The 57,335-nt window shown below is 60.6% G+C and carries 51 protein-coding genes and 1 pseudogene (2 of these 52 running past the window's edge); 18 read left to right on the plus strand and 34 right to left on the minus strand.

The genetic code is table 11. The features are described 5' to 3' along the window. Positions 1–174, plus strand: partial view of a GlxA family transcriptional regulator gene (locus OK411_RS11120; RefSeq protein ID WP_264364897.1) — the end only. The gene continues 777 nt to the left of window position 1, outside the view; the window shows 174 of its 951 coding nt (coding positions 778–951); the start codon falls outside the window, past its left edge; its stop codon occupies positions 172–174. Positions 175–264: 90 nt separating this feature from the next. After that, entirely contained in the window at positions 265–1,737 is a 1,473-nt protein-coding gene (locus OK411_RS11125) for an ATP-binding protein (RefSeq protein WP_264364870.1), read from the plus strand. On the opposite strand, the gene OK411_RS11130 is transcribed toward OK411_RS11125, so the two are convergent. Both OK411_RS11130 and OK411_RS11135 read right to left on the minus strand, forming a co-directional pair. Continuing rightward, positions 1,702–4,626: an ATP-binding protein gene (locus OK411_RS11130; protein ID WP_264364871.1), complete on the minus strand. Its 2,925-nt coding sequence runs from the start codon at positions 4,624–4,626 to the stop codon at positions 1,702–1,704. The genes OK411_RS11125 and OK411_RS11130 overlap by 36 nt on opposite strands. Before the next feature lie 134 nt (positions 4,627–4,760). Continuing rightward, on the minus strand, positions 4,761–5,192 hold the full coding sequence (locus OK411_RS11135) for a helix-turn-helix domain-containing protein (protein WP_071171751.1): 432 nt from the start codon (positions 5,190–5,192) through the stop codon (positions 4,761–4,763). A 236-nt stretch (positions 5,193–5,428) separates the two neighbouring features. Between OK411_RS11135 and OK411_RS11140 the strand changes: the two genes are divergently transcribed. From OK411_RS11140 to ycaC, 6 genes are all read left to right on the plus strand, one after another. Next, entirely contained in the window at positions 5,429–6,412 is a 984-nt protein-coding gene (locus OK411_RS11140; RefSeq protein WP_071171752.1) for an MBL fold metallo-hydrolase, read from the plus strand. A 54-nt stretch (positions 6,413–6,466) separates the two neighbouring features. Beyond that, positions 6,467–7,390, plus strand: a complete 924-nt coding sequence (locus OK411_RS11145) for a LysR family transcriptional regulator (protein ID WP_264364872.1) — start codon at positions 6,467–6,469, stop codon at positions 7,388–7,390. A gap of 242 nt (positions 7,391–7,632) precedes the next feature. Beyond that, positions 7,633–8,046: a DoxX family protein gene (locus OK411_RS11150; protein ID WP_264364873.1), complete on the plus strand. Its 414-nt coding sequence runs from the start codon at positions 7,633–7,635 to the stop codon at positions 8,044–8,046. Beyond that, positions 8,039–8,665 (plus strand): antibiotic biosynthesis monooxygenase, encoded by a 627-nt coding sequence (locus OK411_RS11155; protein WP_264364874.1) that lies wholly within the window; start codon positions 8,039–8,041, stop codon positions 8,663–8,665. Before OK411_RS11150 ends, OK411_RS11155 begins: the two co-directional genes overlap by 8 nt. 40 nt (positions 8,666–8,705) lie before the next feature. Continuing rightward, on the plus strand, positions 8,706–10,544 hold the full coding sequence (locus tag OK411_RS11160; RefSeq protein WP_264364875.1) for an amidohydrolase: 1,839 nt from the start codon (positions 8,706–8,708) through the stop codon (positions 10,542–10,544). Positions 10,545–10,612: 68 nt separating this feature from the next. After that, positions 10,613–11,236, plus strand: a complete 624-nt coding sequence (gene ycaC / locus OK411_RS11165) for an isochorismate family cysteine hydrolase YcaC (protein ID WP_016774080.1) — start codon at positions 10,613–10,615, stop codon at positions 11,234–11,236. 224 nt (positions 11,237–11,460) lie between these two features. Here ycaC and OK411_RS11170 read toward each other — a convergent pair whose 3' ends face one another. Beyond that, positions 11,461–12,888, minus strand: coding sequence for a mechanosensitive ion channel family protein (locus tag OK411_RS11170; protein WP_264364876.1), 1,428 nt, complete (start codon positions 12,886–12,888; stop codon positions 11,461–11,463). 108 nt (positions 12,889–12,996) lie between these two features. Next, on the minus strand, positions 12,997–14,019 hold the full coding sequence (locus OK411_RS11175) for an alpha/beta hydrolase (RefSeq protein WP_264364877.1): 1,023 nt from the start codon (positions 14,017–14,019) through the stop codon (positions 12,997–12,999). Between the two features lie 215 nt (positions 14,020–14,234). Here OK411_RS11175 and OK411_RS11180 point away from each other — a divergent pair, with 215 nt between their 5' ends. Next, complete coding sequence (locus OK411_RS11180) at positions 14,235–15,134, plus strand: LysR family transcriptional regulator (RefSeq protein ID WP_217879718.1); 900 nt, start codon at positions 14,235–14,237, stop codon at positions 15,132–15,134. Between the two features lie 72 nt (positions 15,135–15,206). Here OK411_RS11180 and OK411_RS11185 read toward each other — a convergent pair. Both OK411_RS11185 and OK411_RS11190 read right to left on the minus strand, forming a co-directional pair. After that, positions 15,207–15,438 (minus strand): annotated as a pseudogene (locus OK411_RS11185) (type II toxin-antitoxin system RelE/ParE family toxin). Continuing rightward, positions 15,428–15,619 (minus strand): hypothetical protein, encoded by a 192-nt coding sequence (locus tag OK411_RS11190; RefSeq protein WP_038862015.1) that lies wholly within the window; start codon positions 15,617–15,619, stop codon positions 15,428–15,430. Before OK411_RS11190 ends, OK411_RS11185 begins: the two are co-directional and overlap by 11 nt. 308 nt (positions 15,620–15,927) lie before the next feature. Between OK411_RS11190 and OK411_RS11195 the strand changes: the two genes are divergently transcribed. Continuing rightward, positions 15,928–16,725: a class I SAM-dependent methyltransferase gene (locus OK411_RS11195; protein WP_264364878.1), complete on the plus strand. Its 798-nt coding sequence runs from the start codon at positions 15,928–15,930 to the stop codon at positions 16,723–16,725. 126 nt (positions 16,726–16,851) lie between these two features. On the opposite strand, the gene OK411_RS11200 is transcribed toward OK411_RS11195, so the two are convergent. The 17 genes from OK411_RS11200 to OK411_RS11280 all read right to left on the minus strand — a co-directional run bounded on the left by OK411_RS11200 (position 16,852) and on the right by OK411_RS11280 (position 35,328). Next, on the minus strand, positions 16,852–17,160 hold the full coding sequence (locus tag OK411_RS11200; protein ID WP_071171759.1) for an addiction module antidote protein: 309 nt from the start codon (positions 17,158–17,160) through the stop codon (positions 16,852–16,854). 305 nt (positions 17,161–17,465) lie between these two features. Beyond that, positions 17,466–18,158 (minus strand): N-acetyltransferase, encoded by a 693-nt coding sequence (locus OK411_RS11205; protein WP_136493992.1) that lies wholly within the window; start codon positions 18,156–18,158, stop codon positions 17,466–17,468. Next, a complete protein-coding gene (locus OK411_RS11210) occupies positions 18,155–19,345 on the minus strand; it encodes a GNAT family N-acetyltransferase (RefSeq protein WP_136493993.1) in 1,191 nt (396 codons plus the stop codon). The genes OK411_RS11205 and OK411_RS11210 overlap by 4 nt, the downstream gene beginning before the upstream one ends. A gap of 4 nt (positions 19,346–19,349) precedes the next feature. Further along, complete coding sequence (locus OK411_RS11215) at positions 19,350–20,039, minus strand: GNAT family N-acetyltransferase (protein WP_024012442.1); 690 nt, start codon at positions 20,037–20,039, stop codon at positions 19,350–19,352. 61 nt (positions 20,040–20,100) lie between these two features. Further along, complete coding sequence (locus OK411_RS11220) at positions 20,101–22,020, minus strand: hypothetical protein (protein WP_264364879.1); 1,920 nt, start codon at positions 22,018–22,020, stop codon at positions 20,101–20,103. After that, positions 22,017–23,324 (minus strand): oligosaccharide flippase family protein, encoded by a 1,308-nt coding sequence (locus OK411_RS11225; protein ID WP_264364880.1) that lies wholly within the window; start codon positions 23,322–23,324, stop codon positions 22,017–22,019. The genes OK411_RS11220 and OK411_RS11225 overlap by 4 nt, the downstream gene beginning before the upstream one ends. Continuing rightward, positions 23,321–24,322: a polysaccharide deacetylase family protein gene (locus OK411_RS11230; RefSeq protein ID WP_024012445.1), complete on the minus strand. Its 1,002-nt coding sequence runs from the start codon at positions 24,320–24,322 to the stop codon at positions 23,321–23,323. Before OK411_RS11230 ends, OK411_RS11225 begins: the two co-directional genes overlap by 4 nt. 13 nt (positions 24,323–24,335) lie before the next feature. Further along, positions 24,336–25,472, minus strand: coding sequence for a glycosyltransferase (locus tag OK411_RS11235; RefSeq protein WP_264364881.1), 1,137 nt, complete (start codon positions 25,470–25,472; stop codon positions 24,336–24,338). Then, positions 25,465–26,433 (minus strand): glycosyltransferase, encoded by a 969-nt coding sequence (locus OK411_RS11240; RefSeq protein ID WP_264364882.1) that lies wholly within the window; start codon positions 26,431–26,433, stop codon positions 25,465–25,467. Before OK411_RS11240 ends, OK411_RS11235 begins: the two co-directional genes overlap by 8 nt. After that, complete coding sequence (locus OK411_RS11245) at positions 26,430–27,797, minus strand: O-antigen ligase family protein (protein WP_264364883.1); 1,368 nt, start codon at positions 27,795–27,797, stop codon at positions 26,430–26,432. Before OK411_RS11245 ends, OK411_RS11240 begins: the two co-directional genes overlap by 4 nt. Next, complete coding sequence (locus OK411_RS11250; RefSeq protein WP_264364884.1) at positions 27,794–28,885, minus strand: glycosyltransferase family 4 protein; 1,092 nt, start codon at positions 28,883–28,885, stop codon at positions 27,794–27,796. The genes OK411_RS11245 and OK411_RS11250 overlap by 4 nt, the downstream gene beginning before the upstream one ends. Beyond that, on the minus strand, positions 28,882–30,474 hold the full coding sequence (locus tag OK411_RS11255) for a GumC family protein (RefSeq protein WP_056784537.1): 1,593 nt from the start codon (positions 30,472–30,474) through the stop codon (positions 28,882–28,884). The genes OK411_RS11250 and OK411_RS11255 overlap by 4 nt, the downstream gene beginning before the upstream one ends. A 16-nt stretch (positions 30,475–30,490) precedes the next feature. Further along, complete coding sequence (locus OK411_RS11260) at positions 30,491–31,513, minus strand: polysaccharide biosynthesis/export family protein (protein ID WP_016774099.1); 1,023 nt, start codon at positions 31,511–31,513, stop codon at positions 30,491–30,493. A gap of 23 nt (positions 31,514–31,536) precedes the next feature. Continuing rightward, positions 31,537–32,184: a CpsD/CapB family tyrosine-protein kinase gene (locus tag OK411_RS11265; protein ID WP_024012451.1), complete on the minus strand. Its 648-nt coding sequence runs from the start codon at positions 32,182–32,184 to the stop codon at positions 31,537–31,539. Next, a complete protein-coding gene (locus tag OK411_RS11270) occupies positions 32,184–32,930 on the minus strand; it encodes a sugar transferase (protein WP_016774101.1) in 747 nt (248 codons plus the stop codon). Before OK411_RS11270 ends, OK411_RS11265 begins: the two co-directional genes overlap by 1 nt. A 14-nt stretch (positions 32,931–32,944) precedes the next feature. After that, positions 32,945–33,979, minus strand: coding sequence for an NAD-dependent epimerase (locus OK411_RS11275; RefSeq protein WP_110598953.1), 1,035 nt, complete (start codon positions 33,977–33,979; stop codon positions 32,945–32,947). Next, positions 33,976–35,328 carry a UDP-glucose dehydrogenase family protein gene (locus OK411_RS11280; RefSeq protein ID WP_264364885.1) on the minus strand — a complete coding sequence of 451 codons (1,353 nt, stop codon included), beginning with the start codon at positions 35,326–35,328 and terminating at the stop codon, positions 33,976–33,978. Before OK411_RS11280 ends, OK411_RS11275 begins: the two co-directional genes overlap by 4 nt. 388 nt (positions 35,329–35,716) lie before the next feature. On the opposite strand from OK411_RS11280, the gene OK411_RS11285 reads away from it, so the two are divergent. Beyond that, positions 35,717–37,414 (plus strand): sulfatase-like hydrolase/transferase, encoded by a 1,698-nt coding sequence (locus OK411_RS11285; protein WP_264364886.1) that lies wholly within the window; start codon positions 35,717–35,719, stop codon positions 37,412–37,414. Between the two features lie 140 nt (positions 37,415–37,554). Here OK411_RS11285 and OK411_RS11290 read toward each other — a convergent pair whose 3' ends face one another. After that, the gene (locus OK411_RS11290; RefSeq protein ID WP_264364887.1) at positions 37,555–38,574 is read right to left on the minus strand and encodes an AraC family transcriptional regulator; all 1,020 of its coding nucleotides are present in this window, start codon (positions 38,572–38,574) and stop codon (positions 37,555–37,557) included. Then, positions 38,571–39,515: a LysR family transcriptional regulator gene (locus OK411_RS11295; RefSeq protein WP_264364888.1), complete on the minus strand. Its 945-nt coding sequence runs from the start codon at positions 39,513–39,515 to the stop codon at positions 38,571–38,573. Before OK411_RS11295 ends, OK411_RS11290 begins: the two co-directional genes overlap by 4 nt. A 97-nt stretch (positions 39,516–39,612) precedes the next feature. Between OK411_RS11295 and OK411_RS11300 the strand changes: the two genes are divergently transcribed. Further along, entirely contained in the window at positions 39,613–40,464 is an 852-nt protein-coding gene (locus tag OK411_RS11300; protein WP_217879726.1) for an AraC family transcriptional regulator, read from the plus strand. A gap of 337 nt (positions 40,465–40,801) precedes the next feature. Here OK411_RS11300 and OK411_RS11305 read toward each other — a convergent pair whose 3' ends face one another. Further along, entirely contained in the window at positions 40,802–42,775 is a 1,974-nt protein-coding gene (locus OK411_RS11305) for an alkyl/aryl-sulfatase (protein ID WP_264364889.1), read from the minus strand. Between the two features lie 138 nt (positions 42,776–42,913). Here OK411_RS11305 and OK411_RS11310 point away from each other — a divergent pair, with 138 nt between their 5' ends. From OK411_RS11310 to OK411_RS11335, 6 genes are all read left to right on the plus strand, one after another. Beyond that, positions 42,914–43,567, plus strand: coding sequence for an ABC transporter ATP-binding protein (locus OK411_RS11310; protein ID WP_016774109.1), 654 nt, complete (start codon positions 42,914–42,916; stop codon positions 43,565–43,567). After that, the gene (locus tag OK411_RS11315) at positions 43,567–46,035 is read left to right on the plus strand and encodes an ABC transporter permease (protein WP_404822210.1); all 2,469 of its coding nucleotides are present in this window, start codon (positions 43,567–43,569) and stop codon (positions 46,033–46,035) included. Before OK411_RS11310 ends, OK411_RS11315 begins: the two co-directional genes overlap by 1 nt. Beyond that, positions 46,025–47,092, plus strand: coding sequence for a lipocalin-like domain-containing protein (locus tag OK411_RS11320; protein WP_217879728.1), 1,068 nt, complete (start codon positions 46,025–46,027; stop codon positions 47,090–47,092). Before OK411_RS11315 ends, OK411_RS11320 begins: the two co-directional genes overlap by 11 nt. Before the next feature lie 656 nt (positions 47,093–47,748). Continuing rightward, positions 47,749–47,991 (plus strand): hypothetical protein, encoded by a 243-nt coding sequence (locus tag OK411_RS11325; protein ID WP_016774112.1) that lies wholly within the window; start codon positions 47,749–47,751, stop codon positions 47,989–47,991. A gap of 11 nt (positions 47,992–48,002) precedes the next feature. Next, the gene (locus OK411_RS11330) at positions 48,003–48,203 is read left to right on the plus strand and encodes a hypothetical protein (RefSeq protein ID WP_122610224.1); all 201 of its coding nucleotides are present in this window, start codon (positions 48,003–48,005) and stop codon (positions 48,201–48,203) included. An 86-nt stretch (positions 48,204–48,289) separates the two neighbouring features. Beyond that, on the plus strand, positions 48,290–48,874 hold the full coding sequence (locus tag OK411_RS11335; RefSeq protein WP_071172870.1) for a hypothetical protein: 585 nt from the start codon (positions 48,290–48,292) through the stop codon (positions 48,872–48,874). A 325-nt stretch (positions 48,875–49,199) separates the two neighbouring features. Here OK411_RS11335 and OK411_RS11340 read toward each other — a convergent pair whose 3' ends face one another. The 8 genes from OK411_RS11340 to glcD all read right to left on the minus strand — a co-directional run. Then, a complete protein-coding gene (locus OK411_RS11340; protein ID WP_264364898.1) occupies positions 49,200–50,027 on the minus strand; it encodes a glycosyltransferase family 2 protein in 828 nt (275 codons plus the stop codon). 156 nt (positions 50,028–50,183) lie between these two features. Beyond that, positions 50,184–50,681: a hypothetical protein gene (locus OK411_RS11345; RefSeq protein ID WP_123441720.1), complete on the minus strand. Its 498-nt coding sequence runs from the start codon at positions 50,679–50,681 to the stop codon at positions 50,184–50,186. A 118-nt stretch (positions 50,682–50,799) separates the two neighbouring features. Then, positions 50,800–51,810 carry a DUF6708 domain-containing protein gene (locus OK411_RS11350; protein WP_264364890.1) on the minus strand — a complete coding sequence of 337 codons (1,011 nt, stop codon included), beginning with the start codon at positions 51,808–51,810 and terminating at the stop codon, positions 50,800–50,802. A gap of 175 nt (positions 51,811–51,985) precedes the next feature. Beyond that, positions 51,986–52,528 carry a hypothetical protein gene (locus OK411_RS11355; RefSeq protein WP_148046964.1) on the minus strand — a complete coding sequence of 181 codons (543 nt, stop codon included), beginning with the start codon at positions 52,526–52,528 and terminating at the stop codon, positions 51,986–51,988. A 175-nt stretch (positions 52,529–52,703) separates the two neighbouring features. Continuing rightward, the gene (locus OK411_RS11360; protein WP_264364891.1) at positions 52,704–54,083 is read right to left on the minus strand and encodes a VOC family protein; all 1,380 of its coding nucleotides are present in this window, start codon (positions 54,081–54,083) and stop codon (positions 52,704–52,706) included. 88 nt (positions 54,084–54,171) lie between these two features. Further along, on the minus strand, positions 54,172–55,392 hold the full coding sequence (gene glcF / locus OK411_RS11365) for a glycolate oxidase subunit GlcF (protein ID WP_217879730.1): 1,221 nt from the start codon (positions 55,390–55,392) through the stop codon (positions 54,172–54,174). Positions 55,393–55,394: 2 nt separating this feature from the next. Beyond that, positions 55,395–56,444 carry a glycolate oxidase subunit GlcE gene (gene glcE / locus OK411_RS11370; RefSeq protein ID WP_264364892.1) on the minus strand — a complete coding sequence of 350 codons (1,050 nt, stop codon included), beginning with the start codon at positions 56,442–56,444 and terminating at the stop codon, positions 55,395–55,397. Further along, a protein-coding gene (gene glcD / locus OK411_RS11375; protein ID WP_264364893.1) for a glycolate oxidase subunit GlcD crosses the window boundary here: on the minus strand, positions 56,444–57,335 show its 3' portion. The gene runs 608 nt beyond the window's last position; 892 of the gene's 1,500 nt are visible here — the last part of the coding sequence; the start codon falls outside the window, past its right edge; its stop codon occupies positions 56,444–56,446. The genes glcE and glcD overlap by 1 nt, the downstream gene beginning before the upstream one ends.

Here is a 57,335-nt window from a genome sequence, read left to right on the forward strand (position 1 = left end):
GAGTTTCTGCAGAATGCCCGCATTGACTGCGCGCGAAACCTGTTGGAAACCAGCGATCTGCCGCTGAAAACCATCGCCTACAAAAGTGGTTTCGGCAGTGTCCGGCACATGCGCTCGCTATTCGCCGAAAAGCTCGGTCTTACGCCGTTACAATACCGCGAACAGTTCAGCTAGAGCGGTTCTGTCCGTCAGACGCAGCCGGATGTCCGTGCTGCGTCGGCTCCGGCGGTTGTATCGTCACGCAACAGTGCCAAGATGTTTGGCATGAATAATCACAACGACACAAGCCAAGGTTCGGTGCTGCGTTTTGGCCCCTACGCCTTTCATGTGCGCCAGCGTCTGGTTCTTGAAGGCGAGCAGCCGCTGCGCATGGGTGGGCGCGCCATGGACATTCTTCAGGTGCTGCTCGAACACGCGGGCGAGGTAGTCAGCAAAGAGCAGTTGATTGCTCGTGTGTGGCCGACATCGATCGTTGAAGAGATCAACCTGCGGGTGCACATCGCGGCGTTGCGCCGCGCACTGGGCGACGGCACCAACGGCCAGCGTTACATCATTCACGTGGCGCAGTGCGGCTACAGTTTTGTCGCCCCGGTGGAGCAGGGCACAAGTGATGCGCTGCACATGCCCGCTGCCGCCCTCACGCCACTGCACAATCTTCCGGCACGACTGACGCCAGTCAGTGGGCGCGACGCCCTGATCGGTAGTCTGGTTCGACAAATGCCGGTATGCCGCTTGATGACGATTAACGGTGCGCCGGGTGTTGGCAAAACCACTGTGGCACTGCGCGTGGCGGAGTTGCTGCTGCAATATTTTCGTGATGGCGCCTGGTGGGTCGACCTTGCCATGCTCGAAGATGACAAACCCTTACTCGACCACCTGTTGCACGCCCTGAATACAGACTTTTTCACACTGACGGGCCGGCACGCCTTGTTGGTGCTGGATAACTGCGATCACCAGCGCGACAACTGCGCGGCTCTGGTAGACACCCTGTTGCATGCCGCGCCTCGCCTGTCGATTCTGGTCACCGGCCGCGAAGCCTTGCACATTCCACAGGAAGCCGTTCATCACGTGCCGCTGCTGGCGATTCCCAAGCGCTATACATTGAACTCCGTCGAGGAAGCCATGGGCTATCCGGCGGTGCAGCTATTCGTCAATCGCGCGCGAGCGCGGCAACAGGGCTTCAGTTTGCGCCAACAGGATTTGCCGGGTGTGCGCGAAATCTGCCGCCAACTGGACGGTCTGCCGCTGGCGATCGAGCTCGCCGCTGCGCAGATCGACGCGCTGGGCTTGATCGGTTTACAGGCACAGGTTGAAAACGGTCTGCAGTTGCTTGGCCAAGGACGGCGCACCGCGGAGCCGCGCCATCAGTCAATGGCCGCTGCGATCGATTGGAGCTTCCAGTACCTGACGGAAATGGAACAGCGTGTGCTGCTGCGGCTGTCGGTGTTCAGCACGGGCTTTACCCTGGAGGCGGCACTGAGCGTGATCAGCAGCGTGGATCTGGCGGGATCCAGGCTGACCGCAATTATCGAAGGGTTGGCGCGCAAGTCGTTGCTCATTCAAGAACCCAACCGAGCAACGGCGCGCTATTGGATGCTCAACACCGTGCGCCGCTATGCCCGTGATCGCTTTGAGCGCAGCGACGACAGGCTCGAACTGCAACAGCGTCATGCGCGCTATCTCAGCCGCACGCGCAATGCGTCAGGCCAGGCACTCCTCGCGCAGGCTGTCGAGTAGCAGGCGGACCTTGCGCAAGTCCGGTGTGGCGTAGCCTTCGGTGAAGCGCTGGTAGAGGGGGCTGAGCAAATCCAAAGCTTCGCGATGGCGGGACTGGCGTTGCCATAACTGAGCAAGGTCCGTGGCGCTGCGCAGTTCCCAGGCCAATGCGCCTTGGCATCTGGCGATGGTCAGCGCTTGTTGCAGGATTTGTTCGGCTTCTCGAGTTTCAGCGGTGTCTGAGCAGGCCGATTCGCGAGCAGGCTCGCTCCCACAGGAAACAGCGCACAACTCGAAATTTGCGCCCGACACCGACCCCTTGTGGGAGCGAGCCTGCTCGCGAAGGGGCCACTCTGAACCCTTCACTAATGCCGCCGCCCGTGCCCGCAATATCTCCGCTGCACTCCAGCCCGCATCCCCGGTGCGCGCGCGCTCCACCAGTGCCTCATCGACAAAACGCTCATCCAGCGTAACCATCACTTCCCGGATCAGACCGCTGCTCTGCGTCGATATCGGCGCGGCATTATCCGGATCGATCACCTGCGCGTAGTGCCGCGCCCAATTATTGAACAGCAGTACCGAATGCTTCTGCGACTGCTCCAGCAACAATTGCAGGAGCGCGCGGGCGTTGGCGGCGTCGCCGTTGTAATGGGCGATCAGACAACTGGCCAGCGCCAGGGTGTAACAGATCGATGTGCCATGGTCGATCTGCACGGCAATATCCAGCGCCTGCCGTGCCGCGCGCCATGCCTGTTCTGGCAGACCCTGCAGCCATAGCACGCGGGCTAGTACCGTCAGCGAAGCGACGCTCTGGTCGTACTGCACGCCAAAGCCATGGGTGAAACGATTGAGATGGCCGCTGTGGGCCATGCGTTGCAGCACCTGCTCGGCATGTACGCGGGCCTGCGGTTGGTCGCCGGCATAATGCAGGGCCAACACCCGCAAGCGATGCGTGCTCAGCGACAGCAATGGCTCGTCGTGCACGCCGATGCGATCAAATTGCTCACTCTGGGCCAGCGCCATGCGGTAATGCCCGCAACTCAGATTGACCGCCATATGCCCCGATATTGCACGCAGTTGCCCGGCCAGATCGCCGTGTTCTTCGGCCAAGCGGCAGGCGTCGACGAAGGCCTGGATGGTTTGTGGCGTGCCGCCCCAGGTGTGATAGCTGGCGCTGCCGAGCGCCAGTTTCAAGGCGATTTGCAGGCGAGGGCAGGGCGGCAGGAGCGAGCCTGCTGGCGAAGCCTCCAGCAGACTCAGTGCCCGGCGCACATAGCGGCTGTAATCGCGCAGCAACGACAGCTCCTGCCACAACGGTGCCGACGCGGCTGCCAGTTGCACGCCCAGCTCCTCCGGTCCCGGCCCGTCGAGGCTCCAGTCCAGCGCCGCGCGCAGATCCTCCAGCCCCCTGGCATAGCGCTCCATCCACAATACAGTCGGAGTATTGTCCCAATCCGCTTGCGCCTGCTGCATCAATGTCAGGCAGCGCTCGGCGTGGCGTTGGCGGGTTGCGCTGAGCTCGTCGGCCTGCTCGAGTTTCTCCAGTGCGTAGTGGCGCGTGGTGTCGAGCAACCGGTAGAAAACATCTTCGTCACCCACTTCGACGCTCAGCAGGGATTTGGCCACCAGTTGCGTGACAGCGGTGAACACCGCGCCGGGGTCGATCTGTTGGCCGATGACCACCGCTGCCGCCGAGGCGAGCGTGAAGCTGCCGCGGAAAATTCCCAGTCGCCGCAGACAGGTTTGCTCGCAGGCGTTGAGCAGGTTGAAGCTCCAGTCCATCGTTGCGCGCAGGGTCAGGTGGCGCTCGGCGCTGCTGTGGTGTCCGGCCGACAATGGCGGCAAACCCTCGCGCAATTGCTTGAGCAATCCGTCCATGCCCAATTCGCTGACCTGCGCGGCGGCCAGTTCCAGAGCCAGCGGAATGCCGTCCAGGCGCTGGCAGATTTCAATCGCTTGCGGCAGCTGTGCAGGGCTCAGTTCAAAGCTTTCCCGCGCCGCGGTCGCGCGCTCGACAAACAGTTGCAGCGCGGCAAAGCCCAGCGCCTGAGCCGGCTCCATCGGCGACGACATGGACGGGCATTCGAGCGATTCCAGACGCTGCACGAATTCGCCCTCAGCACGCAGGCTCTCGCGGCTGGTGGCGAGAATATGCACTTTGGGCGCGCCGCGCAGAATCTGCTCGCTGAGCGACGCGACCGCATCGATCAAGTGCTCGCAGTTGTCGATCACCAACAACATTTGCCGTTCTCGCAGGCCGTCGACCAGACTAGCCTGCGCATCGCCTTCTGGCGCGGACAGATCAAGCAGCGTCGCCAGATGCGAGCCGATCAGCGCGGGATCGGCGATGGGCGCCAAGTCCACCAGGCGGATGCCGTCGCGATACTGGTCGAGCAATTGTTCGGCGACGCGCAGGGCGACGGTGGTTTTGCCGATGCCGCCGGGACCGACCAGAGTGATGCAGCGTCGGCGCGGCAGCTGCGCGATCAGGTGATCGATCACGGGCTGGCGCCCAATCATCCGCGTACGACGCAGCGGCAGGTTGTGTCTGGCGACGGGCATCGCCGGTTTTTGTTCGATGCTGTCGAGCACGATCGGTGCGACAAAACTGTAGCCGCGCTGCGCCACGGTGACGATGTAGCGCTGGCCGTTCTGCCCGTCGCCAAGCGCTTTGCGCAGGGCCGCCATGTGCACGCGCAGATTGATGTCTTCGACGACGCTGTCTGGCCAGACGCAGGCCATCAATTGCTGTTTGCTCACCACTTCACCGGCGTGGGCCAGCAAAATCAGGAGGATATCCATCGCCCGCCGTCCCAGGCGCAGAGGCTGTTGGCCTTCAAGTAGCAATCGTTGCCCGGGATGAATCCGATAGGGGCCAAACGCGATGGCCTGATTCGGGGAAAAGCTCAACAGCGCGCTCCTGCGGTGATGCGGCGGACAGGGCGAATCAGTCCCTGGCGCATGCGCAGGCCTTCTGATCCGGGGTGTCCGGGCATAATCCTCAGGTTTGAGCATCAGTGCAACGGGTGGCGTAACGGCAGCAGTCAAAACACCGCAGGCTGCGCTGCGTTGTTTTTCGGTCTGCCCATGACTCGACAGCGCCAGGCGAAGGGGTTGATGCCCTCGCTGCGGGTGAACATGTGGCAGAAGTGCGCCTGATCGCAGAAGCCGCATTCGAGGCTGATTTGCGTCAGGCTCAAGTCGGTGTGCTGGATCAGCAACTTGGCCCGGGCCAGGCGCTGGGCGCGGATCCAGTCCTGTGGCGACAGGCCGGTGCTGCACTTGAATGCGCGGGAGAAATGACTGCGTGACAGTGAGCAGGCGCGGGCCAGTTCAGCCACTTCGAGACTTTCGCCCAAGCGATCGAGGATCAACTGTTTGATCTGGCGTTCGCGCTGCGGACTGAGTCCGCCAGTCGTGTTCTTCCGCGGTTCGCAGGCAGGGGCGAGGGCGACGGTTTGCTGTAGATAAGCCATGGCCAAGGTCCGTGTCGGTGGGGAATACACGGTCGGCGCATTCCCTCAGGTCAAAAAAGCAACGCTGCGCAGAGGGCTTCATTGTTGGGCGAGGACTTGAGGCTGACGAGTTAATCGTTGTTAATTTCCTCGCTCAGGCTGGAACTCAGCACATCCTTGCAAGTCAGCGCCCGGTGCTTTGCGCGACGATGTCGACAAAGCACGGCCGCCGTTGGCCAGGTTCAAAGGGGAATGCAATGAAAGGCTTGGTGAAAGCAGCAACGGCCTTGGCGGTCATGCTGGCAATGTCCGGCGCTATGGCGCAGGCACCGCAGGTGGGCACTCAGGCGCCGGGTTATTTCCGCTTGGCGGTGGGCGATTACGAAGTCACCGCGTTGTTCGACGGTTACAACGATTTGTCGCCGAAGTTGTTGCAGGGCATGAGCCAGAGTCAGATTCGCGCGCTGCTCGCACGGCGTTCGATTGAAACCCCGGGCGTGCAGACAGCGTTCAATGCCTTTCTGGTCAACACCGGCACACAACTGATTCTGGTCGACACCGGCGCAGGGCAGTGCATCGGCGCCACCGCCGGGCAGCTTTCGGCCAACATGCAGGTCGCCGGTTACAAGCCCGAGCAGGTCGACACAATTTTGCTGACGCACCTGCACCTCGATCACGTCTGCGGTCTGGTCGATGCCGAAAAGAAACCGGTGTTCGCCAACGCCACCGTGTTTGCAGCCAAAGCCGAGGCCGACTACTGGCTCGATCCGGCAGCACTGGCCAATGCCCCGGCGGGCGCAAAAGAGTTTTTCAAAATTGCCCAGGATTCGACGGCGCCCTACGTTGCCGCCGGTCGCTTCAAGACGTTTGCCGCCGGGCAGTCGCCATTGCCGGGACTGGTCGAAGCAACCCTCGAAGCCGGGCACACCCCGGGCAGCACCACGTACCGCTTCACCTCGCAGCAGCAGAGCATCGTGTTCATGGGCGATCTGGTGCACAACCTCGCGGTGCAGTTCTTGCACCCGGAAGTCTCGATCGGTTTCGACGTCAACAGTCAGCAAGCGATCGCCAGTCGGCAGGCAGTGTTCAGTGCTGCGGCAGCGAGCAAGACCTGGGTGACGGCAGCGCATCTGCCGTTCCCGGGCATCGGCCACATCGCCGCCGAGGGCAAGCATTTCCAGTGGGTGCCGGTGGAGTACGGCCCTTACAAACGCGCGGCGAAAGTGCCGTTGATCGAGTAAAGTGCCCAGCGCCAGTGGCAAAAAGCGTCTGACACCGATAAGGAAACCACGCCCATGAACCGTAACGATCTGCGCCGCGTCGACATGAACCTGCTGGTGATTTTCGAAGCGTTGATGTTCGAAAAGAACCTGACCCGCGTTGCCGAAAAACTGTTCATGGGCCAACCGGCGGTCAGTGCTGCGCTGGGGCGCTTGCGTGATCTGTTCGACGATCCGTTGCTGCTGCGCAACGGTCGCGGTATGGAACCGACGGCGCGGGCGCTGGCGATCCTCAAGGAATTGCAACCGGCAATGGACGTGATTTCCGGCGCAGTCAGCCGCGCCAAGGAGTTCGAACCGGCGAGCAGTTGCGATGTGTTTCGCATCGGACTGTCGGACGACGCCGAGTTCGGTCTGTTTCCGCCGCTGTTGCGCCAGCTTCAACAGGAGGCGCCGGGGATTGTCGTGGTGGTACGCCGCGCCAACTACCTGTTGATGCCGGCGCTGTTGGCCTCTGGAGAAATCTCCGTGGGTGTCAGCTACACCACGGATCTGCCGGCCAATGCCAAGCGCAAGAAGCTGCGTGATATTCCCTGCAAAGTGCTGCGCGGCGACGACCGTCCGGGGCCGCTGACGCTGGACGAATATTGCGCGCGTCCGCATGCGATGGTGTCGTTCTCCGGTGACCTGAGCGGCAATATCGATCTGGATCTGGCCAAGATCGGTCGCTGCCGCCGCGTGGTCCTCGGTGTGCCGCAGTTCAGCGGCTTGCGCGCCTTGCTCGCCGGAACCGACATGATCGCCACCGTGCCGGATTACGCTGCCTGTGCCTTGGTCGAAGGCTGCGCCCTGCGTGCCGAAGACCCGCCATTCCCGATCGATGCCGCGCAGTTGTCGATGGCGTGGAGCGGGGTGCACGACAACGACCCGGCAGAGAAATGGCTGCGCTCGCGGATCAGCCAGTTCATGGCGGCGCCGCTGGATATTCCGGTGATCTAGATCCCAGCGCCGATCTCCGATGCTGATCATTCCCACGCGCAGCAAAGGAATGCCTCAACGGACGCTCCGCGTTCGGCGTTGGATGGGACGCGGAGCGTCCCGAGCTGCATTCCCACGCAGAGCGTGGGAACGATCAAGCACAGGGAATTCTGTGGTCTGAAAAGCAACTAAGCACACCCATCCAATTTCTTCCGCCCCGGCCTTGGCATGATTCCCGTCAATGACATTCAAAGGGTCGGGTCATGATTGCTACGAGGGATGAACAGGCGCGCGACATCGGGTTGCTGTTCCTGCGGGTCAGCGGCGGGTTGTTTCTGCTGTGGGTGCACGGCTTGCCGAAGTTGCTGGACTTCACCGCGCAGCTGCAACTGATCGAAGACCCGTTCCATCTCGGCGCCCATCTGACGCTGGTCCTGGCGATTTTCGCCGAAGTCCTCTGCCCGTTGCTGATCGTCGCCGGTGTGCTGGCGCGTTTGGCCTGCTTGCCTATTCTCTTTGTACTGCTCGTGGCGCTGCTGGTCGTGCATCCGCAATGGAGTGTGGCTGAAGGGCAGTTTGGCTGGTTGCTGTTGATTCTTTTCACCACTGTCTTGATTGCCGGGCCCGGACGGCTGGCGATTCCTGTTCGTTTGCCCGGAGTGCTGCGTTATGCCTGAAGTCCTCAATTCACAAGTACCGGGGGCCGATGAGACCGTCACGTTGATAATCAAACACTCGGTCAAAACCGGTTTCGAATCGGCTTATGAAGCATGGCTGCGCAACATCGTGCGCGTCGCCGGCCAGCGCGAAGGGCATTTGGGTGTGGACGTGGTGCGCGGCAAGCGCGGGCGTCTGGATTTCTACACGTGCGTATTGCGCTTCAGCTCCACCGAAGCGATGCAGGGCTGGCTGGAATCCTCCGAGCGTCAGGCGCTGGTGGCTGAAGCCGCACCGATGCTGGCCGATGGCGATCAGACCGAAGTCGCGCCGGTCAATGAATTCTGGTTCACACCGCTGGCCGAAGCCGGCTCGCCACCGCCGCGCTGGAAGCAGGCTGTCGTCACGCTGTTGGTGATTCTGCCGCACACCCTGCTGGTGCCGCTGATCTGGGGCCCGCTGCTGGCGCTGCATCCGCTTCTGTCCAACTACGTGGTCGCCACGTTCCTGATCACCCTGACCATCGTCCTCTCGGTGGTCTACGTGGTGATGCCGCCGGTTACCCGTTTGTTCACCCCGTGGCTGGAAGCCAGCCAGGCCCATGAACACCTCGATTCCCAAGAAACCTCGCCGCGTTGAGCGGGGTTTGCTTCTTTTCACTTTCGCTTGAGGAACTGCGATGAGCGCCGATCTGATTTTATTCAATGGCCAGTTTCATACCGTAGACCGGGAAAAACCACTGGCCAGTGCGGTGGCGATCAAGGACGGCCGCTTCGTTGCCGTCGGTAACGATGCCGAGGCCATGGCCCTCAAGGGCAGCGCCACACAAGTGGTCGACATGAAGGGCCGCTGCGTCATCCCTGGCCTCAACGACTCGCACCTGCACCTGATTCGTGGCGGTTTGAACTACAACCTCGAACTGCGCTGGGAAGGTGTGCCATCGCTCGCCGACGCGCTGCGTATGCTCAAAGACCAGGCCGACCGCACGCCAACCCCGCAATGGGTGCGCGTGGTCGGTGGCTGGAACGAATTCCAGTTCGCCGAAAAACGCATGCCGACCCTGGAAGAAATCAACCAGGCCGCACCGGATACTCCGGTGTTCATCCTGCACCTCTACGACCGTGCGCTGCTCAACCGCGCCGCCCTGCGCGTGGCCGGCTACACCCGCGACACGCCAAACCCGCCGGGCGGCGAGATCGTGCGCGACAGCAACGGCAACCCGACCGGCATGCTGGTCGCGCGGCCGAACGCGATGATTCTCTACTCGACCCTGGCCAAAGGGCCGAAGCTGCCGCTGGAATATCAGGTCAACTCGACCCGCCAGTTCATGCGCGAACTCAATCGTCTCGGCCTGACCAGTGCGATCGACGCCGGCGGTGGTTTCCAGAACTATCCGGACGATTACCAAGTGATCGAACAACTGGCCAAAGACGACCAGTTGACCGTACGCATCGCCTACAACCTGTTCACCCAGAAGCCGAAAGAAGAGCTGACCGATTTCCAGAACTGGACCGGCAGCGTCAAGTTGCATCAGGGCGACGATTACCTGCGCCACAACGGCGCCGGCGAAATGCTGGTGTTCTCCGCCGCCGACTTCGAAGACTTCCTCGAACCGCGCCCGGACCTGCCGCAAACCATGGAACAGGAACTCGAGCCGGTGGTGCGCCACTTGGTCGAACAGCGCTGGCCGTTCCGTCTGCACGCCACGTACAACGAATCGATCAGCCGTATGCTCGATGTGTTCGAGAAGGTCAACCGCGACATTCCGTTCAACGGTCTACCGTGGTTCTTCGACCACGCTGAAACCATCACTCCGCAAAACATCGAGCGCGTGAAAGCGCTGGGCGGCGGCATCGCGATTCAGGATCGCATGGCGTTCCAGGGTGAATACTTCGTCGATCGCTACGGCAAACAAGCCGCCGAAGCCACGCCACCGATCAAGCGCATGCTCGCCGAAGGTGTACCGGTCGGCGCTGGTACCGACGCCACCCGCGTGTCCAGCTACAACCCGTGGACCTCGCTGTACTGGATGGTCAGCGGCCGCACCGTTGGCGGTCTGGCCCTCTACGAAGAAGGCTTGCCACGCAGCACCGCGCTGGAACTGTTCACCCACGGCAGCGCCTGGTTCTCCTCGGAGCAGGGCAAAAAAGGCCAGATCCGTGTCGGCCAACTGGCAGACCTCGCTGTTCTGAGCGCGGACTTCTTCAGCGTTGAAGAAGAAGCGATCAAGTGGATCGAGTCGGTGATGACGGTGGTCGGCGGCAAGATTGTCTACGCCGCCGGCGACTTCGAAGACCTCGGCCCGCGCTCGATTCCGGTGCTGCCGGACTGGTCGCCGGTAGTCAAAGTCCCGGGCCACTGGCGCCCGAACTCGCCGTTGCAAGCGCAGGTTCACCAGTGCAGCGGGCCGTGCGCCGTGCACACCCACAGCCATGAAAAAGCGCGGATGTCGAATGCGCCGGTCAGCGATTTCGCCGGTTTCTGGGGCGCGTTCGGCTGTTCCTGCTTCGCGTTCTGAGTTTGAAAAAAGCGCCGGGCATCAGGGCCGGCGCTTCCCGCAACAACCATCCATCCAGGAGTTTTGCCATGAGCGTTCCTTACAAGCGTCTGAACAAAGATGATGCCGTCGTCCTGCTGGTCGATCACCAGACCGGTCTGATCTCGCTGGTGCAGGATTTCTCGCCGAACGAGTTCAAGAACAACGTGCTGGCACTGGGCGACATCGCCAAGTTCTTCAAGCTGCCGACCATTCTGACCACCAGCTTCGACGCAGGTCCAAACGGCCCGATCGTGCCTGAGCTGCTCGAGCAATTCCCCGACGCGCCGTTCATTCAGCGTCCAGGCCAGATCAACGCCTGGGACAACGAAGACTTCGTCAAAGCGATCAAGGCCACCGGCCGCAAGCAACTGATCATCGCCGGTGTCGTGACCGACGTTTGCGTAGCTTTCCCGACCCTGTCGGCGATCGCTGAAGGCTTCGAAGTGTTCGTCGTCACCGACTCGTCGGGTACCTTCAACACCACCGTGCAACAAGCGGCGTGGGCGCGGATGTCCGCCGCCGGTGCACATCTGATGAACTGGTTCGCTGTGGCCTGCGAGCTGCAGGGCGACTGGCGCAACGACATGGAAGGTCTGGCGCATCTGCTGTCCGAGCGTCTGCCCAACTATCGCAACCTGATCAACAGCTACACCAAGTTCACTGCCAAGTAATCTGGTCGAAAGTCAAAAGCCCCTCACCCTAGCCCTCTCCCGGAGGGAGAGGGGACTGACAGCGTTGTTTGCTAGAGTTGCATCGACCTGCAATACCGAGCCGAGCTCCGCTCTTGAAACGCATAGAGATCGGCTCCCTTTCCCCCCTCGCCCCCTTAGGGGGAGAGGGCTGGGCGGGCGGCATTCCGATGACAGGGTGAGCTTTTGATCTTCAAAGTTTCAGATCAGCGTTTTTGCAACCACCCCAAAAAACCACCTTTTTTCACCGCCACCGGTTTGGCCATCAACGCGAGGCGACTGTTCTGCTGACGCACCGCCTGCAACTTGTTCAAGGCCCGGCCGACTTCGCTGCGCTTGTCCATGCACTCACGGGTCAACTGTTTGTCGAGACGATAGATGATGCTCGACGTCAGCGCTGTGAACGTCGCCTGCGACGGAGTATCGGCAAGAATGCTCTGTTCGCCCATGACTTCGCTCGGCCCCATGCGCCCGGCCTCGGTCTGGCCATTGCCGTCCGGCACCGTCGCGCTGACCACGCCCGTGGCGATCACGAACAGACTGTCCGGCACCTCGTCCAGATCCAGCACCACCTGACCGGCCGTGTACTGTTGCGCGACCATCGACTCAGCGAGGCGATCGCGTTCTTCACTGCTCAGCGAACGGAAAATCTTCACCTCATCCAGCAATGCACGAGCACGGCTCGACGGTTCGATCACGCCGTCGGGATGCCGGGAAATACCCGCCGCTTCGAGATGGCGGTGGGCGAGGTCGAAGAGTTGATTGCGCACTTCGCTCTTCTTGCCCAGCTCAGCGATGAAACCGCTGGCAACGTATTCCGACATGGTTTCGCCGGCCTCTTTGAGCACGGCTTTCGGTGCCGGGCTGAGCAGCAGCGAACTGCTGCCCTGCAAGGTACGATCAAGGGCATCCAATACCCGCCGCGGGCGAATGTGGTTCGGCACTTTGATACTGATCGAGACGCCGTGCATGTTGCTCGGCCGGCTGAGGTTGACGATTTTCGCCTTGGCCGCCACCGAGTTCGGTACGACGGCCATGGTGCCGGCGCTGGTCAGCAGGTGGGTGGCGCGCCAGTCGATATCGAAGACCTTGCCTTCTACGCCGTCGATCATCACCAGATCGTCCACTTGATACGGCTTGGTGGTGTTGAGGACGATGCCGGAAAACACGTCGGCGAGGGTGCTTTGCAGCGCCAGACCGACCACGATGGCGACTACCCCGGAAGTGGCCAGCAGACCTTTGACTGGCAGCTCCAGCACGTAACCTGCTGCCGCAACAATGGCGACCAGAAACACCAGCGCGCCGATGACATCCTGCAACAAGCGTCCGCTGTGACCGATGCGGCGCATCAGCGCCAGGCCGATCACTTCGGTCAGCACCCGTGCTGCGTACAACCACCAGAGAATCCCCAGCGCCGTCGCCCCCAGTTGTGCCACGCGATCATCAGCGAACAGCGGAGCCTGCAACGGGCTGACACCGGCATTGATCACCAGCGCGCTGAACGCCAGAAACAGCGCCAGACGTACGCCGACTCGCGGCGCGCGGTGGCTGAAAGGCGAGAAGTGCCAGAGCGCGGCGTCGAGCAGCAACAGCACAGCGCTCCAGGACAGCAGGTGGGCGTGGAAAAGAGTCATGACCGGTACTCCGCGACGCTGGTGAGAAAAAAGATCGCAGCCTGCGGCGGCTCCTACAGGGAATCGTATTCCAGGGTAGGCGCTGCCGCAGACTGCGATCTTTTGCTTTTATGGATTCAGATGAGTCTTCAGCTCGGCTGCCGCTTGGCGCACCGCAGCCTTAACCTCTGGTATCTGGCTCAGCGGATTAAGCAGGCCGAAGTCATGAATCATCCCGTTGTAGCGCACCGAGGTCACCGGCACGCCGGCCGCATCCAGGTGCCGCGCATAGCCTTCGCCTTCGTCACGCAGCACGTCGAACTCGGCGGTCTGCACCAGCGCAGCGGGCAGGCCCTTGAGCTGTTCGGCGCTGGCGTTGAGCGGCGAGGCATGGATCTGCGCACGCTCGGCCGGGTTGGTGGTGTAGTTGTCCCAGAACCACTGCATCATGCCCTTGGTGAGGAAATGGCCCTCGGCAAATTGCTGGTACGAACCGTCGTCGAACTGCGCATTGGTTACCGGCCACATCAACAGCTGGAAGCGCAGGGCAGGGGTTTTCTGCTCCTTGGCCATCAACGCCACGACCGCTGCCATGTTGCCGCCGACGCTGTTGCCGGCCACCGCCAGACGCTTGCCATCGACACCGATGTCCTTGCCGTGCTCGGCCACCCATTTCGTCGCGGCGTACGCCTGGTTGATCGCGGTCGGGTACTGCGCTTCCGGCGATGGCGTGTAATCGACATACACCGCAACAGCGCCCGAGCCGACCACCAGATCACGAATCAGGCGCTGGTGCGTCGGGAAATCGCCCAGCACCCAGCCGCCCCCGTGGAAGAACATGAACACCGGCAACTCGCCCTTGACTTTGGCCGGGCGCACCACTTTCAGGTTGAGGGTCTGGCCATCGACCTTGATCGCCTTGTCGCTGACTTCCACACCGGACAGATCAACCTTCACCGAAGCCTGCGCACCGGTCAGCACCGCACGGGCGTCTTTCGGGCTCAGTTGCTCCAGCGGACGACCACCGCCAGCGGCGAGGGCATCGAGGAACGCTTGGGTGTTGTGTTCGACGCCAGGGCTGCCAGCGGCGAAAGCGCTGCTGACGGACAGGGCGAGGAGCGACGCGGCGAGGGTTTTCTTGACGATGTTCATGGTGGAAATCCTTTTGAATGGTTTTGATTTTCTGATCGTTCCCACGCTCTGCGTGGGAATGCAGCCGGGGACGCTCCGCGTCCCAACGATCAGATGGCTGCCTTCGGCAGCTCTTTGTGTTCAGGGTTGTTTTCAAACCGTGAGCACAGATTAATGGGCTGCTGAAAAGCGAAAAAGCGGCTATAAAGCGTTTAACTGTCCACCAGAGAGTGACAATGAACCCGTTCGAAGACATGCGTATTTTTTGCCAGGTCATGGACTCCGGCAGCTTCACCGCTGCGGCCGATCAGTTGGGCCTGTCCAAGCAGTTCGTCAGCCGCCGTTTGATGCAACTGGAAGAGCGCCTCGGTGTGCGCTTGTTGAACCGCTCGACCCGCCGCCTCGACGTCACCCCCCTGGGGCAGAGCTATTACGAATCGGCGTTGCGTTTGCTCGGAGAAGTCGAGCAGGTCGAGCAGGGCATCGCCGGCGAAACCGCCGAGCCGCGCGGCACGATTCGCCTCAGCGCGCCGCTGTCGTTCGCGGTGGCGCATCTGGGTTGTCTGCTGCCGTTGTTCCTGCAGCGTTATCGCGAAGTCACCGTCGAGGTCGATTTAAGCGATCGCCCGGTCGACCTGCTCGGCGAAGGTTACGACCTGGCCCTGCGCATCGGCGTGCTGGAAGACTCGACACTGATCGCCCGGCGCATCGCCAGTATCGAACGGGTCTACTGCGTCAGCCCGGCCTACCTCGCCGAACGCGGCACACCACTCAAACCCGAAGACCTGCACAGCCACGATTGCCTGCCTTACGGCCACGGTCGCTCGGTGCAATGGCGCTTCAACGAAGCACCGGGCAAACCGCTGCTGATCAACGTCACCGGGCGCATGCGCGTCAACAACGGCGAACTGCTGCGGGACGCCGCGGTGCAGGGGATGGGAATTACTTATCTGCCAACCTTCATCGTCGGCGCGGCGTTGAAGGACGGGCGGCTGGTGCCAGTGCTGGATGATTTACGCCCGGAGCCACTGACCCTGTCGGCGGTTTATCCGCAGCATCGCCAGGCTTCGCGGCCGGTGCAGGCGCTGGTGGAGTTTTTGCGTGAGCGGCTTAACCAGAGTCATGTGAATCTTTGATAGTGGTTCCTGCTGGGCAAACGGCGTGTTATCGATTGGGCAAACGTCACACCGTTATTTCCTGCGATGTCTTTATGGATATTCCTGTCGGGTATGCAAAACGCTAAGTATCTCGACTCGATCCGTCACCTCATAAATCACTACGTAGTTAGGATGTACAACGATTTCCCGGGTGCCGGGAGATCGACCTTTACGGTAGAGATGGGGATGAACAGAGAGTGAGGTTGTGGATTCTTCGATCGCCAATGTATCTGAGGATGTTCGAAAGATCGGCCTTGGCTTCGGGCCGCCACTCAATCTGCATCGGCCTTTTTTCGCATGGATTCGATCAAGGCATGCATGTCCGCCATCACGTCCTCATGGGGGAGACTCGGATGGGGATCATCTCTGGACGCCTGCACCTTGGCTCGCAACCAGCGATCATGACTGGCAGCCTGCTCGTCGTTTTCAAACCCTGAATCGTCGGGAAAGATTTTGCCGTCCATTGTGCCTCCGGGATCAATGCCTGGCAGTCTATTCGGTACAGGGATTGCTGTCGTCGTTGTCTGGATGAACTGCATCTGGGTCGAGCTCCATGAGTACTTGTAGTTCGACAAATCCTAGCCTGAGCGCTTCCGACGGCCAACCGACGGAAGATGTAGGAAAACGGTTGGGGTATCCCGAGTTCCTTCCTATTTCTGTAGGACTCGCTGAAGAGGACTGCGCAGTGTGATTACAACATTGGAACAACCGCCACCCCGGGTCTGTTCTAGACTCACGCCGCTCAATCACGAGTCTCACCCGGAGTAGCGCCATGGAAGTGCCCAACCCCAAAACCGCCATCGAAAGCAATCGACAGGCGTGGAACGATTCCGCCCGTCATCATCAGGATTCGCCGGACTGGCAGGCATTGCTCAACGATGTCGCGCAGGCAGAGTTTTGCTGCCTTGATGACACTTTGCGCGGCTTGCTGGACGTCGACGGCAAAGACGTGATTCAACTGGGCTGCAATAACGGTCGGGAGAGCCTGTCACTGTTTGCGCTGGGTGCGCGCAGTGTCGTCGGCGTCGATCAATCGGCAGCGTTTCTTCAGCAGGCCCGCGAGCTGAATAGCCGCTCGCCGCATACTGCCGAATTCGTCGAGTGCGACATCCACCATCTGCCCGCATCGCTGCATAACCGCTTCGACGTAGCCCTGATCACCATCGGGGTACTCAACTGGATGCCTGACATCGGCGAATTCTTCCGTCATGTCGCGCAGGTGCAGAAGCCGGGCGGCAAACTGGTGATCTACGAAACCCATCCGTTTCTGGAAATGGTTGATCCGCAGGCTGAAGATCCCTACCGCCTCGCCAGCTCGTATTTCCGTGTCGAGCCGTTTGTGCAGGAAGAACCGATTGTGTATGTCGGCAAGGTCGAGCAGCCGGCGGCGAAGTCGTACTGGTACGTGCATACGCTGGGCGCGATCTTCAGCGGCGCCATTGGAGCGGGGCTGCGCATTGTGGATTTTCAGGAATATGCGCATTCGAACCGGGAAGAGGTGTATGACTGCTACCTGAACCAGCAGGCGCAGTTGCCGATGTGCTTTAGCCTGGTGGTGAGCAAGGCCTGAGAACCTTTTTTGCGACGGCTGGCCTCTTCGCGAGCAGGCTCGCTCCCACATTGGTTTCGCGTACGGCGACTATCCAGTGTAGGAGCGAGCCTGCTCGCGATGGCGGCCTTGCGACAGCTACAAAATTCAGGTAACGGCGCGATTAAGTACGTGCCCCGGCTGCGCATAAAGATCAATGCCCAACGCATGAATCACCTTCAACACTGTGTCAAAGCGCGGCTTCGCTCCGGGAGCAAAAGCTTTGTACAAACTTTCACGACCCATGCCTGAATCCTTGGCGATCTGCGTCATTCCTCGCGCCTTTAACACGTAGCCGATTGCGCGAAGGAATTCTTCGCTGTCTCCGTCTGCAAGCACCTGTGACAGGTACTCACTGATGGCTTCATCACTGTCGAGCAGGGCGACCATGTCGAAATTCGTCAAAGTCTGGCTCATGGTTAAACCTCCTTTGCCATTTTTTGTGCGCGTCGGATGTCTGCGCTTTGTGAGGATTTGTCGCGCCCGATGTCGTGCTTGACTCTATCCAAGTGGATACAGATAAACAGTCGGCCAAGTCTTTCCCGAATGTTGGAAGTGTCGTCACAGTTTGTAGGCAACCAGCCAATCGCTTGTGAGAGCTGCGGGTGCAGCTACTGGCCTCATCGCAAGCAGGCTCGCTCCCACAGGGAAACGCATTCCAGTGTGGGAGCGAGCCTGCTCGCGATGGCGTTATCAAAACCGCCGCAAATATTCAGCCTGAATCAAGCCTGCGCGGGCGTACTTGCTACTGGTCTTTCCGGCTTGCGCAGCGCCTCCAGCCTCGACTCGCTGTAGCGCGTTTCGCGGAAGAAGCGCCAGTGGCCGAACAGGTCGTAAACATGCGTGATCCGCCCTTGTTCCTTATAGCCCAAGCGCACATGCATCTTCAGGGCCTGGATATTGGCGTTGTCACAGATATCCACCACCTTTTTATACCCCCCGGCGTCCATGACTTGCCAAAGTGCGGTCTGTGCGTCGACGGTCAAGGTGCTGCCGAAATAGGGCCGGGCAATTTCGGCACCGAACTGGAAGTACTCACCGGGCTCGATCGTGAACGTGTAGCGGTAGAAGTGCCGATCGTAATAGTCGCGGGTACTGGCCCAGACGAACCCGACGGTGTGGCCTTCCTGGTCCAGGTACATGTGCCCCGTGTGCCCTTCAGCGGCCAATTCGGCCATGGTCTGCACACGGTCACCAAAGTACTTGCCGAAAGCCTTGGCGTTATCCTCGGTGATGTCGACTCTATGTAAACCTTCACAGGGGCGCAGTTTGTTCGGCGCGATCGGCGTGACCAGATCGCGCTCCATCCACAGCAATTCACGGTGAGCGAAGACATAACGTTTGCCGAAAGCGCCAAGGGTGCGGCGCAGGCCTTTTTGTTTGATGCGCAGAAGCAGTTTGTCGATGACGTTCATGATGCTCTCCGAGGCGCTAGCCCTGGTGTGGTGGATGATGTTGCCGGTTGAGTTGCGCAGGTATTTGCCGCTTTCGGTTTGCCGGCACGCTGTGCGCGCCATTTTTGCAGGGCCGGTTTGACGCAGTACCAAAGACGCAGGCCCAGGCCCAGCAGCAAGCCACTGGGGCGCCATGAGTAGAAGCTCCAGCGCCAGTGTTCCAGTTGTCCGGTCATGCGCTCGTGCAGTTGATGACTGGAGTTATCCAGGCTGACCCGCGAGGCATCGATCCAGTGCCATTGCTCGTCCAGGCCCCAGCGAATCCATTCCTCCAGCAGCACTCGACCGCTGCCCAGATCGGCATGTTGCGGCAGGAACGCCAGGTTGTAGTCGTAGAGGCGGCCCTGCTCGAGCAGGCCCAGCCGATAACTTATGCAGCGGCCGTCCAGCTCCAGTGTCACCACTCGCACCAGCCCTTGAGCGGCAAGGGCGGTGAAGGCGCTCTGTATCCATTGACGGCTGTGGTCAGTTGCGAAAATGCCGACGCCCTCGTCACCTTTCCAACTGACCGACTCGACTTCTTGCAACGCCTGTAAAACCGGAGGCATCGACAGCGCATCGGGGGTGATTCGCCGCACCTGGGCGCCGCACGCGGCAATCCGTTTGCGCGCACGACGCAGTTTGTAGCGCGGGTCGCCGGAAACTTCCTGCTGGTCGGCGTCGCTGATCAGATGCACCGGCACCCGGCAACTCAGGCGCCGTTCAGCGGTGGAGCTACGCGCCATCCAATCGGTGAGGGCACTTTCTTCCCCGGCAGGTTCCGACAGTTCGTTGAGTTGCAGCAGCGCATGGGGCAGGCGCTGACGGATCAGCATCAGCGCATCGCGCATACCCTCTGCGCCGAGCAACGACAGCAGGGCCAACCGATCGGCCAGCGGATAACCCAAGTGGCGCAAGACGCGAAATGGCACGCCCGCGAAGCGTTCGCGGCTGGACACCAGGGGCAGGCACAGGCGCAAAGCCTCTGCTTCCCAGCCGAGCAGAACGTGCAGGCACTGATTCTTTTCCAACGCCTGCTCTGCTGCGCACAACCAGCCGAGGTGGTTGAACGGCGTGTGATCGGCTACGTGAAGGCGCAGCGTTTCATACGCGGTTGCCGGGAAGTCGGCAGCGCACAGCGAGGTGCGCCATTCAAATCGCATCACCATAGGTTCAGGCCGCCGTTGCTGGGACAGGTGGACGAGAATTTTTCCGCAGTGCCTCCAGGCGCGAGCCGCTGTAGCGGGTTTCGCGATAAAAGCGCCAGCGACCGAACAGCGTGTAGATATTCATGATCCGCTGTTGTTCGGTATAGCCCATGCGCAGGTGCAGCTTGAGCGCCGGGATGTTTGTCGACTCACAGACATCGACCACTTTGCGGCAGCCTTTGGTGGCCATGGCTTTCCACAGGCGTAGTTGCAGATCAACCGACAATTCGGTGCCCCAGTAGGCGCGATTCAATTCGCCACCGAACTCGAAAAACTCGCCAGGTTTTACCGGGAACCGGCAGCCGTAGTAATGCCGGTCGATATAGTCGCGCGGCGTACCCCAGATGAACGCAACGGCATCGCCTTGCTCGTCGACATGCATATGCCCGGTATGACCCTCACTGGCCAGCTCGGCCATGACGCCGACACGGTCGCCGAAGTAACGGGTGAAGGCGCTGGCGTTGTCTGCGGTGATCTTCATTACGCGCAGCGGCGGGTAGGGTTTGAGGTTGTGCGGCGGCACGGGGCTGACCAGATCCCGTTCCATCCACAGCAGTTGCCGATGGGAAAAAATGTACATTCTGCGGATCTTCGCCAAGGTCGCTCGCAGACCTTTGCGACGGATATGTCCGCTGAGTTTTTTAAAGATATCCATGGTCTCTTCTCCTGATGAAGGTGCCGCGCGCAGCATCACGCTCGCAGGGCAGAAGGGCGGTTCATGAAGCGTTCCAGTTCAGGGCAAACAGGGTTTGCCCGGGTAATTCGAAACGCACGCGCCCGTTTTCGCAGGCGAACGGTGCGTCGCGGGCGCGATTGTCAGCGCCGAAGAAATGCAGGGCGCCTTGGTTGAGCGGGCACTTGGCACCGCTCAGAGCAACGCGTTGCAGGCGTGTGCCTTTGTTCACCCCGAGTAACGTGCGCTGCTCGTCGCCGGCCATCGCCAGTACGTCCACTTCGAAGGCGTCGTTATCCAGTTGCAGCACGTGCGGCAGCCAATGCCGGGCGATGAATTGCTGGGCCAGGCCCACCGGTTTCAGCTCGAAGCGATCGCCGGCCAACACGCGCACCATGCCCTTGGCGTAGGGCGGTTCGTCGGCCGCCTGAAACCAGTTGAGCATGCTCAGCAAGCCGTCCTGAGAAGCATTGATGACCACCGATGCCCACCACAGCGCGGCGTAATGAGTTTCCTGGTCGTACGGGCTCAGGCTCGAGCCACTGGACAGATTGGTCTGATCGAGCAGCAAGGCTTTGCGCGGCTGACCCTTTGCGTCGAGGCCGACCAGTTGCGCGGCGCGGCGCACGCTGTCGCGGTAGACGCGAGTGGCGAGCAGGTCGCGGATCATCCATTCGTGCCAGGCCAACGCGTCAATCTGATCGGGCGCTTCACTGAGCAGACGCCGTGCCCAATCAATCCCGCGTTTGTCTGCGGCGTTATTGGCGAACGGGCCGTTGACCAAGCGCGAAGTGGCCGGCATGGCGATGCGCACACCGGCGCTGGCATTGGCCGGATTGCTGCGCACCTGGCGGGCCATGCTGACAAAAATCGAGCGGTATTCGTCGTAGCTCGAATAGTTGAGGTTCGGCTCGTCGGCGAAGCCGATGTAGTGCGTGCCTTGACCACCCAAGGCACGAGTACCGGCGAGCCATGTCTCAAGGCCGTTGCTGCTTTGTACATCGGCGCGCAGATTGGCCTGACGCCCGGTGCCGGCGAGCAGGGTGATGTCCTGGCGGATGCCGAAGCGCGTCTGATAAAGCTGGCGAACCGGGTCTTCGAAGCGGGCACTTTTCGACGTTATGTCAACGTAGCTGTAGTAGCTCGCCGCGCTCGGTTTCAACGCATCCAGTACGGCATGACTACTTGCGGGCGGCATCAGATTGGGCAGCGCGATGCCCAGGTCCGGAGTGCGCCCGAGTACCTTGGCGTGCAGGGTCAGGCGGACCTCACCCGATTCTTCATGCACTGGCTGCAGCTGCTGCGGATTCTGCGCAAATAGGTTGGCCGTGCCATCGAGCCAGAACGCCGCTTTGCCGCTGCCCTGCAGGCGCAAGCGCCAGACCTGAGGGCGGTCACTGACCGGCAAGGCCACTTGATCGAATTGCCAATAGGCGCGGTAGGGCTTGAGGGCCAGCGACAGCTGTTGTCCATCGTCCACACGCTGTGCTTGCAGCGCGTTGACGCCGCCATGGTATTTGCCGTTCAGCACCGCGTGTTCGCCAGGGGCGACCTGGAAAAACAGCTCAGTGCCATTGCGGGTTTCGACGCTGAAATGCACCTTGGCCGGACTGAACAGCGCCACGGTGGTTGCGTCATGCTCGACGCGGTAACTGCGGAAGCTGTAGCCGGGAATCTCCAGGCGATAACCGGCAGCTCCCGGCACCAGCGGCCAGCTTTGCGAACCGCGAACCTCACTGGCCTTGATGAAGCGATCACCTTGCAAGCGGCCATGGCCGTCAAGCAGATAAATATGCTCTTCATTGGCCTCGGCCTGCCACGCCGGAACCCAGCGCACGGTGACTGTATCCGGGCGGTCGGCTTGCAGATACAGGCTGCCGTCGCGAATGTCGCCCCACTGCATGGGCGCAGCGAAGGCGTTCAGCGTCATGCCGAGTCCGAGCAGCAGGGCCAGGCGCCTCATGCGGCTTTCCTGCGGTGCAGCATCAGCCACATCGGGCTGAGGTCACCGGGCAGAATGAACAGCGTGTGCCAGAACGGCACGCCGCTCAGCCTGCAATAAAGCACCAGCATCGCCAGGGTCACTGCCAAATAGGCGATCGAGGACGCCGCCGCTGCGCCGACGATGCCGTAGTTGGGGATCAGCAGCAGGTTCAGGCCCAGGTTGAGCAACGCCCCAACCCCCATCATCAGCGAGACCGTGGCAGGGCGGTTCTTGCCGATCAGGTCCAGGCGCAGAATGCTTGCGTAGCACAGGCCCAACAGCCCCGGCAGCAAAGCCAGCAGTGCCGGATACGCGGGTTGGTAGGCGACGCCGAACAGGGTGATGATCAGCCATTCGCCGATCAGCGCCATGGTGATGCAGGCGCAGAGCATTACCGTCGCGGTCAGGCGCAGCGCCAGCGGCGTGACCTTGTCCATGCCCTTGTCCTGTTGCAGCAGACGCTTCATCAGCGGTGTGGTGACCGCTTCCGGAACGATCAGCAACAGTTCAGCAGCGGCGCTGGCCATGGCGTAATGGCCGAGCGCGCTGCTACCGAGCAGGGCGCCGATGAACAAGTAATCGGAGCGCAGGATCACCTGTTGGAACAGCAGGTCCGGATGGCTGCGTGCACTGAATTTCAGCAGCTCCTTCTGGCTTGCACGATCCCATTGCAGTTTCAGCGGCTGTGCGCGTTTGAGCCACATCCAGCCCACCAGTACCACCAGGCTGATACCGGCCAGCCAACTGATGAGCGCCGCTTCGAGTGCCGCCTCTTTCCACATCCAGAACAGCGCAACAAAAAGCAGCAGCGGTGCCAGCGATTCGATCAGGCGCAGAACATTGAAGGCGACCACGCCACCCGACGCGTTGTGCAAGGTCAGCAGGCCGCTTTTGAGCACGGTCAGCGGTACCGCCAGCAGCAACAGCCAGGCCAGCAGACCGAGCTGCATCGTGACATCGAGTTCGCTGCCAAATTCTCGCGCCAGCGCCACCACCAGCAACGTCAGCAGCCCGGCGAGCAGACAACCGAACACCAGCACCTGGGCGAGCAACAGCCCCATCGGCCGCTGGTTAGCCGCTTGATAACCGACTGCCGAATTCAGGCCGCCGCTGGTCGCCGCACTGATCAGATCCGGCAGGGTGCTGAGCAGCGCGAACAGACCGCGTTCGCTCGGCCCGAGAATCCGCGCCAGCAACACATTGCGCAGCAGGCGCAGGGCGATCATCGCCAGTTTGGTGCCCATGCTCAGGGCGAGGTGCTTGATGTAGCTGCCGCGACTCATGGCCGTGCCCCGCGAAAGATCCGTAGCGACAGCAGCTCCGGATTGCGCGCGGTACGTTGGCTGACGCCGAAGCGCGGCAGGTTCAGCGGGTCGCCGGCGCCGCGATAGAGTCCGGTGGACGTGCCAAGCGCAAACGGATAATCGTGATTGGCGACCTGCTCGCGCACGCGCTCATCGTTGTCGCCGTTGGGGTAGCAATACACCGGCAGTGGCCGATTGCAGCCGTTGTGCAGGGCGTCGCGGCTGCGGCTGATTTCTTCGTGCAGACGCATGTCATCCAGGCCAGTGAGGATCGCATGACTGGCGCCGTGGGGGCCGAAGCGCACCAGACCGGACGCTTCCATGGCGCGCACCTGATGCCAGTCCAGCGCTTGTGGCAGAGAATCCGGCGGACACTCATTGGTCAGACGTTCGAGTTCCTGCGGATCGAGGCTCTTCAGCCCTTGCAGGTAATGCAGGAGCGCCAGGCTGCGCCGGTCGACATCGATATCGTCGAGCAACACCGGCAACGGATGACCGGTGATGCGCAGGTGCTCGATCAGGTGCATGCGCGCCTTTTCGCCATGGCTGCCCCACAGCGTTTCACCGACGCTTTCCCACCAGAACCGTTGCCGACTGCCAATGAAATCGGTGGATAGAAAAATGCTCGCCGGCACCTGATATTTCTGCAACAGCGGATAGGCATTGACCGCGTTGTCACGCCAGCCGTCATCGAAGGTCAGCGCCACGCGCGGGCGCTCGGTGCGCAGGGCGTTGGGCTGCAACAACTCCATTAGCGGCACGCAATCGAAATGCTTGCGCAGCCATATCAGCAAGTGTTCGAACGCCTGCGGGCCGACACACAGTTCATTGCGGTGCGGCAGGTTGGCGGCACGGTCGTTGGCCAGCACTCGGTGGAGCATCAGGATGACTCCGGCCCCGTGCAACTGGCTGCGCCCCACGGACGAGTTGAGATAGAGCCAGCCGCTGGTGCGTTTTATCAGTTGTTTGATAGCCATGGCATGCGCCCTCTCAACGATTCTGGTCAGGATTCCACTGTGCGTACCGTTGCCCGCGCAGGAACTGCCACAGGCCGACGCTCATGCCTGCCAGCGTCACCAGCAGGAAGGCCGCGAGGCGGAACGGTTTCGGTAAACGGTGTTGCGAATCCAGCAGGCCGGCGATGGCAATCGAGTAACCGAGCAATTGCGCGAGCAGGCTCAGGCGATAGAAACCGTGCTGGTTCCACAGCCAGAAATTGCTCAGCAGCAGCGGCAACAACAGCACCGGCGCCAGTCGACGAATCAGTTTGTGGCTGATCAACGCGATCGAATACAGGCCGTGCTTGAAGGGATTGAGCAGTTCACGGCGTTGCGCCAGGCTCTGCAGGCCACCGACGGTGACCCGCTGGCGGCGACGCCATTGCTTGTCCGCTTCGTCGACGCCCTGATCGATCACCTGCGCCTCGGGCACGTAGACGATGCGTTTATGCGCCACCGGTGCGCAGGTACTGATGAAGAAATCATCGTTGACCTCGGCCGGCACGGTCTGGAACAGCTCGCGACGCAAGGCGAGCAGGGCGCCGTCGGCGGAGACCATGCAGCCGGTGCGATTCTCGACCCGGCGCAACCAGCCTTCGTAATGCCGATACAGGCTGTCGCCGATGCTCAGGCCGCCACCGGTAACCGGGATCACCATGTGCCCCGCGCAGGCGCCGACCTGCGGATCGCTCAACGGCGCGAGCAAGTGGCCGAGGGTGTCGCGCGACCACTGGTTGTCGGCATCGGTGAACACCAGAATGTCGCCGCTGCTCAGGGCGGCGCCGGCATTCAGGGTGGCGGCTTTGCCCTGGCGCGGCAGGTCGAGCACGGTGATGCGCGGATCAATCACTTTGTGCGCGCAAGCCACGGTGTCATCGGTCGAACCGTCACTGGCCAGAATGATCTGCAACGCGGCCGGCTGATAGTCCTGAGCCAGCAGCGTGCGCAGCTTGTGCTCGATATGGCGTGCCTCGTTGTGCGCGGCAATCACGATGCTGACGTGCAGCGGCGGTGCGGGGGCATGTCGCCAGGCCGGGAACAGTGGCGCGAGCAAGGTGAGCAGCAGCGGATAGCCGATGTAGGCGTACGCTGGCAACAACAGGCACAGGCAAAAAATGAGTTCAGCCACGGGCAGGCCTCCTTGCATTCCAATGACACAGACCGAGAATCAATGCTGCGCTTGCCAAGTGCAGGCGCACCCAGTGCAGGCCCCAGAGCTGCAAGGTCAGGCTGAGGTTATGCTGGCGAATGCTTTGCCGCAGGCTGAGCAGCAGACTGGGCAGCAGGCCTGCCATCAGCAGCAGTAACGCCTGCTGCGCGTAGCCGCCCAGCAATGCGACGATCGCCAGAGCATCGAGCAACCACACCAGCAATGACAGCAGCGGAAACCGCAGCAGGCGCAGGCTCATGCCGTGGGCACGGAGCAATTGCAGGTGACTGCCCTGACGCCACAGTTCCTTGCCGATCCATTCGCGCCAGGTCATTTCGTACCCCCAATGCAGGGCGACGCTGGTATTGACCGACAGCAGGCGAGCACCGTGTCGGTGCAGACGCAGGGTGTATTCCTTGTCCTCGCCGGTGCGCAGGGTTTCGTTGAATCCGCCGACCTTGTCGAACCACTGCTTGCGCATCAGCAGGTTGGCACTGGGCAGCCATTGCACAGTGCGCGTGGCGCGGCCCGACGGGCGCAACGAGCGGCGCTGCCACGCGGCGGCGAACCATGGCGCGGCAGCAGGGGTGTGCAGGTCGAGGCCGAAGACGTCACCCTGGTCGCCCGCAGCCAGAGCCAACATCTGCTTCAGCCAGTCTTCCGGCATCTCGATATCGGCATCAATGAACGCCAGCCATTCACCACGGGCAACCGTTGCGCCTCGATTGCGCAAGGCACCGATCAGCAGGCCGGGCACCAGCAGAACCTGCGCGCCAAATGCGCGGGCGATCTGTGGACCTTCGTCGGTGGAGCCGTTGTCGACGACGATCAATTCACAGTCGATGTCGGCTGCGTGCGCGGCCTTGCTGGCGGCCAGCAGCGTTCGGCCGATGTGCCGGGCTTCGTTGAACATCGGAATGACAATGCTGATCCGGCTCATGCTTTGGCCTCCGTCAGCGCTGCCTGCTCGGCTTTCAGGCGCAGCACCCAGGTCAGCGCCAGCATGATCCACAGGTATTTCAGGTTCGGCGCACTGAGGAACATCAGGAACAGCGTCAATGACAGAAAGCTCATGCCCAGATGGGTAACCATGCCTGCGTGCTGCCACTCGCGCCGTTGCAGCCACGTGCGTCGTGCACGGATCAGGTTATAGAAACCCTGCACCAGCATGCCGACAAACAGCAGGCCGGCGGGAATCCCCAGTTCGCTGAAGATCTCCAGATAAGTGTTATGCGCCCGGCGATACAGGTCGCCGATCTTGCGGTTGGCCGAGAACGCCTTGGCATAACCGGTGGTCGCGTAGTGCAGCGGGAAGGTGCCAGGGCCGGAGCCGAGCAGCGGATGCTCGCGAATGATCTGGCTGCCAACGACAATGTACGAGGCGCGACGGCCGAGGGATTCGTCCTGGGCCTTGGCCCCGGCGCTGAGGATGCTCAGCGATTGAATGCGTGCCAGATAACCGGCCGGCATCGCATAGATCGCCAAGGGCAGGATGATCGCAGCACCGAGCATGGCGAAGCCGAAATGCCGTGGACGAATGCGGTTCAGCTGCTGGCGGTAGTGCCAGACCCCGATTGCCAGACTCAGCGCCAGTACCACCAGCCCCGAGCGCGACTCGGTTTTGGTCATGCCGCCGAGCAGCAACAGACAGCAGCCAGCCCAGAACAGACGATGCAGCAGGTTCGGGCTGCGAATCACCAGCAGCAGGCCCAGCGGCACGGCGAAAGCGATCAGCAGGGCAAAAGCGTTGGGGTCTTCGAGCAGGCCGGCGGCGCGGCCCTTGTCCTGGAATCGGCTGGAAAACATCGCCATCGCGCAGGTCGTGCTGACGCTGAGGGTGACCAGTCGGGCGAACAGATCCAGATTCAATTCACGGCCGATCAACAGGGTGATCACGAACAAGACCAGGCCCACGCTCAGTTCACGCAGATGAGTCTGCGACATGCCCAGATTGTCGCTGGCGAACAGGCTCAGCAGGTACAGCGCCATGAAACCGATCAGGTAACGCCACAGATTGCTGCGCAGGCGCTGCGAGGGGATCTGGTGCAGCGCCAGTTGCAGCATCACGATTACTGCCAGCGAGGCACCGATCAATTTGCTGCCCGATACCGAGCTGTCCTTGAAGAAACCTTCGAACGGCACCAGCGCGGCAATGCCGAGCAGGCCCCAGGTTGGCTTGCGGTACAGAACGGTGAAACCGACCAGACCAATAACCGCCCCCGGTGCCAGATACGGCCAGGGACTGGCCAGCAAACCGAGGCTGACCAGGGCGAACAGACTGACGATCGAGAGCGGGAAAATCATGCGCGTGTCTCCCGTGCCGTTTGGATGTACAGCTGCGACCAGCATTCGGCCAAAGCCTTGAGGTCGTAGCGCTCCTGTTGGGTGCGTCTGGCGTTGTCGCGCAACTGCGCGGCCAGCTTCGGTTCGGCCAGCAGTGTGTCGAGCTGGCGGGCGAGGGCGGCGGTATCCGTCGGCGCCGCGAGCAGGCCGTTGTGACGGTCCTGCAGGACATCGGGAATACCACCGACCGCGAACGCCACCACCGGCACGCCGGCCTGCATCGCTTCGAGCAGAATCATCGGCGTGCCCTCGGTGCGCGAGCTGATCACCAACGCATCGAGTTGTTGCCACCAGCCTTGCATCGCCGTCTGGTAGCCCGGCAAGCGAATCCGCTGCTGCAACCCGGCAGCATCGATGCGCGCCTGCAAGGCCTCGCGTTCCGGGCCGTCGCCGAGCATCACCGCGTCCAGTTGCGGATGCTGGTGACACAACGCAATCAGCGCATCGAGAAACAGATCCGGGCCTTTTTCGCTGCTCAACCGGCCGACGTAACCGGCCAGCCAGCGTTGCCGCTCTGCCAGCGGCGGCATCGCTGGCGCCGCTGGCAAACCGTTGGGAATCACCTGCAACTTCTCCGCGCTGACGCTGGCCTTCAGATGCAGCGTGGCGATGCTGTGCGCCACGCAAACCACCCGTTTCACCGAGGCCGTGCGGCACAGTTGCAGGCTCAGCCAGGTGTAGAACTTCTGCTTGCGACTGCGCGGCGTGAAGCCGTGCTGGGTGATCACCAGCGGCAGGCGCAACAGCGTGGCGCCGACCCAGCCGAACAACAGGCCTTTGAAGTTGTGGGTGTTGAGCAACGGTTGGTCGCCACGGCGCTGACGCAAGTGCCGCAGCAATTTGCCGAGCCCGGCACAAGCGCGAGCGTCCACCCCGGCCTCACGAAAGCGCGCGATCAGTTCTGGCGGCGCGTCGAGGAACAGCACCTGGTGCTGCCCCGGCGTGGCCAGGCAATGATCCAGCAACATCCGCTCGGCCCCGTAGAAGCCGCCGCTGCTGAGCAAATGAATGATCGGCAGGGCGACGATTGGGGTGGACACCGCGTTCAATTGCGCACCCAGTGAACCAGGCTCGGCATGGTCCAGTTCTTGTGCGGATTGCCCGGCTGCGACGTTTCTTCGTTGAGCACCAACAACACTGGCACGCCCAGTTCATGGCTGATTTGCGCCGGATGCTTGAAGCGATGGTCGAAGAACTCACGCACATAGACGAACGCGATTGCCAGCAGCAGCCCGGTGAACAGCCCGAATGGAATGATCAGCATCGGCTTGGGAAAAGCCGCTTCGGTCGGCTCGAACGGTGGACTCAATACCCGGGCGTTGGACAAGTCGTTGTCCAAAGCGCGTGTCGTGCTGCTCTCGGCGAAGCGTTGCGCATAGGTGGAAAACGCTGCGTGCAAGGCGCCGATCTCGGTATCCATCTGACGCAGCTTGCTTTGGGTCTGCTGCAGCTGATGGATGCGATTCTTGAACTCGGCAATGCGCGCGGTTTTCTGCTCGATGACCTGGCTCACCACCGACAGGTCGATCGTGCGTTCCTGGATGCGGTTGTTGACCACTTTGAGGAACTGTTGGCGGGTGCGGGCAATTTGCTCGCGGGCCAGCAACATCGGCTCGCTGCCAGGCTGGAATACCGCCAGGTCATTCATATAGCGGCTGACCTGAGTGGTCAGCGCCTCGCCCATCTGCCTGATCTCGCGGTCCTCGAAGGCAATGTTGTCCACCGTCGTGGTGAAGGTGAACGGGAAGGTGTAGTCGTTGAGCTTGTTGGTGTTGGCGGCGGCCAGGCTGGTTTTCAGGTAATCGAGCCAGCGTTGGCTCTGCAGCAAGCGATCGCGATACAGGTTGAGTGCCTGCTCTTCGGTGTTGATCGCGTTGAGGCGAAAGGTGATTTCCTCTTTCGGGTCGGAAGAACCGACGCTTTCCAGCAGGCTCAGCCGCGCGCCTTCAAGACCATCGAGCCGCACCTGATACTGATGCTTCTTGGTTTCGTAGAACGAATGCGGCAGCTCGATCGATTGCAACGCCTGACGATCGACCAGATAGTTCTGCAGCAACGCGGCAACAAACGTTGTGCCTTGGGCCGGATCGGGAAAGCTGTAGACGATCGAGATCACATTGGAACCCGGCAGGGTTTCGATCTTCAGGTTGTCGATGGCGTCCTGGGTCAAACCGTCCAGTGCCGTGTCGCGCACCGGATCGGTTTGCATGCCCAGCGCATCACGCAGCGGATTGATCACGTATTCGCGCAGCGGCGTGCTGACGTAACGCTTGAACGGCTCGCCCGCCAGCTTGCTGAGCATCCCCGGCGGCGGGTTGTACTGACCCATGTCGCGCAGTTCGCTGATGGTCTGACGGATCAGCGCCGGCGAACGGAGGATGTTGCTTTCGGTTTCCATGTCCGCCAGCGACGGCGGAATGAAGGTGGCGCTGTCCTGGGTCAGCGAGGTGGTCGCATCGCCCTGAGACAGCTTTTTCGACTGCACGATGACCTGCGCGGTGATATCGAAGCTCTGTTTGAGCAACAACGGCAGGAGCAGGGCGATCACTGCAAAGGTCAGGAAGATGCGCTTCACCGTTTGCTTGTTGGCGAAGAAAATCCTGAAGAACTCGTGCAGGTAATTTTCTTTTGGGTTCATGTCGGTCACCTGAGAGTCAGTTGTCACTGCCTTTGTTGTCGACGCGGTAGCCGAAGCTGAAACCGACGCCCTGGAACAGCACCACATCAGCCAGTTGGCGGGCGAGTTCGCCGGCGCTGGCCAGTTTGGTTTTTGGCACGTAGAGCATGTCGTCCGGCTGCAGATAGGCGATTTGTGGCGCGTCCCCGGACAAGGCCTTTTCGACGTCGTAGTTCATCGCCTGCACCTGATTGCCGTTGCGCCGCATGATCACCACCGAATCCAGCCGCGCCTTGACGTTGGTGCCGCGCGCCAGAGTCAGCGCCTCGAGCACTGACACCGGCCGGCGGATCGGGTAGGAGCCCGGTTGTGCGACTTCGCCGAGCACGTAGATCTCGTTGCCGGCGGTGGACTTGAGCAGCACATCCACAGTCATGCGGCCCGGCAGTTGCGCGTATCTCTGATTGAGGAAGGTTTCCAGCTGATTGACGGTCATGCCTTGCAGCGGCACCGCGCCGATTTCCGGAAAACTCGCGTAGCCATCAGTGCCGACGGTGATCTCGCGGCTCATGCCGGTGGCCGGATGGTTCAGCGCACTTTTAAGGTTCTGCTCGTTGCTCAGCGGGCTGAGAATCTGTACCGAGAGCTGATTGCGGTTGGGTTGGAACAGTTGCTTGCGCTGATACGCACGCTGGATTTCCTGACGGGCTTCTTCGCTGGTCAGCCCGGCGATTTTCACCGAGGTGTTGGCGCCCGGCAGTTCGATAGTGCCGTCGGGCAGCACCAGTTGCGTGCCGTTGAGCTGACTGGCGGCGGTGAAATTCAGGCCGATCTGGTCACCTGATTGCACGCGGTAAGCGTCCGAACCGCTGGTGCTGATGTGAAAGATCACATCCAGCACGTCTTTCGGGCGCAGGGTCTGTTCGACCCGCGGCATGTCGGTGGCCTGGGCGTTGGCCGGTGTGGCGGTGAGAATATTCACCGGCATGTTGCGGGTCTCGGAAGTGCTGGTGCAGCCCGCAAGCGGCAGCAACAGCAGGACAAGCATTCTAGCGTTCATGGCGTCATCCTTTGTGCGTTCGCTTACAGGTTTTTGTAAAGCCATTTGGGCATGTAGTACTTGCGCCGGTTGAACACGCTGCCGACCACTTTCGCCCCGGCCTGAGTCAGGCGTTGCACAGCGGCCTGGGCGACTTCCCAGCGGGTGTCTTCGGCGCGCACGACAAACACCACGCCGTCGACCTGAGTGCTGATGACCAGGGTGTCGGCGGCGGAATACACCGCGTCGCCGTCGATCACCACAAAGCGGTACTGGCTGCCCAACTGGTCGAGCAACGGGCTCAGGCGCTCGGCGGTCAGGTGTTCCAGCGTGCGGATCGGCCGGCCGTTGGGCAGCACATGGAAGGGCAGGCTCGAGACCTGCACCACGCAGTCCTGCAACAGCGGCGGGTTGCCCGGGTTGAACAGCAGGTCGCGCAGGCCGCGCTCCTTGCCGAGGTTCATCTGCTGGGTGAGGTTGTTCGCCGACTGGCTGGCATCGACCAGCAGCACCTGGCCGCTGCTCATCTGCGCCAGTTGACTGGCCAGTGCCAGCGCGCTGGTGGTGGTGCCGGCGCCGGGGTTGGCGGCGGTCAGGAACAGAATGCGCAGATCGAGATCCAGCACGGTCGAAGTCAGATTCGATTCGCTGGGGCTGGCGATGCTCAGGCTTTTATTGGTTGAACCGTCCATTAGCTTGCTCCGTGGCCGCTGAATACTTTGAAGGGGGTTTTCAACAGAATCTTCAGATCAAGCAGAAGGCTCTGCTCGGCGATGTAGCTGAGGTCCAACTCAACGCGCTGGTCGAAGTCGATGTTGCTGCGTCCGGAGATCTGCCACAGACCGGTCATGCCGGGGTAGATCGCCAGACGCGCGAGGTGATTGTCCTTGTAGCGGTAAGCGTTGAACGAGGTCGGGCGAGGGCCGACCAGGCGCATGTCGCCGGTCACCACGTTGATCAGATTCGGCAGCTCATCGAGGCTGGTGCGCCGCAGAAAACTGCCGATGCCGGTGACGCGCGGGTCCTTGTCGATCTTGAAGTCGATGGCGTCTGCCCCGTGCTTGTTCAGATGGCGCAGCGACTCTTTGAGTTCTTCGGCGTTGCTGACCATGGTGCGGAACTTGAACATGCCGAACTTGCGCCCGCGATAACCGGTGCGTTTCTGCACGAACAGCACCGGCCCCGGGCTGGTGAGCTTGATGGCCAGGGCCAGACCCAGCAGCACTGGCGAGATCAGCACGAGAATCGTCAGCGCGCCGAGGCAGGCGACCACCCGATTGGTCCGCGACAGCTGCCATGGGCGGCCGCCATCGCGGCCGCTGAGCCAGCCGCGACCCTGACGGTGGATCGCCGCGTCCAGGCGCATGCGATGTTCCGGGTCGACGCGCTTGTCAGGGCGCATCTGTGCAATCGACACACTTCTTTCATGTCCAGTCATGGCGTCCTCCGCATTCAATCAGCCGCAAGCGGCGCACGGGCAGTGGGGTAGTAGTCGCGGAACCAGGCGATGAAGCGGCCCAGTCCTTCATCCAGTTCTATCCGGGGCTGGAATCCGGTGGCCTGGGCCAGATCGCTGGCCTCGGCGCAGGTGTTGAGCACGTCGCCCGGTTGCAGCGGCAGCAGCTCGACAATGGCTTGCTGATCGAGATGTTTTTCCATCAGCGCGAGGTAGGTTTTCAGCGCGACCGGCTGCTGCCCGCCGATGTTGAACAGGCGCCACGGCGCCATGCTGCTGGCGGGGTCGGGCTGCTCGCGATCCCACTGCGGATTGGCTTGCGGTGGCTGATCGATGAGGCGAGCGATGCTTTCGATGATGTCGTCGATGTAGGTGAAATCGCGCTGATGCTCGCCGTAATTGAACAGCTTCAGCGGCTCGCCTTCGCTGATCGCCCGGGCGAACTGGATCGGCGACATGTCCGGCCGGCCCCAAGGCCCGTACACGGTGAAAAAACGCAGGCCGGTGCAGGGAATGCCGAACAGATGGCTGTAACTGTGCGCCATCAGTTCATTGGCTTTTTTGGTCGCGGCGTACAGCGACAGCGGATGGTTGACGCCATCCTTGACCGAGTAAGGCGTGTGCTGATTGGCGCCGTACACCGAACTCGACGAGGCGTAGATCAAGTGCTCGACCGGGTGATGCCGGCAGCTCTCGAGAATGTTCAGGAAACCGTTGAGGTTGCTGTCCAGATACGCCCGTGGATTGTCCAGCGAATAACGCACCCCGGCCTGCGCGGCGAGGTGGATCACCACTTGTGGCAGCTCGCGGGCAAACAGCGCATCGATCGCCGAAGCGTGGGCCAGATCCACCGTGGCCAGCGGAAAATCGCCAACCTGCTCGCGCACCCACTGCACGCGGTCGTGCTTGAGCTGCGGGTCGTAGTAGTGGTTGAAATTGTCCAGGCCGACCACCGAATGCCCGTCGCGCAGCAAGCGCAGGACGCAATGGGCACCAATGAAACCGGCGGCACCGGTCACCAGAATCTTCATGGCCGCAGACCTTCAGGGGCGATGTGGCGCAGGCCGATGCCGCTGTAATGCAGGCCGGCGGCGGCAACCTGTTCCGGGTTGTACAGGTTGCGCCCATCGATGATCACCTTCGAACGCAGTTTCTCGGCGAGCAGCTCGAAATCGACTACGCGGAAGTTTTTCCACTCGGTGCAGATCACCAGCGCGTCGGCGTCTTCGAGGGTGTCGTCGCGGGTCGCGCACAGGTGGAGGTCGTTGCGGTAGCCGTAGATGCGCCGGCACTCGGACATGGCTTCCGGATCATAAGCCTGCACGCTGGCGCCTTCGGCCCACAATGCATCCATCAGATAACGGCTCGGGGCTTCGCGCATGTCGTCGGTGTTCGGTTTGAACGCCAGGCCCCAGACCGCAATGGATTTGCCGGCCAGGCCCTGGGGAAACTGCGCGCGCAATTTGCTGAACAGGATGTGCCGTTGGCTGTCATTGACGTCGGTGACGCTGCGCAGCAATTTCAGCGGCATGCCGTTGTGTTCGGCGGTGTGCAGCAAGGCCCGCAGATCCTTGGGAAAGCACGAGCCACCGAAGCCGCAGCCCGGATAAATGAAGTGGTAGCCGATACGCGGGTCGGAACCGATGCCTTTGCGCACCGCTTCGATGTCGGCGCCGAGCAGTTCGGTGAGGTTGGCCAGTTCGTTCATGAAACTGATGCGGGTGGCGAGCATCGCGTTGGCCGCGTACTTGGTCAGCTCGGCGCTGCGGTTGTCCATGAACATCAGTTTTTCGTGGTTGCGGCAGAACGGCGCGTACAGCTCGCTCATCTGCTCGCGGGCAGCGTCATCGCGGGTGCCGATGATGATCCGGTCCGGGCGCATGCAGTCGGCGAGGGCGCTGCCTTCCTTGAGAAATTCCGGGTTGGATACCACGCGCACCTGCAGCTCGGCTTTGCCGCGCAACAGCAATTCGCTGGTGGCCGTGGCCAGGACTTGATCGGCAGTCCCGACCGGCACCGTGGATTTGATGATCAACGTGCGATCGGCCTCCATCAGGCCGGCAATTTGCCGGGCGACGTTGAGCACATGGCTGAGGTCGGCAGAGCCGTCTTCGTCCGCGGGGGTGCCGACGGCGATGAAAATCAGCTCGGCGTGAGTTACCGCATCACTGGCCTGAGTGCTGAACAACAAGCGCCCGGCCTTGATGTTTTCTTCAAGTGTTGCGGACAGGCCTGGTTCACTGATGGGCGGCACCGCTTGTTGCAGTTGTTTGATCTTGTTCGGATCAATATCAATGCATAAAACCCGATGGCCGACATCGGCAAGTGCAGCGGCTTGTATAAGTCCGACATAGCCAGTGCCAAATACGCTCACGTCCATCTGCGCACCTCAATAAAACCAGAAAAGTTAATTACGGATGAGATTGTTAAAGGGGTATAGCGCAGGGTTTGGAAAGCGTGTCAGCAAAATGACATGTTGCACGGGTATAACACTTGAGGCGTTTTTGGCGATTGGCCATCAAGTCATTGCTGCGATTGAATTTGTTGTTTTCTCGCAGATTTGTTCAGATTTTATTTAACCGACAGACGGTCTAAGTCCCCGAAATTAAAGGCTTTAATCGCTACAGGCGTGTCAGATTTGAGTCACCGTTTTTTTGACGCTTTACCCGGCTATCAGTCATTTCTTGCGCTTTGATGGCCGGGTGCTAGTGTCAGGTTCTGACCGACAAAGCTTTGACAACCTCCCATTTCGGACGGCCGGTATCGCCATGTTCAAATACGCCAAGGAACTGCTTTTAGTTGCCTATCTATTGCTCTTTTCCGACTATTACCTTGATCGGTTAAATGCTATCGGGTGGGGTTTGAATGTACTTGTTTTTGGCGCGATGTTTTTGGCGCTTACTTTTGCTTTATATCTAACTGCCTATATACGTCAGGCTCTCGTTCGACATGCATTCGCATTAACGATGTTTGCCGCAGCAGTTTTTTTTGATGTTTACACCCGTGTCACCGCGGATTACCTGAGGTACAGCGATTTTGTCTCGCTGGTGTACTCCGGCGGCTTCATTCAGGAAGCGGCCTATCAGTATCGCGATGCGATCCTGCGCGCGGTGCTCAGTGGCTTGCTGCTGTTGTTCGGCATCGGACTCAAGCCGCGTCATGCGCTGTTCATACCCAACACGTTGCGGGTCGCGGCGCCCATCGTCGGCGTATTGATGCTCAGCGGATTATTGTTTCTACGAGCGGGTGAGGGCGCACGTGGCCTGCCGATCATGTACACGCCGCTGGCCTACCTGAACCTGTTTGCCTACGAGGCGCTACACGATACCGTTGGCCCCCGTGAAGCGGTGACGCTTGCGCGCGCCACGCCCGCCGTCGGCCATGACATTGTGCTGATCATTGACGAAAGCATTTCCGGCAATTACCTCGACATCAACGCGCCGTTCGGCGTGCACAGCAACCTCAAGCAAGCGCCGGCCGGGGTCGATGTCTTCAACTTTGGTTATGCCGCGTCCATTGCCAACTGCAGCGCCGACACCAATGTCACCTTGCGCTACGGCGGCACCCGCGCCGACTACAGACGCATCAACAGCACGTTGCCGTCGATCTGGCAGTACGCGAAAAAGGCCGGGCTCGGCACGGTCTACATCGATGCCCAGCGCACCGCCGGCAACCTGCAGAACCTGATGACCGCTGCCGAGAAAAACGACATCGACAGTTTCGTGCAATTCGACCAGACCAGCGTGCGCGACCGCGACATGGCGGCAGCGGCGAAGCTGATTGAACTGCTCAACGACAATCGCCCCGAGCTGATCGTGATCAACAAGGTCGGCGCGCATTTTCCGGTGCATGACAAATACCCGGACGCGTTCATGGCCTACCGGCCGACGCTGCCCCGCGGACAGTTCACCGAAGTCGCCGACACTGGCGAACGCAACGGTTTCAACGGCCAGCCGCATGACTGGGTGCTGTATCGCAACGCCTACAAGAACACGCTGTTGTGGAACGTCGGCGAGTTCTTCGCCCGGGTGTTTGCCCAGGCCAACCTGAACAACGCGCTGCTGATCTACACCTCCGATCATGGTCAGGATCTGCACGAGCGCGGCAACCCGGGCTTGAATACCCATTGCGGTGGCGATCCGGTGGAAGAGGAGGGGCTGGTGCCGCTCGTGGTGATCCAGGGCCGTGGATTGCAGACGCCGGACTGGGCGGCGAATCTGCCGGCAAACAAGGACCGCTCCAGCCACTACAACATCTTCCCGACACTGTTGCAGGTGATGGGCTACGACTTGGGCGCAATCGAAGCGGTGTATGGCAAACCGCTGAGCGTGCCGACGGCGGATGAGTTCACCTTCAACTACCGCTTCAATGCGCGTTTGGGCGCCAAGCCTGAGTGGAAGCATATCGATCTGGGCAGCATCGTTACGCCTGAGCGGGCGCCGGCGAGTGTGGCTTCGGGGCAGTGAGTTTTGGGTTGCTCGGGCGGGCCTCTTCGCTGGCAAGCCAGCTCCCACAGGGTTCGAGGTTGTTCACAAATCCTGTGTCAGCACTGGCCTCTGTGGGAGCTGGCTTGCCAGCGATGGGACCAGCACTGACACCAGCCAATTCAAAGCTTCAGCCACCGCGCCCGATACTCCCCAGGCGCGCACCCCAGCCAGCGCACGCAAGCCCGGTTGAATCCCTGCACATCGCTGTAACCCAACCGATCCGCCACTTCGACCAGCTCCAGCGCCCCGGACTGCAACAGGTCCTCGGCCCGATAGCGCCGATGCTCATCGAGCAGTTCGCTGAAAGTCCAGCCCAACGCCTTCAAGCGCCTTGCCGCCGTGCGCTCAAGCACATGCTGTGTAGCACAGAACTGCTGCCAATCCGCTGAAGCCAGATCTTCGATCAGATAATCGCTGAGCTGTCCGAGCAAGGTCGATTCACTGAGGCGGCGGGTCTGTTCCAGCAGATCGACAAGCGTTGTTTCCAATCCCGGATTACCCGGTGTCAACGACATCACGAACAGCTGAGGATCCAGATAAATCGCCGCCCATGACTGCTCTGCGCTCACCGGGGTGCGCAACGCCGATGCATGTTCCTCGCGGCTGGCCGACACCAGTGCCACACCCAGCACCGGATCACGATTCACGCCGCTGGCGAGCAACTTGCGCCGCACCAGGCTGCAAAGGCTGACGAGGATGTAATCGGTCAGCGCCGCCGGAGCATCAAGACTGCCGGCTTCGACCAAGCGCAGTGTTACGCCGCCATCTTCACGCAGGATTTGCACACGGAAGTGTCCGTTGAAAAACGCAAAGTACTCGGCGAAAAACTCACAGGCACGTTCCAGCGACACGGCGACATCGAACAGATAGGTCAGTCCATTGGTGGCCGTCGAAGCGAAGCGTTCACCCGCCGCCAGACCGATCAGTGGATCGCCGCTCTGTTCCACGGCAAACCCCCAGAAGCGCCGCGACATCAGCAGCGGCATGCGCGTGAACGGCGTGCGCAGATCGAACAGGCTGCGGCGCAGTTGTGCTTCGATTGCGCCTTGGCTGATGCCGCGCGCGAGCAATTCTTCAATGGCCGGCAGCAGGGTCGGCGCGTAAAAAGCGTTGACGGGTTGCGGATGGATTTTGCTCATGTTGTGCGCGCGTCTCCCGTCGCTCCGTTAGCCGCCAGCAAACGCTGATCGACGCTGAGGATCGCCTCGATCATCGCCCGCGCTGCTGGCGTCAGGGTAAAACCGGCGCGGCTGACGATGCCATAACCCAGTTGCAGCGCCGGCTCGTCATGGGGGACGTCGACAAAGTCGAGCAGGTCGATCAGGCCGCGATCAAGTTGTTCACGCAAGGCCTCAAGCGTGGCCAGCCCCACCGCGTCGGAGCGCAGCACTACGCGCTGGATTGCGTCAAATTGTGCGCACTCGACGCTCGGGTTGAAGTCCTGCTCACCAAGGATATCGGCGAGCACCTTGCGGATCATCGGTGGAATGCGCGTGCCGACGATCGGGTAATCGAGCAGGGCGCGCAATCGCAGGTCTCGTTGCGCGAGGAGCGGATGGCCGGCGCGACAGAAAAACCGTCCCGGCCGCGTGCGCAGCAGGTGCACCTGATACTGCGGATCGCTGACAAAGTGCCGCGCGTCCGCGACGAAAAACTCGATCTGCTGCTCGCGCAACCACAGCGTCAATTGCTGCCAGTCGCCCTGATGAAACCGCGTGCGAATCGCCGGATGCGCATCAATGAAGTCGGCCAGCGCTTCCGGCACCAGCACCTGCGCCGGATACGGACCGCAACCGAATTGCAGTTCGCCGCCGGTGAGGCCGTTGTATTGCGTCAATTCGTTGTGCAGCGCCTGACTGCCAGCGAGCAGGCGCCGCGCATGTTGCAGCACCAGCTCGCCTTGCCCGGTCAAGCGAAATTCGCGGCTGCTGCGCTCGACCAGCGCGCAGTCAAGGTCACGCTCCAGAGTCTGGATGCTGCGGCTGAACGCCGGTTGACTGAGGTTGATCGCCTCGGCGGCGCGACCGAAGTTGCGGTAATCAGCGAGGGCGACCAAATGGCGAAGCTGGCGAAGATCCATCATGCGTCTCCTGCATTTTGCGGATACTTTTAATGCATTGGATCGATAGCACGTCCGCTGGCATAAGTACACGCCTGTTCTTCGATGGCACGCCTTCATGTCTCAGTCTCTGTTCGCCTCCAGCGCCTTTACCCGCACGATTCTCGCGCATGCTCGCCAGTCCGGACTGTGCCCGCAACGCTTGATGGCGCGCGTCGGGATCTGCCCGTCAGTGCTCGCCGGGCAGCATCAATTGATCGCCGCACAAGCGGTTGAACAGTTGTGGCGTGAGTGTGAATGGTCAGGGGTAGCGCCGACGTTTGGCTGTGAACTGGCCGACGGGATGGCGACCGATTGCCTGCAAGGACTGAATATTCTGCTCGACTCGTCCGCGACCTTGCGGGCCAGTCTGAAGTGCTTCATCGACTGCTTGCCAAGGGTGATCAATTACGTTGCGGTGGAGTTGGTCGAGGCAGGCGACGTGGCTCGTTTGCGCCTGCGTTCGCAGCAGGGGCATTTGCATCATTTCGCTCTGGATGCGGCAGTGATAACGCTGGCGCGCAACATTGCCCGTCGATTGGGCGGGGCGCCTGGAGATTCGTTTGTGAGTGTCAGCCTGCGCCCGACGCAAATGGCCGGTGGCTGGCTGCGTGGAGTGGGTATCGCGGTGGAGCAGGGCGAACATCTGTGCCTGACCTTGCCGCGATATAACCTCGATCAGGTCTTGCTTGGCGCCAACCCGTTTCTGCACCAGAGCATGCTGCGCCACTGGCACGCTGAAACTCGCGCACCTGCGCGTGAGGACAATCTGACAATGGCGCGGCATTGGCTGACGGCGGGTGATCAACCGATCGAACGGATAGCTGAGCGGCTGGGTTATCGCCAGCCGAGCAACTTTATCCGCGCGTTTCGCAAACAGTTCGGGATTACGCCGAAGCAGTTTCGGTTGAATCCGGGGCAAGTTTGTTGAAAGCAGGATTGAGGTGATTGATCGTTATCGAGGGTGTCAGCAAGATTTACCCCCTCACCCCAGCCCTCTCCCCCAAGGGGGCGAGGGGGAAAGGGAGCCGATCTTCATGGCGGTCGGAATCTGAGTTCAACTCGGTATCCCACGTCGGCGTATCTCGTACATCCAACACGGTCAGTCCCCTCTCCCTCCGGGAAGGGGGCTTATGAATCATGGGAGCTGATGTGCGTGTTATTCAAAATTGCATTCAACTCGTTATCCCACGTCGGCGTATCTCGTACATGCAACTCGGTCGGTCCCCTCTCCCTCCGGGAGAGGGCTAGGGTGAGGGGCTGTTGACTTACGGCGTGACGATATTGAACTGCGGCCCGAACGTATCCAGGCTGCCCATCAATAATCCGAATTTCTGACCATCGCCCTGCAACTTCACCAGTCCTTTTTGCATCGCTGTCGGGAAGTCCAATTGTTTCAGGCTGATCTTCTCCAGCGTATCGCGGCTCAGGCTTACCCTCGCATCCGCCGCCGGATTCAAGCCGGCACGGTGAGTCAGCACGCCGTTGCGCAAGGTCAGGGTGAAATCCTTTTGCACATCGTCGAACGTCCAGTTCAGCGTCAGGTCATGGGCCACGGCTTTGTCGCTGTCCAGGCGTACCGCGAGGTAGTCGAAGAACATTTCCGGACTCATCGCCCGGACCATATCCACCGATACGGTATTGGCTGACTGCGGCGGCACGCCGTTGCGCAGTTCCATCGCACCGGTCAGGTACATGTTGCGCCAGGTGGCGTTCTCGCTTTGATAACCCAGTTGTTCCAGCGTCTCGGCCTGCGCCTTGCGTGCGTCGGCGTTGTCCGGATCGGCGAACAGCAACTGATTGCCCAACTGCGCGGCCCAGCGGTAGTCCGCACTGGCCATCGCGCTGCGCATTTTCTCCAGCACCGACGCGGCACCGCCCATGGCCTCGACCGAGCGTTTCGCCGCATCCACCGGGGGCAGCGGATTGAGGTTGGCCGGGTTGCCGTCGTAGAAACCCATGTAGCGCTGATACACCGCGCGCGTATTGAAACTCAGCGAGCCGTAATAGCCGCGGGTGTACCACTTCTGATCGAGCGAGCCGGGCAGTTTCTTGATTGCTTCGGCAATTTCCAGCGGCGTCAGGCCCTGGTTGAGCAAATGCAAGGTGCGGTCGTTGATGAAGGCGTACATGTCGCGCTGATCGGCGAGCAGAGTACGAATGCGCTCGCCGCCCCAGGTCGGCCAGTTGTGTTGGGCGAACAGCACGTCCGCCTTGTCGCCGTAGCGGGCCAGGCTGTCATCGAGATATTGCGACCAGGCCTTGGCATCACGCACCTGCGCACCGCGCGGGGTGAGGATGTTGTGCATCATCTGTGTGGCGTTTTCGGCCATGCACAAGGCTTTCAATTCGGGCAGATAGAGGTTCATTTCCGCTGGCGCTTCGGTGCCCGGGGTCAGCTGGAATTCGACTTGCAGGCCAGCAATGGTGCGAGTTTCCAACGGCTCGGCGATCAGGTCGGTAGGCGCGATCAGCGTGACCGTGCCACCGCTGGGCGCACTCTTGCCGAGGCCAGCGTCGACCTGACCTTTTTCACTGCGCGGCAACAGGCTGCCGAATTGGTACTGCGCGCGGCGGCTCATGGCGTTGCCGGCCATGACGTTCTCGCTCATCACGTGTTCCATGAAGCCGACCGGCGCGTAGACCTTGACCTTGCCGGACTTGACGTCGGCCTCGTCGATCACCCCGCGCACGCCGCCGAAATGATCGACATGGGTGTGGCTGTAGATCACCGCGACGACCGGTTTGCGCGGCCGATTGGCGTAGTACAGGTCCAGCGCAGTCCTGGCGGTTTCGGCCATGGTCAGCGGATCGATGATGATCAGCCCGTCGTCACCTTCAATGATGGTCATGTTGGCGAGGTCAAGACCGCGCACCTGATACAGCTTGCGGCTCACCTCGAACAGACCGGCGTGGGCATTGAGCTGTGCCAGTCGCCACAGGCTCGGATTGACCGATTCCGGCGCCTTGTCATTGGCGAGGAAATCATAGGCATTGACGTTCCAGATGACTTTGCCGGCGGCATCCTTGATCTGGCCCTTGAACGGTGCGATCAAGCCTTTGCTGACGGATTCGAAATCGGTGCGGTCGCTGAAAGGCAGGGTTTGCAGGACGGCAGCGTTGCTTGCGGCGGTTTGCATGCTCGGCGCAACCGCACCGTCAGCAGCGAGCAACGGTTGGCTCAGGCAAGCGGTGATCAGGCAGGTCAGCAGGCCGCGCGGGCTCAGGATGAAACGGGGCATGGGTGTCTCCGGTTTTTTATCGTTATGGCCGAACAGCCAGCAGCGTATGGCGCGTCCCGGAGTTGGCGATGATCATCAGCGGACAAAAACCATTCAGGGCCGCTATCCTAGGCCCAGGTTCACTGATCGGGTTTGCCCATGCTTGAGGTTCGCGACGTTTTCAAAAGCTATGCCACGCCACAGGGATTGTTGCCGGTGCTGCAAGGCGTCGACCTGACGCTGGAGGCCGGTGGCAGCCTCGCGCTGATGGGCGAATCGGGCAGTGGCAAAAGCACGCTGCTGCATCTGGTGGCGGGGCTGGACAAGGTCGACAGCGGCAGCATTCGCAGCGGCGAACATCGCCTGGAAGCCATGAGCGAAGCGCAACTGGCGAACTGGCGGCGCACGGAAATTGGTCTGGTGTTTCAGCAGTTCAACCTGATCGGCAGCCTGCGCGTGGAAGACAATCTGGCCTTTCAGGCGCGCCTCGCCGGGCGCCATGAGCCACGCTGGCAAGCGCATCTGGTGCAGCGTCTGGGTCTTGGCGATCTGCTCTCGCGGTACCCCGAGCAACTCTCTGGCGGCCAGCAGCAACGAGTCGCATTGGGCCGGGCATTGGCCTCGCAGCCGAAATTGCTGCTGGCCGATGAACCCACCGGCAGCCTCGATGAAGCGACCAGCGATGAAGTGCTGCGGCTGTTGCTCGAATTGCTCGATGACACGCCGACGACTTTGTTGATGGTCACTCACAGTCAGCGCGTTGCGGCGCGTCTGGCTCAGCGCGTGGTGTTGTCGAACGGACGGGTCGCCTGATGATCTGGCGGCAAACCCTGCGCGCGCTGCTCAGCCACTGGCGGCGCCATCCCGTGCAGTTTTTCAGTGTGCTGACCGGGCTGTGGCTGGCCACCAGTTTGCTCACTGGCGTCGAGGCGCTGAACAGTCAGGCGCGCGACAGCTACGCGCGGGCCAGCCAGATGATCGGCGGTGAACCACAGGCCAGCCTGAGCACGCCGAATGGGGCATTGTTTCCACAGCGCTGGTTTATCGAATTGCGCCGTCAGGGCTGGCCGGTGTCGCCGGTGTTGCAGGGCCGGCTGACGCTCAAGGGCCACGAAGACCAGCGGATTCAAGTGATGGGCATCGAGCCGGTGTCGCTGCCGTCGGATTCCGCAGTAGCCGGGCAGGCGATGCCGATCGAGCGCATCGTCGAATTTTTCAGCCCGCCGGGCAGCACCTGGATTTCCCCGGACACGATGCAACTGCTCGGCTTGCGCGAAGGCGATACAGCGCAAACCGTGAACGGCCAGACCCTGCCGCCGCTGCTCGCGCAGAAGGACATGGCGCCGGGCCTGTTACTGGTCGACATCGGCGCAGCGCAAAGACTGCTCGACCAACCCGAGCAATTGTCGCGATTGCTGCTGCCCAAGGACTTTCATCAAGAATTACCAGCGAGTTTCACCGATCGCTTGCAGCTCAAAAGCAGCGGCGAAGAAAACAATCTCGCGCGGCTGACCGAGAGCTTTCACCTCAATCTTGATGCCCTTGGATTTTTGTCATTTCTGGTCGGCCTGTTCATCGTCCACGCTGCCATCGGCCTCGCTCTGGAACAGCGCCGAGGCTTGCTGCGCACGTTGCGTGCCTGTGGCGTCAGTGCACGAATGCTGATCGCGTGTCTGGTGGTTGAACTGGGTGTGCTGGCGCTGATGGGCGGAGTGTTCGGTGTGATCAGCGGCTATTGGCTGGCCAGCGTGCTGCTGCCGGACGTTGCCGCCAGCCTGCGCGGTTTATATGGCGCGGAAGTGGCGGGGCAGTTGCGTTTGAGTCCCTGGTGGTGGTTCAGCGGCATCGGTCTGAGTCTGCTCGGCGCGTTGCTGGCCGGTGCCAACAGTCTGCTGCGGGCGGCGCGCCTGCCGTTGCTGGCGGTGGCTGATCCGCAGGCCTGGCATCAGCAATATTCGCGCTGGTTGCGTCGGCAGGGTTGGCTGGCGACAGCGCTGCTGGCGATTGCGCTGGCGGCGCTGATCTGGGGCGACAGCCTGAGCAGCGGCTTCGTGCTGATGGCCGGGCTGTTGCTCGGTGCCGCGCTGGCCTTGCCGGTGTTGCTCAGCGCGTTGTTGAACCCGTTGCTCGGGCGCAGTCGTTCGGTGCTCGGCCAATGGTTTCTCGCCGACTGCCGCCAGCAACTGCCAGCCCTGAGTCTGGCGCTGATGGCGCTGCTGTTGGCGCTCGCCGCCAATATCGGCGCCGGCAGCATGACCGCCGGTTTTCGCCAGACCTTCAACGACTGGCTCGAACAACGCCTGAGCGCCGAGCTGTACATCAATCCGGCCAACCCGGCGCAGGCCCGCGAGATGCACAGTTGGCTCAAGCAGCAGCCCAACGTGACCGCTGTACTGCCCAACTGGCAGGTTTCGGTGACGCTGCAAGGCTGGCCGGCCGATGTCTACGGCATCATCGACCACTCCTACTATCGCCAGCACTGGCCGCTGCTCGACAGCAGTGGCAGCGATCCGTGGGGCAAACTGGCCACGGATGACGCGGTGATGCTCAGCGAACAACTGGCACGACGCCTGAAGTTGCGGCCGGGCGAGCATCTGAACATTCCCACGCCAAACGGCACGTGGTCGCCGCGCATTGTCGGCATCTACGCCGACTACGGCAATCCGAAAGGGCACGTGCTGATCAGCAGCGAGCACCTGTTGCGCGGCTGGCCGCAACTCACGCCCAACCGCTTCAATTTGCGTATCGATCCAGCACAGATTCCGGCGCTGCTCAACGCCTTGCAGGCGCGTTTTGCGCTGGATGACAACCGCATCGTCGATCAGGCGAGGCTCAAGGGCTGGTCGGTGCAAGTCTTCGAACGCACCTTTGCCGCGACGGCGGCGTTGAACAGCCTGACCCTCGCCGTGGCCGGCGTGGCGCTGTTCATCAGTCTGTTGACCCAGAGCCAGAGTCGCCTCAGTCAACTCGCACCGCTGTGGGCGCTGGGCGTGACGCGCAAACAATTGATGCTGCTCAACCTCGGCCAGACCTGGCTGCTCGCCGTATTGACGTTGCTGTTGGCGCTGCCGTTGGGCATTGCTTTGGCGTGGTGCCTGGATGCGGTGATCAATGTGCAGGCATTCGGCTGGCGCTTGCCGTTGCGGGTGTTTCCTTTGCAGTTGTTGCAACTGATGGGCCTGGCCTTGCTGGCGACTCTGTTGGCCTCGGCATGGCCGCTGTATTCGCTGTACCGCACGCAACCGGCGGACTTGCTGAGGACGTTTGCCCATGAGGACTAAATGGCTCGTGCTGATGATTGCGCTGCTGCTCGGTGGCTGCGATCAGCCTGCACCCGAGGAGAAGGGCTTTGCCGGCATGGGCGATCAGGCGCAATCGTTCACCCCGGTGGTGCCCGGTCGGGTATTCAGTTTCCCTGCCGATCACGGCGCGCATGATGGTTTTCGCATCGAGTGGTGGTACGTCACCGCCAATCTCAAGGATCAGCAGGGCAATGATTTCGGCGTGCAATGGACACTGTTCCGTAGCGCCCTGAAACCAGTCGCTGAGCAGGCCGGTTGGGGCAACCAAACGATCTGGCTGGGCCATGCGGCAGTCACTTCGCGCTCGGTGCATCACGCCGCCGAGCGCTACGCCCGGGGCGGAGTAGGCCAGGCCGGCGTGCGCCTGGCGCCGTTCGAAGCGTGGATCGATGACTGGATGTTTGCCAGTCAGGCGCAGGATCCGTTGCGCGATATGCAACTCAGTGCTCGTGACAAGAATTTCGCTTATCAACTGCGCCTCACCTCCAGCCGCCCGCTGGTGCTGCAAGGCGACAACGGTTTCAGCCAGAAATCCGAAGAAGGTCAGGCCTCGTATTACTACAGCCAGCCGTTTTTTCAGGCCAGCGGTACGCTGCAGATCGACGGCCAGACCTACACCGTCAGCGGCCCGGCATGGCTCGATCGCGAGTGGAGCAGTCAGCCACTCACCGCCAATCAAACTGGCTGGGACTGGTTCTCGCTGCATCTGGACAGCGGCGAACATGTGATGCTTTACCGCATGCGGCAGAAGGACGGCGCGCCTTATCTGACCGGCACCTGGATCGCCGCTGACGGGCAGATTCAGACATTGCACAGCGAGCAGATCAGCCTCGTGCCGCAGGATACGGCCAAGGTGGCTGATCGACCGATGCCGGTGAAATGGTCGATCCGCATTCCCGACAAGCAACTCGATATCAGCGTTGATGCGCTCAATCGCAATGCGTGGATGGATTTGCGTATTCCGTATTGGGAGGGGCCGGTGAAGATTGACGGCAGCCATCCTGGCCAGGGCTATCTGGAAATGACCGGATATTAACGGTAGGTGCAGTTTCCCTGTGGGAGCGAGCCTGCTCGCGAAGGCTTTTTGTCGAGCGATGATTTGTTCTGCTTGACCGGGTACATATCCGTTGCTGCGGTAACGGCTGCTTAGCGTTTCGCCCTTACGGCGACTTACTTTTTTACAAGCGCCAAAAAAAGTAAGCAAAAAACGCTAGCTCCTACGTTCGGCCCTCGCAGGCTCGGGTTCCTTCGCTGCGGGATCGATCCGGGCGCAGCGGCTACGGTTTGCTTCGCTGCACCTCCTTCCGCTGTGTCTGGCTTCGCCAGACGGTCGCTGCGCTCCCACGCCCGGATCAATCCCTCCACTCAGCCTTCCGACGTCGCCGGTGGATCAAGATCAAGATCAAGAGCAGGCGAGCTGACACTCGGCCTATAGGTGAACGTGGGACTGTAGGAGCTGCCGAAGGCTGCGATCTTTTGCTTTTGCTTTTGCTTTTGCTCTTGCTCTTGTAGGAGTGAGCCTGCTCGCGATAGCTATCTCAAAGACACCGATGATTAACAGCCTAACCCCAATCCCTGTGGGAGCTGGCTTGCCAGCGATGGCGTCAGCAAGGTCGCCACTAATCAAACCGCTCGGAACTCTCCCTTCGCCAAAAGGCTCTACCCAGAAACCCGCCATTTTCGGACTCACCCATGAGCGACGACGTGCAACTCCCAGACCTCAACACCTGGCAACGCCTGTTCGACGATCAGACTCTTTGGCAGCAATCGCCCGACGCTCACTATTTCGATCTGCAGCGCATCGCCGATGACCTGCTCGGCCAAGGCGCAATTGATCTTGAGCAATGGCAGTTGTTGCGCGCCAAAGCCGATGATCTGCACAAGCAGTCACCCGAGGTCAACGTCGCCCGCGAACTCGACGATCCCGAAGCCTGAGGACTTCTGCCATGAATAAGACAAGCAACCAGAACGACAATCCCGACGAACCGCGCCCGGCCGGCGAAACCGAACGCGATAACGATGCGCTGCGCCCGACCGATCCCAAGCAGCGGCAGGACAGCGGCAAGGGCACGCCGAGTGGCGAATCCACCGCGCAAGAGACCGCCAAGCCACACACCCGAGGGCCACAAACCCAGGTCAAGCCCTGAACAGCGTCTATGCTCACTGGCACGCCCGTCGCTGAAGTCGTTCTGGTGGCGGGTGTCGCCATTTCATCACAGGGAAAGTAATGCATATGAAGCTCGACGCTCTGGCCAAGGCCATCACTCTCGCAACGCTGCTTTCTGTCACGAGTTTCGGCGCTCTGGCTGCCGACATTCCGTTATCCGCCGTCGTTGAGGCCGATTCCGTTACCACCAAAGTGCTCGCCGTCGACCCGGCCAATCACCAGGTCGTGCTGGAAGGCCCCGAGGGACGTCAGGTCCACGTTCAGCTCAGCGACAAAGCGAAAAACCTCGCCAAACTTAAAGTTGGCGATTCGGTGACGATCGAGGTGCAGCGATCTGTCGCCGCTTATCTCGATACGGATGTGGATAAAGGTCTGCCAGGCACCACCGAACGTACCGGCGAACTGCGCAAGGCCCCGGGCAGCGATAACCCTGGTGGCGAGGCTTATCGTCAGGTTCAGGTGCAGCTGAAAATCAGCAAAATCGATTTGAAGACCAATCAGGTCACCCTCCAGAATCCATCCGGACAATCGAAGACGCTCGATGTGAAGAAGCCGGAGATTCAGGCCAAGTTGAAGGATCTGAAAGTAGGGCAGAGCGTTATTGTCACTTATACCGATATCTTGAAAGTGACCAGTCAGCACGATAGTTGAGTATTAGCTCTACAAGTTTATTGCTCTTGTACAACTTTATGTATGAGAGCAATCATATAAAGTTTTTTGTAAGACAATTCCCGGGGAAAATCGGTAAAACACAGTTTTTAACTTTTCAGTTCAAAAATTTCATGTTTGCCCATGACGACATGCCCACTTGTTTGAATTAAAATCCTCGCGTTCGCCCAGTGTCAGGGCTCTTTACCGGTGCATGGATTGCCAGGCCATTACACTGGGCGAACTCCACTACTTGCAAAAAGTTGTATACAGAATCAGCAAACAAAAAGAGCGACTTTTCAGTCGCCCTTTTTTTTATTGTTTTCGATCAAGTCGAAGCTTGCATGCCGGCTTTGCCATACTGATCCTGCAAGCGTTTGAGGGTCTGCTGGTACATTTTTGTCCGGCGATGATCCTTGCCATACGTGCCCGCCGCCGCGACGGTGCCGGCCTGAATGTGATCCAGATAGCGGAAAATCTTCCGCGGCGAGAGGAACCTGACGCCATAGCCCAACCCGACCATTCGATCCTGAAGCGTGTAACCAGGCACCTCCTCATCCATGCAGAAGTGCAAACCCAGCGACTTCATCAGCCGTGCATTCCACAGCGTGCAAAAACTTTTCAAATGGGTTTCTTTATACGGGCGTGGCGGCTTCGAACGCAGGCCAAGATGAACTTTGAGCCGACGAACATGATGTTTGCAGAACCGCGAAGTTAAACGCCAGGTATCACGCAGTAACCCACGATCAAGTTGCTCAACACAACCCACCGCCGCCATGTCCGCATTTTTCGTGCATTCGCGCATCATCATCGCAAACACTTCCATGTCGTAGACAAAGGTGTCGGTGTGCAGCAGAAACAAGTAATCGGTCTCAACTTTCGCCAAGGCCAGATCCAACGCCTTGCCATGGGCAATATGCCCCATTTCCTTGCCCGGCGACGGCCGCTCGATCAGATTGATCCAGTCCAGCGAACGCAAATAATCGAGGCTGGCATCCGCCGAATCGTTGTCCACCACCCACACTGCAATGCCCTGCGCCTGAACATGCTCGCGCAACAGTTCCAGACACATGCGGGTGATGTCCGGGGTTTTGTAATTGACCAGTACAAGACTGAAATTGGGATGCGGCTGGGTAGGCAGATCGAAGGCTTTCATGTCGGAGGGACTCATCACGGCTCAAGACGACAGGTTGATGAGCCGGGATGCTAGCGGGGGAAGCTTAGGTGAAGCTTAATTTGGCAGGGTCGGACACTGGAGAAGTGTGAGGACGTAAAACGGTTGGGATGCGTACCGGATGTAGCCATGCGTTCATCAGGTTGCGAAGTAAAGCTCATCCAGTTGGCGCTTGCGGATTGCCAGGTATTCGTCCCATACCTTGGGAAAGTCCTCATCTCTGGTTAGCGGAAAAGTCAGGTAGATGTGTTTTCCGACAACACTGACGTACTGGCGCGCACGTTTGAAGGCCGGCTGTTCGTATACTGAAAGGCTTTCGTCGTAAGCGTCGTGATGGTGGCGAATCGTTACTCGATGAGGGGCAATCATCCCTCGCGCAAAATCGATCACCCAGTCGCCGTCTACGGCCGTATGCAAACAGCCGTAAACACCATCGACCGAGAGCAGGATGCAGGTGTTGGCTTGGTTGCCGTCCTCGTCGTTCGCTAGAACAATCTGGTCTGCGAAGTATTTGATCGTCTGGTTATTCGGACCCTGTAGAAGCAAGCCCCAGCCCTCGACGCCCATGCGAAACTCGCCGATGTTTTGAAAGGTTGCGGTCCATCGATTGGCAAGCGTTATCTGACGGGTATTCATTGGGTTTTCAGACTCGAGATTTCCGACTTATGGTGTCGGATAAACCGAAAAAAATCGGCTTTACGTTTTAACAGATGTTAAAAATCCAAAGAAATAGACGAACTTGGTTGCTCACATTTCATCCATGCAAACCCGCCGCTTTGCACGCTTCGACGAACGTGGTGCCTTTTTTGTCCATGGCAGTCTTGACCATTTGATTGGCTTTCACCAATGCAGCGGTGGGCTTGGCCCATTGCTCTGGTGGCAACGCCTCAGACCATGTCTGCACTTGCTCCGGAAGGGTAGGCCGCCCTTTGCGATGCGCCCATTCGGCTAGCATGTAAGGCATCTTCCAGAAGCTCAGCACGCGCCACATGTACCAGCGGCGCAGTGGCCAACGGGATTTTTTCGAGTAACCGTAATGCTCGCGCTGCTCGGGCGTCAGTTCGTCGCCACCCTCGTCCAGCGACCCCATCGCGCGTGCGTCTTCGCGTTCGATTTCAAAAGTGTGTAGGCCTTCGTACGGTTTGAGCCGATCACCGGATGGAGTCAAACCCAGTGCCTTGAGCATCGGGTTTGGAGCATCTACCAGCTGACCGTCTTCCATGTAATTACGAATTGAAGTCCACATCCCTAAAGCATGTGCATCGCTGGGTTGTGGTAGCAGGAGGAATTGCCCTTTGTCCTGCTCCTCATCCTCCAGACCCATGCCGAACGTGTACTGGCGAGTAGCGCCATAACTGGTCACGCCCTGAGTGTTGGAGACCCAGGCGACGACGCTTTCCCAAGGTACGATGAGGACGCGGCGGGTTTTGCTGTCGATGTAGCAGACTTCGCGGCGTTGGCGGTTGAAGCGGACGGGGTAGGTTTTTGCTGCTTTAAAGACGCCGGAGAGCATTCCGTATAAGTACGCACCAAGAGGGAGAATAAACAGTAGAGAGCCGCTAGCAAAAACCAGTAACGAGTCACCAATTAGGTCGACGAACCTTCGATCTATTCCGTGAGGGCTGAAAAGTGCGAGCCAAGCACAGATAAGCACCGGAGCAATGAATGCTGTCGTCAATGCCATCCAAATTCCAGCGGCAAGTACTTTTCCTTGTTCAACCATTCCCCAATTACTTCCACCGAGTTCCAGGAATACTTCGTTCATCCCTGAAAAATTCCGGCGAGAGGATTGAGTTTGCCCTGTATAGACCGGTAATGGCGATAGAAACAGAGTTTCATTCATTCCACGGACGCGGACTTCTCCAGCCCTTGGCCTCTCGCTACGGATGTCCGCTGCGGCTTCAGAAGTAGTGAATTTAGCGCCGCGCTTGAAAAGGCTTTTAAGCATCGATGGTCCCCAAATCTTCTTTTTTGAACAATATGAATTGGGATTTACTTGTGCCAATCGGCAACGAGTCAGCAGAATCAAGCTTAAAGACACCGCGCGTTGGATCGCGCCTATAAGGTGAGCTAACAATATGCAGGTCACGCAGCACAAAGCAGGTTTCGTGCATTACGTCACGTTCAGCTTCCAATTGATAAGCGATGGTCAATGCCAAGGAAAAATCTGTGGTCTGCAATGAGTCACTGATCGGCAAATGAATTGTCAACGCTTCGCTGCCTTTACTGGCTACGACTAATCGACTAATCCAGGTTGTCGTGCACTCCCGCCATCTCAAGGGAAAAGGGCCGGGCGCGTAACCCCCTTTCTTTGGAGCATCGCGATATTGCTGGTACGCTTTCAATTGCAATTTTCGAGTATCCATTTCCTGCGTGCTAACGCCTGGAATTATAAACTTCAGATAGGTCTGCTTGGCATCGCGAATCATTTCACAAGTAGGTTTTTGCACGACCTTTGCCAGTTCGTTCCATTCGTCCTGCATGCTGCGATTCTTAGTTTTGTTCCCCCAGACGCTGGACTCCATCCATTTTTGCAAGTCGTCCAGAGGCAAAGATTGCCTCATAGCTTCAGATCAAAAGATCGCAGCCTGCGGCAGCTCCTACATTTGGAATGCGTTTCCCCTGTAGGAGCAGGCGTAGGCTGCGATCTTTTAATGTTTAACGCGCGAGTCGGGTCAAACACTCCTCAATCGACCGCCGTTGCGTCTCGGCATACAACCCCAGCTCATCAATGGTCGAACGCCCCAGCGCCTGTTCGAAAGCCTGTCGATTGGAGTGTTCGCCGTAATGCGTCTGCGCAGAATCGCCGAGGTTCGACTGAAAAATCCCCGCTGCGCTCACCGGCAGGAAATCTTCGTACACCAGCGGCTCCGCTTTCACATAGCCATCGCGCAGCAAGTCCTCCAGGGACGACTCACCAAGTCCTTCAGCGGCCAAGCCCTTTTCCGTAGCGAAATAACGAAAGTACGCCAGCCCCTGTTCGCGGATGCCCTCGATGCTGTCAGGAAATTCCGCAAAGTGCTGAGTCATCAGCGCGTCGTAGCGTGCGGCATTGGCTTCATTGGGGAAGTCGCCCAGTTCATCGCGAGCGGCATTCAACAAGCGGTCATACAGCGCTCGACCCTTGGGCGTGAGGGCAGCGCCGCGTTGTTCGATTTCGCCGAAACGCGCGCTGTGGCTGCCACGGGTTTCGGGCTGATCGGTGAAGGCGATCGGCTCGTCCAGCGCTTTGAAGCTGGTCTGGCGCAGCAGGATCGGGCAGTCGCGGCGCGGTGGGCCTTCGATCACCGCTTTGGGTGTGATGCCATGGGCAGGCATCTGCTCCTGCACGGTGTCGATGTCCAGCGTGCGAGGGGTCAGGTGGTTGATGTGCGGGCCTTTGAACGCAACGACATCGGCGACCAAGCGGTGCTGGGCGCTGAGTTTCTGGTATTGCGCGGCGCTGACCGTGGCTCTGTGGTGCCAGCGAAAAGTCTCCAGTGCCTGTCGGACGAATTCCACGGCCTCCGCTTCATTCAGTCCGCCTGCCGTTTCCGCCTGTTCAATCAGGCGCAACGCCTCTTCAGTAAAAATCGAACGACGGGCCAGTACCGACTCGGCAAACGAACGCAATTCAGCGTCTTCAATCAGCTCCAGGCGCAGCAACGAGGTAAACACGCGAAACGGGCTGACCTGCAGCGCTTCTTCATGCACCGCGCGAAACGCCGTTGAATGCACCGGCACACCCGCCGGAGTCAGGTCGTAATAACCCACTGGCTGCATGCCCATCACCGCGAACAGGCGGGCGAGGGTAGCCAGCTCGCTTGCGGTGCCGACGCGGATGGCGCCGTGGCGTTCCATGTCCAACCGATCGATTTCGCCGGTGCGCTTGAGTTGCCCGGCGATGTCTGGCTGACCTGCCAGCACTTCGCGATTGGTTTTCTCCACCAGTTCCATCAGCGCGCCGTACAGCGGCACCTCTTCGCGGTACATGTCGGACATCGCTCGGGAGAAGCGTTGGCGGATCAGGTCGGGGCTGACGAACGGCTGCACGGTCATGAAAAAAATTCCTGCCACGGTGACGAAATGGATGCCGGAAAAGATCGCAGCCTTCGCCCAGGCGGGCAAACGAAGAATCCTACGAACTTCATTCTGCCAACGACTGATCCACCAGTTCGATCCAGTGCCTGACCGGCGTGCGCCCGGCGCTCGCCAGATGGCTCTGACAGCCCACGTTGGAAGTGACGATCAACTCGGGCCGGCCGCTTTCCAGGGCGTTGAGTCGATGGTCACGCAGTTGCCGCGCCAGCACCGGTTGCGTCAGCGAGTAAGTGCCCGCCGAGCCGCAGCACAAATGGCCGTCGGGCACTGGCGTGAGGTTGAAGCCGAGTCGGGTCAGCATTGCTTCCACCGCGCCGCCGAGTTTCAGTGCGTGCTGCAAAGTGCACGGGCAATGCACGGCGATGCGTCGTTCGCTGGCGGCGCAGACCTGTTCCAGCGGTTCCTGCGCGATGACTTGCACCAGATCCCGAGTCATTTCGCTGATCTGCCGAGCCTTGTCGGCATAGACCGGATCGTCCGCAAGCAAATGCCCGTAATCTTTGATGAACGCGCCGCAACCGCTGGCCGTCTGCACGATGGCTTCGGCGCCGTTCTGCAGATGCGGCCACCAGGCGTCGATGTTCTGCCGAGCGCGGTCGAGACCTTTGCCCTGAGCGTCGAGGTGATAGTCGAGAGCGCCGCAGCAACCGGCCTCGCTCACCGGAGTGACGCTGATGCCCAAACGATCAAGCACCCGCGCCGTTGCGTCATTGGTATTCGGCGACAGACCCGGTTGCACGCAACCTTCGAGCAACAACACCCGGCGCGCATGCCTAGGAGCAGGGCGCGACCCCATAACACCCAAGCGCTGCGGCAGTTTGCTTTCCAGCAGGCGCGGCAGCAGAGGCCGAAAGGTCGCGCCCATGCGCAGCAAGCCTTTGAACACAGCCGGATTCGGCGCCAACGCGCGCAAGCCTTCGCGCAGCAAGCGCTGGGCGGCCGGGCGTGGCACCGCGCTGTCGACCACCGCACGGCCGATGTCGAGCAGGTTGTGATAATCGACGCCGGATGGGCAGGTGGTTTCGCAGTTGCGGCACGACAGGCAACGATCCAGATGCAGTTGCGTCTGCTCGGTGGCCGGTGCGCCTTCCAGCACTTGCTTGATCAGGTAAATGCGCCCGCGCGGCCCATCGAGCTCATCGCCGAGCAATTGATACGTCGGGCATGTCGCGTTGCAGAAACCGCAATGCACGCAGGTGCGCAGGATCTTTTCCGCTTCGCCAGCGCGGGGCAATTGCCGCGATTGCTCGCTGAGGGTGGTTTGCATGGCTAGACCTCCGCGTACATTCGCCCGGGGTTGAACAGCCCTTGCGGGTCGAGTTGCGCCTTGAGTTGCCGGTGGTAGCGCAGCAGGGTTGGCGCCAAGGGTTGGAACGGCGAATCCGTGGCGCCGTGGGTAAAGCACGTTGCATGGCCGCCCAAGGAATGGGCGAGTGCGTGAATCTCAGCGCTTTCGGATTTCACCCAGCGTTGCGCACCGGCCCAATCGATCAGTTGCTCGCCGGGCAGCTCAAGCGGGCCGAGGTTGTTCGGCAATGACAGGCGCCACAGCGGCAAACCTTCGTCGAAAAAACTCAGGCGCTGTTCGTTGAGGTCGCGCCAGAAACCCGAATCCAGCGGCTCGCCGCCGAGGCGTTGATGCGCCGCCGTCACCGAACCTTCGCCACCTTCCAGGCGCAGGTACAGGCTCCGGCCATCGTGGCAAGCGGCGCTGATCGGCAGCGGTTGCTGGCCCCATTCGGCAAGTTTGCTCAAGGCCCGAGCGCAGTCGATATCGAGGCGGATGCTCAGGCACTGGCGCGGTTTCGGCAGGACTTTCAGCGACACTTCAGTCAGCACGCCGAGGCAACCGAAACTGCCGGCCATCAGCCGCGACAGGTCATAACCGGCGACGTTCTTCATCACTTCTCCACCGAAGCGCAGATGCTGACCGAGGCCGGTGATCACCCGCGTGCCGAGAACGAAGTCGCGCACCGAGCCGGACCACGGCCGGCGAGGTCCGGACAGTCCCGTGGCGACCATGCCGCCGACCGTGGCGCTGTCGGCAAAGGATGGCGGTTCGCAGGGCAACATTTGCCTGGCGTCATCCAGCGCCGCGAGCAGCTCGGACAACGGCGTACCGGCACGTGCGGTGACCACCAGTTCGGTCGGATCGTATTGAACGATGCCGCGATGAGCACGGGTGTCGAGCACTTCGCCGGCCACCTCGCGACCGAGAAACGCCTTGCTGTTGCCGCCCTGAATCTTCAGCGGTGTGGCATTGGCCCGCGCGGCGTTGACCTGATCGAGCAGGGCGTTGGCGGCATCGAAATCAGCCATCAGAATCGCTCCAGCTCGGGGAAGGGCAGTTGCCCGGCGTGAATGTGCATCGCGCCGAATTCGGCGCAGCGATGCAGGGTCGGAATGTTCTTGCCGGGATTGAGCAGGCCCTGCGGATCGAACGCGGCTTTCACCGCATGAAACAGCAGTAGCTCGTCGCTGTTGAACTGCGCGCACATCTGATTGATTTTCTCGCGACCGACGCCGTGCTCGCCGGTGATGCTGCCGCCGACTTTCACGCACAATTCAAGGATCTTGCCGCCCAGTGCCTCGGCGCGATGCAGCTCCCCCGGTTGGTTGGCATCAAACAGGATCAGCGGATGCATGTTGCCGTCGCCGGCATGGAACACATTGGCCACGCGCAAGCCATATTCCTCGCCGAGGCTGGCGATACCTTGCAGCACAGCGGGCAATTCGCGGCGCGGGATGGTGCCGTCCATGCAGTAATAATCCGGCGACAATCTACCTATCGCCGGGAAGGCATTTTTGCGCCCGGCCCAGAAATGCACGCGTTCAGCCTCGTCCTGGGCCTGGCGCACCTCGGTGGCGCCGGCCGCTGTCATGACTTCCCGTACGCGCTGGCAATCGTCGTGCACGTCGGCTTCGACGCCGTCGAGTTCGCACAACAGAATCGCCTCGGCGTCGACCGGGTAACCGGCGTGGATAAAGTCTTCGGCGGCGCGAATGGCCAGGTTGTCCATCATTTCCAGACCACCCGGAATGATCCCGGCAGCGATGATTTCGGCAACCGCGCGGCCGGCCTTTTCCACTGAATCGAAACTGCCGAGCAGGACCTTGGCGACTTGCGGCTTAGGCAACAACTTCACCGTGACTTCGGTGATGATCCCCAGCAGGCCTTCGGAGCCGGTGAACAAGGCGAGCAGGTCAAAA

The organism is Pseudomonas sp. RG1 (genome assembly GCF_025910115.1).
In the GTDB taxonomy this organism is placed as follows: Bacteria; Pseudomonadota; Gammaproteobacteria; order Pseudomonadales; family Pseudomonadaceae; genus Aquipseudomonas; species Aquipseudomonas atacamensis.

Bases quoted from the DNA above. Each gene is read 5' to 3' on its own strand.
- OK411_RS11125 (WP_264364870.1), top strand. From the start codon at position 265: ATGAATAATCACAACGACACAAGCCAAGGTTCGGTGCTGCGTTTTGGC.
- OK411_RS11135 (WP_071171751.1), bottom strand. From the start codon at position 5,192: ATGGCTTATCTACAGCAAACCGTCGCCCTCGCCCCTGCCTGCGAACCG.
- OK411_RS11140 (WP_071171752.1), top strand. From the start codon at position 5,429: ATGAAAGGCTTGGTGAAAGCAGCAACGGCCTTGGCGGTCATGCTGGCA.
- OK411_RS11145 (WP_264364872.1), top strand. From the start codon at position 6,467: ATGAACCGTAACGATCTGCGCCGCGTCGACATGAACCTGCTGGTGATT.
- OK411_RS11150 (WP_264364873.1), top strand. From the start codon at position 7,633: ATGATTGCTACGAGGGATGAACAGGCGCGCGACATCGGGTTGCTGTTC.
- OK411_RS11155 (WP_264364874.1), top strand. From the start codon at position 8,039: ATGCCTGAAGTCCTCAATTCACAAGTACCGGGGGCCGATGAGACCGTC.
- OK411_RS11160 (WP_264364875.1), top strand. From the start codon at position 8,706: ATGAGCGCCGATCTGATTTTATTCAATGGCCAGTTTCATACCGTAGAC.
- ycaC (WP_016774080.1), top strand. From the start codon at position 10,613: ATGAGCGTTCCTTACAAGCGTCTGAACAAAGATGATGCCGTCGTCCTG.
- OK411_RS11170 (WP_264364876.1), bottom strand. From the start codon at position 12,888: ATGACTCTTTTCCACGCCCACCTGCTGTCCTGGAGCGCTGTGCTGTTG.
- OK411_RS11175 (WP_264364877.1), bottom strand. From the start codon at position 14,019: ATGAACATCGTCAAGAAAACCCTCGCCGCGTCGCTCCTCGCCCTGTCC.
- OK411_RS11180 (WP_217879718.1), top strand. From the start codon at position 14,235: ATGAACCCGTTCGAAGACATGCGTATTTTTTGCCAGGTCATGGACTCC.
- OK411_RS11190 (WP_038862015.1), bottom strand. From the start codon at position 15,619: ATGGACGGCAAAATCTTTCCCGACGATTCAGGGTTTGAAAACGACGAG.
- OK411_RS11195 (WP_264364878.1), top strand. From the start codon at position 15,928: ATGGAAGTGCCCAACCCCAAAACCGCCATCGAAAGCAATCGACAGGCG.
- OK411_RS11200 (WP_071171759.1), bottom strand. From the start codon at position 17,160: ATGAGCCAGACTTTGACGAATTTCGACATGGTCGCCCTGCTCGACAGT.
- OK411_RS11205 (WP_136493992.1), bottom strand. From the start codon at position 18,158: ATGAACGTCATCGACAAACTGCTTCTGCGCATCAAACAAAAAGGCCTG.
- OK411_RS11210 (WP_136493993.1), bottom strand. From the start codon at position 19,345: ATGGTGATGCGATTTGAATGGCGCACCTCGCTGTGCGCTGCCGACTTC.
- OK411_RS11215 (WP_024012442.1), bottom strand. From the start codon at position 20,039: ATGGATATCTTTAAAAAACTCAGCGGACATATCCGTCGCAAAGGTCTG.
- OK411_RS11220 (WP_264364879.1), bottom strand. From the start codon at position 22,020: ATGAGGCGCCTGGCCCTGCTGCTCGGACTCGGCATGACGCTGAACGCC.
- OK411_RS11225 (WP_264364880.1), bottom strand. From the start codon at position 23,324: ATGAGTCGCGGCAGCTACATCAAGCACCTCGCCCTGAGCATGGGCACC.
- OK411_RS11230 (WP_024012445.1), bottom strand. From the start codon at position 24,322: ATGGCTATCAAACAACTGATAAAACGCACCAGCGGCTGGCTCTATCTC.
- OK411_RS11240 (WP_264364882.1), bottom strand. From the start codon at position 26,433: ATGAGCCGGATCAGCATTGTCATTCCGATGTTCAACGAAGCCCGGCAC.
- OK411_RS11245 (WP_264364883.1), bottom strand. From the start codon at position 27,797: ATGATTTTCCCGCTCTCGATCGTCAGTCTGTTCGCCCTGGTCAGCCTC.
- OK411_RS11255 (WP_056784537.1), bottom strand. From the start codon at position 30,474: ATGAACCCAAAAGAAAATTACCTGCACGAGTTCTTCAGGATTTTCTTC.
- OK411_RS11260 (WP_016774099.1), bottom strand. From the start codon at position 31,513: ATGAACGCTAGAATGCTTGTCCTGCTGTTGCTGCCGCTTGCGGGCTGC.
- OK411_RS11265 (WP_024012451.1), bottom strand. From the start codon at position 32,184: ATGGACGGTTCAACCAATAAAAGCCTGAGCATCGCCAGCCCCAGCGAA.
- OK411_RS11270 (WP_016774101.1), bottom strand. From the start codon at position 32,930: ATGACTGGACATGAAAGAAGTGTGTCGATTGCACAGATGCGCCCTGAC.
- OK411_RS11275 (WP_110598953.1), bottom strand. From the start codon at position 33,979: ATGAAGATTCTGGTGACCGGTGCCGCCGGTTTCATTGGTGCCCATTGC.
- OK411_RS11280 (WP_264364885.1), bottom strand. From the start codon at position 35,328: ATGGACGTGAGCGTATTTGGCACTGGCTATGTCGGACTTATACAAGCC.
- OK411_RS11285 (WP_264364886.1), top strand. From the start codon at position 35,717: ATGTTCAAATACGCCAAGGAACTGCTTTTAGTTGCCTATCTATTGCTC.
- OK411_RS11290 (WP_264364887.1), bottom strand. From the start codon at position 38,574: ATGAGCAAAATCCATCCGCAACCCGTCAACGCTTTTTACGCGCCGACC.
- OK411_RS11295 (WP_264364888.1), bottom strand. From the start codon at position 39,515: ATGGATCTTCGCCAGCTTCGCCATTTGGTCGCCCTCGCTGATTACCGC.
- OK411_RS11300 (WP_217879726.1), top strand. From the start codon at position 39,613: ATGTCTCAGTCTCTGTTCGCCTCCAGCGCCTTTACCCGCACGATTCTC.
- OK411_RS11305 (WP_264364889.1), bottom strand. From the start codon at position 42,775: ATGCCCCGTTTCATCCTGAGCCCGCGCGGCCTGCTGACCTGCCTGATC.
- OK411_RS11310 (WP_016774109.1), top strand. From the start codon at position 42,914: ATGCTTGAGGTTCGCGACGTTTTCAAAAGCTATGCCACGCCACAGGGA.
- OK411_RS11315 (WP_404822210.1), top strand. From the start codon at position 43,567: ATGATCTGGCGGCAAACCCTGCGCGCGCTGCTCAGCCACTGGCGGCGC.
- OK411_RS11320 (WP_217879728.1), top strand. From the start codon at position 46,025: ATGAGGACTAAATGGCTCGTGCTGATGATTGCGCTGCTGCTCGGTGGC.
- OK411_RS11325 (WP_016774112.1), top strand. From the start codon at position 47,749: ATGAGCGACGACGTGCAACTCCCAGACCTCAACACCTGGCAACGCCTG.
- OK411_RS11330 (WP_122610224.1), top strand. From the start codon at position 48,003: ATGAATAAGACAAGCAACCAGAACGACAATCCCGACGAACCGCGCCCG.
- OK411_RS11335 (WP_071172870.1), top strand. From the start codon at position 48,290: ATGAAGCTCGACGCTCTGGCCAAGGCCATCACTCTCGCAACGCTGCTT.
- OK411_RS11340 (WP_264364898.1), bottom strand. From the start codon at position 50,027: ATGAAAGCCTTCGATCTGCCTACCCAGCCGCATCCCAATTTCAGTCTT.
- OK411_RS11345 (WP_123441720.1), bottom strand. From the start codon at position 50,681: ATGAATACCCGTCAGATAACGCTTGCCAATCGATGGACCGCAACCTTT.
- OK411_RS11350 (WP_264364890.1), bottom strand. From the start codon at position 51,810: ATGAACGAAGTATTCCTGGAACTCGGTGGAAGTAATTGGGGAATGGTT.
- OK411_RS11355 (WP_148046964.1), bottom strand. From the start codon at position 52,528: ATGCAGGACGAATGGAACGAACTGGCAAAGGTCGTGCAAAAACCTACT.
- OK411_RS11360 (WP_264364891.1), bottom strand. From the start codon at position 54,083: ATGACCGTGCAGCCGTTCGTCAGCCCCGACCTGATCCGCCAACGCTTC.
- glcF (WP_217879730.1), bottom strand. From the start codon at position 55,392: ATGCAAACCACCCTCAGCGAGCAATCGCGGCAATTGCCCCGCGCTGGC.
- glcE (WP_264364892.1), bottom strand. From the start codon at position 56,444: ATGGCTGATTTCGATGCCGCCAACGCCCTGCTCGATCAGGTCAACGCC.